43 protein-coding genes and 1 pseudogene (1 of these 44 only partly in view) are annotated in these 57,671 nt (G+C 70.8%); 29 read left to right on the top strand and 15 right to left on the bottom strand.

The features are described 5' to 3' along the window. A protein-coding gene (locus ACIGXW_RS18185; RefSeq protein WP_399573906.1) for an enoyl-CoA hydratase family protein crosses the window boundary here: on the top strand, positions 1–650 show its 3' portion. The gene continues 178 nt to the left of window position 1, outside the view; 650 of the gene's 828 nt are visible here — the last part of the coding sequence; its start codon lies off the left edge, out of view; the stop codon is at positions 648–650. Continuing rightward, positions 647–2,899 carry a bifunctional salicylyl-CoA 5-hydroxylase/oxidoreductase gene (locus tag ACIGXW_RS18180; protein ID WP_399574059.1) on the top strand — a complete coding sequence of 751 codons (2,253 nt, stop codon included), beginning with the start codon at positions 647–649 and terminating at the stop codon, positions 2,897–2,899. The genes ACIGXW_RS18185 and ACIGXW_RS18180 overlap by 4 nt, the downstream gene beginning before the upstream one ends. Before the next feature lie 30 nt (positions 2,900–2,929). Here ACIGXW_RS18180 and ACIGXW_RS18175 read toward each other — a convergent pair whose 3' ends face one another. Together ACIGXW_RS18175 and ACIGXW_RS18170 are read right to left on the bottom strand one after the other, a co-directional pair. Continuing rightward, positions 2,930–3,766, bottom strand: coding sequence for a PaaX family transcriptional regulator C-terminal domain-containing protein (locus ACIGXW_RS18175; RefSeq protein ID WP_071963392.1), 837 nt, complete (start codon positions 3,764–3,766; stop codon positions 2,930–2,932). Beyond that, positions 3,759–5,399: an AMP-binding protein gene (locus tag ACIGXW_RS18170; RefSeq protein ID WP_399573905.1), complete on the bottom strand. Its 1,641-nt coding sequence runs from the start codon at positions 5,397–5,399 to the stop codon at positions 3,759–3,761. Before ACIGXW_RS18170 ends, ACIGXW_RS18175 begins: the two co-directional genes overlap by 8 nt. Positions 5,400–5,538: 139 nt before the next feature. Between ACIGXW_RS18170 and ACIGXW_RS18165 the strand changes: the two genes are divergently transcribed. From ACIGXW_RS18165 to ACIGXW_RS18155, 3 genes are all read left to right on the top strand, one after another. Beyond that, positions 5,539–6,744, top strand: coding sequence for an acyl-CoA dehydrogenase family protein (locus ACIGXW_RS18165; protein WP_399573904.1), 1,206 nt, complete (start codon positions 5,539–5,541; stop codon positions 6,742–6,744). Next, positions 6,741–7,139 (top strand): RidA family protein, encoded by a 399-nt coding sequence (locus ACIGXW_RS18160; RefSeq protein ID WP_360910572.1) that lies wholly within the window; start codon positions 6,741–6,743, stop codon positions 7,137–7,139. Before ACIGXW_RS18165 ends, ACIGXW_RS18160 begins: the two co-directional genes overlap by 4 nt. Before the next feature lie 78 nt (positions 7,140–7,217). Next, positions 7,218–7,841, top strand: a complete 624-nt coding sequence (locus ACIGXW_RS18155) for a TetR/AcrR family transcriptional regulator (protein WP_399573903.1) — start codon at positions 7,218–7,220, stop codon at positions 7,839–7,841. A gap of 9 nt (positions 7,842–7,850) precedes the next feature. On the opposite strand, the gene ACIGXW_RS18150 is transcribed toward ACIGXW_RS18155, so the two are convergent. Continuing rightward, positions 7,851–9,077 (bottom strand): FAD-dependent oxidoreductase, encoded by a 1,227-nt coding sequence (locus ACIGXW_RS18150; protein ID WP_399573902.1) that lies wholly within the window; start codon positions 9,075–9,077, stop codon positions 7,851–7,853. Positions 9,078–9,687: 610 nt separating this feature from the next. Between ACIGXW_RS18150 and ACIGXW_RS18145 the strand changes: the two genes are divergently transcribed. From ACIGXW_RS18145 to ACIGXW_RS18120, 6 genes are all read left to right on the top strand, one after another. Then, positions 9,688–11,271 carry an AbfB domain-containing protein gene (locus ACIGXW_RS18145; protein ID WP_399573901.1) on the top strand — a complete coding sequence of 528 codons (1,584 nt, stop codon included), beginning with the start codon at positions 9,688–9,690 and terminating at the stop codon, positions 11,269–11,271. A 54-nt stretch (positions 11,272–11,325) separates the two neighbouring features. Continuing rightward, positions 11,326–11,868 carry an RICIN domain-containing protein gene (locus ACIGXW_RS18140; RefSeq protein ID WP_399573900.1) on the top strand — a complete coding sequence of 181 codons (543 nt, stop codon included), beginning with the start codon at positions 11,326–11,328 and terminating at the stop codon, positions 11,866–11,868. Between the two features lie 121 nt (positions 11,869–11,989). Continuing rightward, positions 11,990–12,607, top strand: coding sequence for an RICIN domain-containing protein (locus ACIGXW_RS18135; RefSeq protein WP_399573899.1), 618 nt, complete (start codon positions 11,990–11,992; stop codon positions 12,605–12,607). 99 nt (positions 12,608–12,706) lie between these two features. Next, positions 12,707–13,810, top strand: coding sequence for a hypothetical protein (locus ACIGXW_RS18130; RefSeq protein WP_399573898.1), 1,104 nt, complete (start codon positions 12,707–12,709; stop codon positions 13,808–13,810). A 188-nt stretch (positions 13,811–13,998) separates the two neighbouring features. Further along, entirely contained in the window at positions 13,999–18,318 is a 4,320-nt protein-coding gene (locus ACIGXW_RS18125; protein WP_399573897.1) for a polymorphic toxin-type HINT domain-containing protein, read from the top strand. After that, entirely contained in the window at positions 18,319–18,849 is a 531-nt protein-coding gene (locus ACIGXW_RS18120) for a hypothetical protein (protein WP_399573896.1), read from the top strand. A 144-nt stretch (positions 18,850–18,993) separates the two neighbouring features. On the opposite strand, the gene ACIGXW_RS18115 is transcribed toward ACIGXW_RS18120, so the two are convergent. Beyond that, a complete protein-coding gene (locus ACIGXW_RS18115; protein WP_360910554.1) occupies positions 18,994–20,523 on the bottom strand; it encodes a UDP-N-acetylglucosamine 1-carboxyvinyltransferase in 1,530 nt (509 codons plus the stop codon). A 97-nt stretch (positions 20,524–20,620) separates the two neighbouring features. Between ACIGXW_RS18115 and ACIGXW_RS18110 the strand changes: the two genes are divergently transcribed. Together ACIGXW_RS18110 and ACIGXW_RS18105 are read left to right on the top strand one after the other, a co-directional pair. Continuing rightward, complete coding sequence (locus tag ACIGXW_RS18110; protein WP_399573895.1) at positions 20,621–21,604, top strand: hypothetical protein; 984 nt, start codon at positions 20,621–20,623, stop codon at positions 21,602–21,604. Position 21,605: 1 nt separating this feature from the next. Then, positions 21,606–21,968: a GntR family transcriptional regulator gene (locus ACIGXW_RS18105; protein ID WP_399573894.1), complete on the top strand. Its 363-nt coding sequence runs from the start codon at positions 21,606–21,608 to the stop codon at positions 21,966–21,968. 4 nt (positions 21,969–21,972) lie between these two features. On the opposite strand, the gene ACIGXW_RS18100 is transcribed toward ACIGXW_RS18105, so the two are convergent. Beyond that, positions 21,973–22,536, bottom strand: a complete 564-nt coding sequence (locus tag ACIGXW_RS18100; protein ID WP_399573893.1) for a Uma2 family endonuclease — start codon at positions 22,534–22,536, stop codon at positions 21,973–21,975. A gap of 200 nt (positions 22,537–22,736) precedes the next feature. Here ACIGXW_RS18100 and ACIGXW_RS18095 point away from each other — a divergent pair, with 200 nt between their 5' ends. The 5 genes from ACIGXW_RS18095 (at position 22,737) to ACIGXW_RS18075 (ending at position 28,904) form a co-directional block, all read left to right on the top strand. Then, positions 22,737–23,633, top strand: coding sequence for an alpha/beta fold hydrolase (locus ACIGXW_RS18095; protein ID WP_399573892.1), 897 nt, complete (start codon positions 22,737–22,739; stop codon positions 23,631–23,633). Between the two features lie 207 nt (positions 23,634–23,840). Further along, positions 23,841–26,555: an aconitate hydratase AcnA gene (gene acnA / locus ACIGXW_RS18090; protein ID WP_399573891.1), complete on the top strand. Its 2,715-nt coding sequence runs from the start codon at positions 23,841–23,843 to the stop codon at positions 26,553–26,555. 282 nt (positions 26,556–26,837) lie between these two features. Continuing rightward, entirely contained in the window at positions 26,838–27,119 is a 282-nt protein-coding gene (locus ACIGXW_RS18085) for a hypothetical protein (RefSeq protein ID WP_143170255.1), read from the top strand. Between the two features lie 28 nt (positions 27,120–27,147). Further along, on the top strand, positions 27,148–27,486 hold the full coding sequence (locus ACIGXW_RS18080; protein ID WP_071963377.1) for a hypothetical protein: 339 nt from the start codon (positions 27,148–27,150) through the stop codon (positions 27,484–27,486). Between the two features lie 104 nt (positions 27,487–27,590). Further along, on the top strand, positions 27,591–28,904 hold the full coding sequence (locus ACIGXW_RS18075; protein WP_399573890.1) for a hypothetical protein: 1,314 nt from the start codon (positions 27,591–27,593) through the stop codon (positions 28,902–28,904). Positions 28,905–28,994: 90 nt separating this feature from the next. On the opposite strand, the gene ACIGXW_RS18070 is transcribed toward ACIGXW_RS18075, so the two are convergent. From ACIGXW_RS18070 to ACIGXW_RS18055, 4 genes are all read right to left on the bottom strand, one after another. Continuing rightward, positions 28,995–29,942, bottom strand: a complete 948-nt coding sequence (locus ACIGXW_RS18070; protein WP_399573889.1) for an FG-GAP repeat domain-containing protein — start codon at positions 29,940–29,942, stop codon at positions 28,995–28,997. 131 nt (positions 29,943–30,073) lie between these two features. After that, positions 30,074–30,937 carry an FG-GAP repeat domain-containing protein gene (locus tag ACIGXW_RS18065; protein ID WP_399573888.1) on the bottom strand — a complete coding sequence of 288 codons (864 nt, stop codon included), beginning with the start codon at positions 30,935–30,937 and terminating at the stop codon, positions 30,074–30,076. A 144-nt stretch (positions 30,938–31,081) separates the two neighbouring features. Then, on the bottom strand, positions 31,082–32,026 hold the full coding sequence (locus tag ACIGXW_RS18060; RefSeq protein ID WP_399573887.1) for an FG-GAP repeat domain-containing protein: 945 nt from the start codon (positions 32,024–32,026) through the stop codon (positions 31,082–31,084). Positions 32,027–32,140: 114 nt separating this feature from the next. After that, the gene (locus ACIGXW_RS18055; RefSeq protein ID WP_399573886.1) at positions 32,141–36,037 is read right to left on the bottom strand and encodes a GH92 family glycosyl hydrolase; all 3,897 of its coding nucleotides are present in this window, start codon (positions 36,035–36,037) and stop codon (positions 32,141–32,143) included. Between the two features lie 524 nt (positions 36,038–36,561). On the opposite strand from ACIGXW_RS18055, the gene ngcE reads away from it, so the two are divergent. Genes ngcE through ACIGXW_RS18040 form a run of 3 tightly spaced genes read left to right on the top strand, consistent with a single transcriptional unit; the run spans position 36,562 to position 39,851 of the window. Then, entirely contained in the window at positions 36,562–37,998 is a 1,437-nt protein-coding gene (gene ngcE / locus ACIGXW_RS18050) for an N-acetylglucosamine/diacetylchitobiose ABC transporter substrate-binding protein (protein WP_399573885.1), read from the top strand. Between the two features lie 12 nt (positions 37,999–38,010). Beyond that, positions 38,011–38,928: a carbohydrate ABC transporter permease gene (locus tag ACIGXW_RS18045; protein ID WP_399573884.1), complete on the top strand. Its 918-nt coding sequence runs from the start codon at positions 38,011–38,013 to the stop codon at positions 38,926–38,928. Beyond that, on the top strand, positions 38,928–39,851 hold the full coding sequence (locus ACIGXW_RS18040) for a carbohydrate ABC transporter permease (protein WP_399573883.1): 924 nt from the start codon (positions 38,928–38,930) through the stop codon (positions 39,849–39,851). The genes ACIGXW_RS18045 and ACIGXW_RS18040 overlap by 1 nt, the downstream gene beginning before the upstream one ends. Positions 39,852–39,872: 21 nt before the next feature. On the opposite strand, the gene ACIGXW_RS18035 is transcribed toward ACIGXW_RS18040, so the two are convergent. Next, on the bottom strand, positions 39,873–40,274 hold the full coding sequence (locus ACIGXW_RS18035; RefSeq protein ID WP_071965869.1) for an ATP-binding protein: 402 nt from the start codon (positions 40,272–40,274) through the stop codon (positions 39,873–39,875). Positions 40,275–40,759: 485 nt separating this feature from the next. Here ACIGXW_RS18035 and ACIGXW_RS18030 point away from each other — a divergent pair, with 485 nt between their 5' ends. The 6 genes and pseudogenes from ACIGXW_RS18030 to ACIGXW_RS18005 all read left to right on the top strand — a co-directional run bounded on the left by ACIGXW_RS18030 (position 40,760) and on the right by ACIGXW_RS18005 (position 49,411). Then, positions 40,760–41,962, top strand: coding sequence for an ROK family protein (locus ACIGXW_RS18030; protein ID WP_399574057.1), 1,203 nt, complete (start codon positions 40,760–40,762; stop codon positions 41,960–41,962). A gap of 166 nt (positions 41,963–42,128) precedes the next feature. Next, positions 42,129–43,238, top strand: a complete 1,110-nt coding sequence (locus ACIGXW_RS18025; RefSeq protein ID WP_399573882.1) for a substrate-binding domain-containing protein — start codon at positions 42,129–42,131, stop codon at positions 43,236–43,238. Positions 43,239–43,275: 37 nt separating this feature from the next. Then, positions 43,276–44,055, top strand: a pseudogene (locus ACIGXW_RS18020) (ATP-binding cassette domain-containing protein); the annotation flags it as partial. 98 nt (positions 44,056–44,153) lie between these two features. Next, positions 44,154–45,449, top strand: coding sequence for an ABC transporter permease (locus ACIGXW_RS18015; protein ID WP_071965695.1), 1,296 nt, complete (start codon positions 44,154–44,156; stop codon positions 45,447–45,449). A gap of 217 nt (positions 45,450–45,666) precedes the next feature. Continuing rightward, positions 45,667–47,658, top strand: coding sequence for a 1-deoxy-D-xylulose-5-phosphate synthase (dxs, locus tag ACIGXW_RS18010; RefSeq protein WP_399574056.1), 1,992 nt, complete (start codon positions 45,667–45,669; stop codon positions 47,656–47,658). Between the two features lie 223 nt (positions 47,659–47,881). Further along, a complete protein-coding gene (locus ACIGXW_RS18005; protein WP_399573881.1) occupies positions 47,882–49,411 on the top strand; it encodes an amino acid permease in 1,530 nt (509 codons plus the stop codon). Between the two features lie 66 nt (positions 49,412–49,477). Here ACIGXW_RS18005 and ACIGXW_RS18000 read toward each other — a convergent pair whose 3' ends face one another. After that, positions 49,478–49,870, bottom strand: coding sequence for an NTP pyrophosphohydrolase (locus ACIGXW_RS18000; protein WP_399573880.1), 393 nt, complete (start codon positions 49,868–49,870; stop codon positions 49,478–49,480). A gap of 111 nt (positions 49,871–49,981) precedes the next feature. On the opposite strand from ACIGXW_RS18000, the gene ACIGXW_RS17995 reads away from it, so the two are divergent. Beyond that, positions 49,982–51,073, top strand: coding sequence for a hypothetical protein (locus tag ACIGXW_RS17995; RefSeq protein ID WP_399573879.1), 1,092 nt, complete (start codon positions 49,982–49,984; stop codon positions 51,071–51,073). A 22-nt stretch (positions 51,074–51,095) separates the two neighbouring features. Here the strand turns inward: ACIGXW_RS17995 and ACIGXW_RS17990 are convergent, their stop codons facing one another. The 4 genes from ACIGXW_RS17990 to ACIGXW_RS17975 are packed head-to-tail and all read right to left on the bottom strand — an operon-like array spanning position 51,096 to position 56,199. Beyond that, positions 51,096–52,205, bottom strand: coding sequence for a C40 family peptidase (locus ACIGXW_RS17990; RefSeq protein WP_399573878.1), 1,110 nt, complete (start codon positions 52,203–52,205; stop codon positions 51,096–51,098). Positions 52,206–52,235: 30 nt separating this feature from the next. Beyond that, the gene (locus tag ACIGXW_RS17985; RefSeq protein ID WP_071963471.1) at positions 52,236–52,718 is read right to left on the bottom strand and encodes a poly-gamma-glutamate biosynthesis protein PgsC/CapC; all 483 of its coding nucleotides are present in this window, start codon (positions 52,716–52,718) and stop codon (positions 52,236–52,238) included. Continuing rightward, positions 52,715–53,968: a poly-gamma-glutamate synthase PgsB gene (gene pgsB / locus ACIGXW_RS17980; protein ID WP_399573876.1), complete on the bottom strand. Its 1,254-nt coding sequence runs from the start codon at positions 53,966–53,968 to the stop codon at positions 52,715–52,717. The genes ACIGXW_RS17985 and pgsB overlap by 4 nt, the downstream gene beginning before the upstream one ends. 5 nt (positions 53,969–53,973) lie before the next feature. After that, positions 53,974–56,199, bottom strand: coding sequence for a HAMP domain-containing protein (locus tag ACIGXW_RS17975; protein WP_399573875.1), 2,226 nt, complete (start codon positions 56,197–56,199; stop codon positions 53,974–53,976). A gap of 209 nt (positions 56,200–56,408) precedes the next feature. Between ACIGXW_RS17975 and ACIGXW_RS17970 the strand changes: the two genes are divergently transcribed. Beyond that, positions 56,409–57,452, top strand: a complete 1,044-nt coding sequence (locus tag ACIGXW_RS17970) for a hypothetical protein (RefSeq protein WP_399573874.1) — start codon at positions 56,409–56,411, stop codon at positions 57,450–57,452. Positions 57,453–57,671 lie beyond the last annotated feature (219 nt).

Genomic DNA, 57,671 nt, shown 5'->3' with positions numbered 1-57,671 from the left:
TGCGCGCCCTCGTGCTCGGCGGCGAAGGGCGCGGCTTCTGCTCCGGCGGCGACGTCGACGAGATCATCGGCGCGACCCTCGCCATGGACACCGGCCGCCTCCTGGACTTCAACCGCATGACCGGCCAGACCGTACGGGCCCTGCGGGAGTGCCCCTTCCCCGTGGTCGCCGCCGTGCACGGGGTCGCGGCCGGCGCCGGCGCCGTGCTCGCGCTCGCCGCCGACTTCCGCGTCGCCGACCCGACCGCCCGCTTCGCCTTCCTCTTCACCAAGGTCGGCCTCTCCGGCGGCGACATGGGAGCCGCCTACCTCCTGCCCCGCGTCGTCGGCCTCGGCCACGCCACCCGGCTGCTGATGCTCGGCGAGCCCGTCCGCGCCTCCGAGGCCGAACGCATCGGACTCATCAGCCAGCCGGCCGACGAGGGCGGGGCCCACGCCGCCGCACAGGCCCTCGCCCGCCGCCTCGCCGAGGGCCCCGCCCTCGCCCTCGCCCAGACCAAGGCCCTGCTCACCGCCGAACTCGACATGCCGCTCGCCGCCGCCGTCGAGCTGGACGCCGCCACCCAGGCCCTGCTCATGAACAGCGCCGACTACGCCGAGTTCCACGCCGCCTTCACCGAGAAGCGGCCCCCCGAGTGGCAGGGGCGATGACGGCGGCCGCACGGGTCGCGGTCATCGGCGGCGGGCCCGGCGGCCTCTACGCCGCCGCCCTCCTCAAACGCCTCGCCCCCCGGCGCGAGGTCACCCTCTGGGAACGCAACGCCCCCGACGACACCTTCGGCTTCGGCGTCGTCCTCTCCGCGGAGACCCTCGGCGGCATCCGGAGCGCCGACCCGGCCGTGTACGCCGCGCTCAGCCGCGAGTTCGTGCACTGGGACGACATCGACGTCGTCCACCGGGGGACCGTGCTGCGCTCCGGCGGCCACGGCTTCGCCGCCCTCGGCCGCCACCGGCTGCTGGCGATCCTCCAGGAGCGCTGCCGCGCGCTCGGCGTCACCCTGAGATTCGGCACCGAGGCGCCGCCCGCCGCCGCACTGGCCCGCTCCCACGACCTCGTCATCGCCGCCGACGGCGTCAACAGCCGCACCCGCGACAGCCACCGGGACCTCTTTCGCCCCACCCTCACCCACCACCGCTGCCGCTACATCTGGCTCGCCGCCGACTTCGCCCTCGACGCCTTCCGCTTCGAGATCGCCGACACCGAGCACGGCCTCATGCAGCTCCACGCCTACCCCTTCGGCCCGCGGGCCAGCACCGTCATCGTCGAAATGCGCGAGGAGGTCTGGCGCCGCGCCGGCTTCGACCGCGACGACGACAACGCCGCGGCGGACCGCTGCGGCGCGTACTTCGCCGAGCTCCTCGGCGGCCGCCCGCTGCGCTCCAACCGCTCCGCCTGGACGGCCTTCCGCACCATCGTCAACGAGCGCTGGTCCCACGGCCGTACCGTCCTGCTCGGCGACGCCGCCCACACCGCCCACTTCTCCATAGGCTCCGGCACCAAACTCGCCGTCGAGGACGCCCTCGCCCTCGCCGGCCACCTCCAGGACGCCCCCACGGTGGCGGGGGCCCTCACGGCGTACGAGGCCGAGCGCAGGCCGGTCGTCGAGTCCACCCAGCGCGCCGCCCGCGCCAGCCTCGAGTGGTTCGAGAACCTCGCGCTCCACGTCGGGGGGCCACCGCGCCGCTTCGCCTTCGACCTCCTCACCCGCAGCCGCCGCGTCACCCACGACAACCTCCGCCTGCGCGATCCGGGCTTCGTCGCCGCCGTCGAGGCCGAGGCCGGCATCCCGCCCGGCACGCCGCCGATGTTCACCCCCTTCCGGCTGCGCGGCCTGACCCTGCGCAACCGCGTCGTCGTCTCCCCGATGGACATGTACACAGCCGTCGACGGCACACCCGGCGACTTCCACCTCGTCCACCTCGGCGCCCGCGCCCTCGGCGGCGCGGGCCTGGTCATGACGGAAATGGTCTGCGTCAGCGCGCAGGGCCGCATCACGCCCGGCTGCGCGGGCCTGTACACGCCGGCACACGAGAGCGCCTGGCGCCGGATCACCGGCTTCGTCCACGAACGGGCCCCCGGCACCGCCATCGGCGTCCAGCTCGGCCACTGCGGACGCAAGGGCTCCACCCGCCTGATGTGGGACGGCATGGACGAGCCGCTCCCCGAGGGCAACTGGCCCCTCGTGGCCCCCTCACCGCTTCCCTACCGGCCCGGCGTCAGCCAGACCCCGCACGCCCTGACTGTCCCGGAACTCGCCGCCATCCGGGAACAGTTCGTCAGCTCCGCGGAAGCCGCCGCGCGCGCCGGGTTCGACCTCCTCGAACTGCACTGCGCACACGGCTATCTGCTCTCCAGCTTCCTCTCCCCGCTCACCAACCACCGCGACGACGCCTACGGCGGCGACCTCGCCGCCCGGCTCGCCTACCCCCTGGAGGTTTTCGACTCCGTGCGGGCCGTGTGGCCCGCCGAGCGGCCGATGACGGTGAGGATCTCCGCCACCGACTGGGCGCCGGGCGGCACCACCGCCGAGGACGCCGTCGCCGTGGCCCGCGCCTTCGCCGAGCACGGCGCCGACGCCGTCGACGTCTCCACCGGCCAGGTCGTCCACGACGAGCGGCCCGACCGCGGACGCTCGTACCAGACGCCCTTCGCGGACCGCATCCGGCACGAGGCGGGCGTCCCGGTGATCGCCGTCGGCGCCATCTCGTCGTGGGACGATGTCAACTCCCTGATCCTGGCGGGCCGCACCGACCTGTGCGCCCTGGGACGCCCGCACCTGTACGACCCGAACTGGACCCTCCACGCGGCGGCGGAACAGGGCTACGAGGGGCCGGGCGCGCCCTGGCCCGTCCAGTACCGGGCAGGCAGCCGCAAGCCGCCGACGGGGCGGAGCGCGTGAGGGCCTCGCGCCCCTGCCCGCCCACGTGCCCTACGCCGGCCCGACCGCCGCGAACTGCGCCCCCGCGTCCCGCAACCGCGAGTGCAGCGCCGCGAAGACCCGGGCCGCCCGCCCGCCCGGCCACTCCTCCGGCAGCAGCGCCGCCGGCAGGCCCGGGTCGGCGTACGGCAGCCGCCGCCAGGAGTCCAGCGCCAGAAGGTAGTCGCGGTAGGCCGCCTCCGGCGGCACCGGCTTACGGCGCGCCCAGCGGCGCAGCACCGGCTCGTGGGTGTCCAGGAACGCCCGGTGCTGCCGGGCCAGCGCCTGCAGGTCCCACCACCGGGCCACCGCCTCGGCCGTCGGCTCGAATCCCAGGTGGCTGCCCCGGAACAGGTCGACGTAGTCGGCCAGTCCGAGCCGCTGCAGGGTGTGGCGGGTCTCCTCGTGCACATGGGCCGGGGCGATCCACACGCCGGGCGCGGCCGTGCCGAAGCCCAGCCGGGCCAGCCGGGAGCGCAGCAGATGGCGCTTGTGCCGCTCCTGTTCGGGGACCGAGAAGACGGCCAGCAGCCAGCCGTGGCCCGGTCGCGCCGAGGGGCGGCCGTAGATGCGGCGGTCGCCGTCGTCCAGCAGCTGCCGGGCGGCGTCCGACAGTCCGTACCCCGCGGCGCCGTCGGCCGTGCGGTCCGCGACGAGCAGGCCGCGCCGCTTGAGCCGGGAGACGGCGGACCGCACCGAGGGCGAGTCCACGCCCACCGCGCCCAACAGCCGGATCAGGGCCGCGATCGGCACCGGGCCGGCGGGGGCGTCGACGCTACCGCGTCCGTACGCGCCGTAGAAGGTGACGATGAGGGACCCGGGGGTGTGGAGCGGTTGCTGGTCAGTCACGGGGAAACTGTAAAGCGCCGTCGCGCAGCCGGAATCGCTGCAGTTTGCCGGTGGGCGTGCGGGGCAGGCCGTCGTGGAACACGATCTCGCGAGGGCACTTGTAGGGAACGATCTCCTTTTTGGTGAACTCCCGCAGCCGCCGCACCGTTTCCCCGGTGCGCGGCACCCCGGCCCGCAGCACCACGTGGGCGACGACGATCTCCCCGCGCCGCTCGTCGGGGCGGCCGACCACGGCCGCCTCCAGCACGTCCGGGTGGCGCAGCAGGGCCTCCTCGACCTCGGGCCCGGCGACGTTGCAGCCGGCCGAGACGATCATGTCGTCGGCGCGGGCTATGTAGCGGAAGTGGCCGTCGGGTTCGCGGACGTAGGTGTCGCCGGTGAGGTTCCAGCCGTCGCGTACGTACGCGGCCTGTCGCTGGTCGGCGAGGTAGCGGCAGCCGGTGGGGCCGCGCACGGCCAGCAGCCCCGGCTCGCCGTCGGGCACGGTCCGGCCGTCCGGGCCCAGGACGCGTGCCTCGTAGCCGGGGACCGGCACGCCGGTCGTGCCGGGGCGGATGGCGTCGTCAGCCGCGGCGATGAAGATGTGCAGCATCTCGGTGGCGCCTATGCCGTTGATGACGCGCAGCCCCGTCGCGCGCCGCCAGTCGTGCCACAGGGCCGCGGGCAGGTGCTCGCCCGCCGAGACGCATCTGCGGAGCGAGGAGGTGTCGTACGCGCCGAGCTCGCCGAGCATGGCGCGGTAGGCGGTCGGCGCGGTGAACAGCACGCTGACGCGGTGGCGTTGGATGTCGGACAGCAGCCGTGCGGGGCCGCCCCAGTCGGTCAGCAGCGTCGAGGCGCCCACGCGCAGGGGGAAGACGAGGAGGCCGCCGAGCCCGAAGGTGAAGCCGAGCGGGGGGCTGCCGGCGAAGAGGTCGTCCGGGTGCGGCCGCAGGACGCACGCCGAGAAGGTGTCGGCGATGGCGAGGACGTCGCGGTGGAAATGGAGGCAGCCCTTGGGGCGTCCGGTGGTGCCGGAGGTGAAGGCGATGAGCGCGACGTCGTCGGCGGAGGTGTCCAACGCCACATAGGATGTGGGTTTTTTCGCCGAACGCCGCAGAAGGTCGTCGGGAGCATCGCCGCCGAACAGCGTAATCCGTAAGTGTGGCACCGCCGCCTTGATCAAGTCGTCGGCCGATCGGGTGTCGCACAGGGCGTGCCGGACCCGGGCGATCGCGCAGACGGCGGCCAGTTCGCCGGGACGCTGCGCGGCCAGCACGGTCACGGCCACGGCGCCGGCCTTCATCACCGCGAGCCAACAGGCGGCGAGCCAGGGCGTGGTGGGCCCGCGCAGCAGCACCCGGTCGCCGGGCACGACACCCAGGTCGGTGGTGAGCGTGTGCGCGATCCGGTCGACGTTGGCCTTGAGCTCGCCGTACGACCACACGTGCCCGGCGCCGTCGCGCACCGCGGGCCGGGCGGGGCCCAGCCGCCCGATCGTCGCGTCCAGCAGCTCGGCGCCGCAGTTGAGCCGGTCCGGGTAGTGCAGCCCGGGGGAGCCCGGGAGGTCGAAGCGGAGATCCGGCCACTGCCCGGGGGCCGGGAGATGGTCACGCGAGAAGGTGTCGACGTGCGCCGAGCGGTTGAGCTCCATCGCGGATGTGCCCCCTCGCCGGGGAGGAATGGGGAGGTGAACGGGGGTCTTGCCAGCGACACGGATCCACTGTCAGCGTAGCGAGTTGGTGACGGCAGTCAACAGAGCGCGATAGCAGGGGCGCGGGAAGGCGGGCCAGGTGACCACACCGTTCACACTGGACGGGGAGCAGCGCAAGTGGTGTGCGGAGCTGCGCGCGCTCGCCGCGCGCGAGCTGCGCCCCCTGGCCGGCGAGGGAGCCCCCGGCCGCGTCAACCGGCCGCTGGTCACGGCGCTGGGCGAGCTGGGCCTGACGGCCCGGGTCCTGCCCTACGGGGGCCCCGAAGGCGGCGGCTCCGCACGCGCCATGGACCTGTGCCTGCTGCGCGAAGCGCTCGCCCAGGAGTGCACGGAGGCGGAGACGGCCCTGGCACTCCAGGGCCTGGGCGCGTACCCGGTGCTGCGGTACGGCACCGGGCCGCAACGCGCACGGTGGCTGCCGGAGGTGGTCGCGGGCCGGGCGGTCGCCGCCTTCGCGCTCAGCGAGCCGGGCGCGGGCTCCGACGCGGCGGCGCTGGAGCTGCGCGCCGAGCGCACGGCCGACGGCTGGCGCCTGACCGGCGAGAAGTGCTGGATCTCCAACGCCCCCGACGCCGACCTCTACACCGTCTTCGCCCGTACGGGACCGGCCCCCGGCGCCACCGGCGTCACCGCCTTCCTGCTGCCCGCCGACCGCCCCGGCCTCGGCGGGCATCCGCTGGAGATGCTCGCCCCGCACCCCGTGGGCGCCCTCACCTTCGACGCCGTCCCGGCCGGCCCGGACGACGTCATCGGCGAGGTGGGCGGCGGCTTCCGCGTCGCCATGAGCACGCTCGACCTCTTCCGGCCGAGCGTCGGCGCCTTCGCCGTCGGCATGGCCCGGGCGGCCCTCGGCGCGGCCCTGGCCCACGCGGGGGAACGCCACGCCTTCGGCGGCCCCTTGAAGAACCTGCAGGCCGTCTCCCACCAGCTCGCCGAGATGGCCACCCGCACCGAGGCCGCCGCCCTGCTCGTGTACGCGGCGGCCGCGGCGTACGACGCGGGGGAGCCGGGCATCGCCCGCCGCTCGGCGATGGCCAAGCTCTTCGCCACCGAGACCGCGCAGTACGTCGTCGACGCCGCCGTCCAGATCCACGGCGCCCGCGCCCTTCGCCACGGCCACCTCCTCGAACACCTCTACCGCGAGGTCCGCGCACCGCGGATCTACGAGGGCGCCACCGAGGTCCAGCGCACGATCATCGCGAAGGAGCTCTACCGGGCGAGCGGCGCGGCGCGCACCGGCGAGCCACCCACCGACCCCTCCGCGACGAGGAGCCCGCGCCCATGACCCTCGAACGCGTCAACCCCGCCGGGCTCTGCCCGCCCACCGGCTTCAGCCACGCCGTCACCGTCACCGGCGGCCGCCTGGTCTTCCTCGCCGGCCAGACCGCGCTCGACGCCGGCGGCAGGATCGTGCCCGGCCCCCTCCCGGAACAGTTCGAACGGGCCCTGGGCAACCTCCTGGCCGCCCTGCGCGCCGCCGGGGGCGAACCCCGCGACCTGGCCCGCGTGACCGTCTACGCCACCGACGTCGGCGCGTACCGCTCGTACGCCCCCGAACTGGGCCGGATCTGGCGGCGCCTGGCGGGCCGCGACTACCCGGCCATGGCCGTCGTCGGCACGACCCGGCTCTGGGACGAGGAGGCCCTGGTGGAGCTGGACGGGGTGGCCGTGCTGCCGTGACGGGACGCGCCGGGCCGGGCCGGTGTACGGTTTCGACGGCATATCGGTGTTCGCGAACAGGCAAAGGGTGGCGTTTCGATGGCTTCTCGTCGGAGTGCCGATCCCGGCACGCTCACCTTCACCGAGCGCGCCCGGCGGCAGCAGATCGTCGAGTGCGCCATCGACCTCATCGCCGACAGGGGCTACCCGTCGACCTCGTTGGCGGCCATCGCCGAGGCGGCCGGGATATCCAAGGCGGCCGTCCTCTACCACTTCACGTCGAAGGACAACCTGGACCGCACGACGCTGACCCATGTGCTGGACCAGTTCCTCGCGTACGTGACCGAGCGGGTCGAGCGGGAGACGGACCCGGGTGCCGCCGTCGTCGCCTACGTCCGCGCGATGATCTCCTACCAGCAGGCCAACCGCCGCCACGTCCGGGTGATCACGGAGATGCTGCTCGACGACAAGGGCGGCACCCGGCTCAAGACGCCGGGCTCCCACGACACCCACGACCGCTGGCAGGCCCTGGCCCGGCTGCTGGCCGCGGGCCAGGAGACGGGCCGGCTGCGCGCGTTCGACACGCGGACCACGGCGCTGGCCATCGGCGGCGCGATCGACAACGTCATCTCCTACTGGCTCGTCCACCCCGACTTCGACCTCGACGCCGCGGCCGACGAGCTGGTGACCTTCACCCTGAACGCGATCGAACGCCGGGACTGACGTCACCTCTCATGCCCGGGCGAAGGCGGGCGCCCGCTCGGGGCGTATCCCGACCCCGCCGAGGTATCCGGTCAGCGTGGGCAGCAGCGGCACCGTCCGCAGCAGCCGGAAGGGCAGCGGAAGCCGGCCGGGATCGAGGGTGCCGGCGAGGGCGGGTCGCAACAGGGCCTCGTGCTCGCCGCGTTGCGTCGCCTGGATGAACGCCGTCGGCAGCTCCCGCCGCTTCTGCACCCGCGCGAGGTCGCGGGAGCGGAGCGTGCCGCGCCGCAAAGGAGCGGCGAGGATGCGGGCCGCCGCCACGGCGTCCTGCACCGCGAGGTTGACCCCGACGCCACCGGTCGGCGACATGGTGTGGGCCGAGTCCCCTATGCACAGCAGCCCTTGGCGGTACCAGCGCGGCAGCCTGCCCATCGTCACCTCCAGCAGCTTCACGTCGTCCCAGGAACCGATCGCCTCCGTCACCTCGGGCCCCCAGCCGAAGAGTTCACCGATCCGGTCGCGGAACCACCCGATGCCCCTGGCCCGCAGCTCCGCGTCCGTACCCTTCCCGATCAGGTAGGAGACCTGGTAGTACGTGCCCCTGTCCAGGGTGACCGCGAGCTGCCGTCCCAGGGCGCGCATGAAGACGCGACCGTCCTTGGAGGCATCGCCGGGCGGGGTCGGCACCCGGACGTTCCACACGTCCATCGGGACGTCGAAGGAGTCGGGCGTCAATCCCGCCGCCTCGCGGACCAGCGAGTCACGGCCGTCGCACGCGACCGTGAGGTCCGCGGCGATCTCACCGTCCGTACCGTCCTCGGCCACGTACCGCACACCGGTCACCCTGCCCCCTTCGGTCCGCAGCCCGGTGACCGTGGTGCGCATGCGCAGGGTGAAGGAGGGCTCCTCCGCGGCGGCGGTCGCGAGCAGGTCGAGGAAGTCCCACTGCGGGACCATGGCGATGTACTTGTGCCGACCGGGGATGCGGCGCAGATCCGACAGGGGCACGACCACGTCGCCGATGTACATCCGCATCCGGTCCAGCCGACGGACCGGCAGCCGAGCGAAGCGTTCTCCGAGGCCGAGTTCGTCGAGCAGCCGCAGCGTCGAGGGATGGACGGTGTCCCCGCGAAAGTCCCGCAGGAAGTCCTTGTGCTTCTCCAGCACGGTCACCTCGATACCGGCCCTGGCGAGCAACAGCCCCAGCATCATCCCGGCCGGACCGCCGCCCACCACACAGCACGTCGTACGTTCCACCGCTTCCGCTCCCCTCGGTCGGCTGGCTGACCGTGCGGTGAGTTGTCTGACCGCTCGGTCAGTCGCAGTGTAGGCATGGGATCGGGGCGCGGCAATGGGCGGGATGGGATGGGCGAACGACGCGCGTAGGCACGGCGAGTGATGGAGCGTCAGGCTCCGCTCGTGCTGATTACTCTCGGTGTGGGCGGCAAGCCCAGTCCGCCGCTCGGCAGTTCAGTGTTCCTGGGAGCATGTGACGGAGATTGTCACGGTGTTCAAGCCTGGCGTCAGGAGTGCGGCCAGACCGTGGCGGAGCTGATTGAGTGCCGGCCATTTCCCGTGCTGTGGAAGTGCCACCGAACCTGGCTCTCGTAATCGATGCGGAGCGGCGCGGCGTGACGGCCCGTCCGGACTCGTTCTGCCTGCGTAAGGCGGTGGTCGGGCGGTGCGGACGACGCCGTGAGCGTCAATAGCAAACCGATGCTCGGGTGAAAAGGCGAGCTGAATGTAGATCATATCTCACTCGTCCGGTTTGACTCCTATCCGGTGAATCTTCAAGACTTCGCCTTCGACCACCCCGCACACATCGGGAACTGCGTGCGGGGACGCAAGAGGGGTAACCGAAAACAGAATGAAGAAGAGTCAGGCCAACTCCGTGCGCATGCGGAGAGTCATCACGCGCGGAATCGTGGCCACCACCGCGCTGGCCGCGGTCGCCGGCGTCGCCGCACCGGGCACCGCCGTCGCCAAGCCGTCGGACGCGGTCGCCGCGGCAGCCGGTATCGGGACCAGTGACACGCAGCGTGTCGACGCGGCGGCCGTGGTCCGGCTCGACCCGAGCCCGGAGGTGCTCCTCCTCAGCGATCGCGACTTCCTCCACGCGCTGTGGCAGAAGGCCAGGGACGCGGGCCAGACCCTGGAGTCGGTGCGCCTGGCCGCCGAGGAGGCCATGGTCAGCGGTTCCGCCGACGACCACGTCAGGTTCATCACCACCGGCATCCACCAGGCGTACGAGCTCGACAAGCAGCGGGAGAAGGACCGGGCCGACGCCGAGCGCGCCGCCCGCCTCGCCAAGTCCCAGGCGCTGATCGCGGTGGGGATCCCGAGCAGCCCGGACCTGCTGGGCCTCAGTGACGACAACTTCGTCCGTGCCGTCATGAAGCACGACGCTTCCGGCCGGGAGGTCAAGGACGCCGCCGCACGCGCGCTGGCCGGGGACGCCGCCGCCTGGCGGGAGTTCATCGCCAACGGGGCCCGCGAGGCCCACAATCGGGACGTGGCGAACGACCTCATCGAGCTCGAGAAGAAGAACCGCGAGGAGGCCGAGCGTCGCAAGGAGCTGGCCGCCCGCAAGAACGCCGCGGCGCTGTTCGGCATCTCGCCCTCCGAGGCCACCCTCGCCCTCAGCGACGACAACTTCATCCGCGAGCTGCTGCGCGCCACCACCGGTGACGCCCAGAACACCGAGCTCTACGCCGCGGGCCAGAAGGCGGTGCTCAGCTCGGACGCGGCGCAGTGGAAGCAGTTCATCCACACCGGTGCCGAGCAGGCCTACAAGCGCGACGACGAGGCCCGCCGCAAGAAGATCGCGGATGCCAACCGGCGTCACGCCCAGGAGATCCAGGCCGCGGCCGAGAAGACGGGGATGAACCCCTACCTGGTGGCCACGGCGAAGAAGGCGCTGGCCGGCAGCGACGAGGACGTCGTGAACTTCCTCAAGGACGACAGCCAGTACCGCGCGAAGCGCCAGTCCCTCACGCCCAGCGGCGGCAAGCAGGCCGGCTGGTACATCCGCCAGTCCACCGTGGACGGCGGGGAGGCCTTCGTCGCACCCGTCACCGCCAAGAACAAGCCGGCCGACCGTGAGGACGCCACCTGGGTCGTCGTGGACTCGCTGACCAAGCAGCAGCCCGGCTGCTACTCCTTCGAGTCGGCCCGCAAGCCCGGCTACTACCTGACGCAGAAGGACCTCCGGGTACGGATGTCCGCCAATGACGCCAGTGCGCAGTTCGCCAAGGACGCCACCTGGTGCGCCCGCAAGGGCCTGACCGGTTCCGGGACGTCCTTCGAGTCGGCAAGCCAGCCCGGCCGCTGGCTGCGCCACTTCTGGGGCGACCTCTACGCGGCCGACAAGAGCGGCAAGACCCGCCAGGACACCGCCGAGAACTTCGCCCAGGACGCCACCTGGAAGCTCGCCACCCCCCTCGCGGGCTGACCGCTCCCCGCCGAGTCCACACCTTCAGAACTTTAAGAAGAACGGAACACCCCGATGTCTCGGATCATCCGAGCCACGCTGGCCGTCGGCGCCAGTGTCGCCGCGCTGGCAGGCAGCGTCACCACCGCCCACGCGGACGAGAGCACGCCCGGGACGACCGCCGTGCAGCTGCAGGTCGAGCACAGCGGCCAGTGCCTCACCATCGCGAACGGCAGCCTCCGCAACGGTGCCGGCGCCGTGCAGTCGAAGTGCGCCGACGACGCGGACAACCAGCTCTTCGAGCTGGCCTCCGCCGGCTCGGCCACTTTCCAGCTGCAGGCCAAGCACAGCGGCAAGTGCCTCGAAGTGGAGAACGCCGGCACCAAGGCCGGATCGAACGCCCAGCAGTGGTGGTGCGTCGGCCAGCCCCAGCAGCGCTGGAAGCTGGTGATGGTCGACGTCGCCAAGGAGCTGTACGAGATCCGTCCCACGCACACCCCCGAGCGCTGCCTGGACATCAGCGACTCCAGCGCCAAGGACGGCGCGACCGCCCAGCAGTGGTACTGCAACGGCACCACCGCCCAGCGCTGGCGCATCCTGCCGGCCAAGGCCGCCTGACGCACCCCGGACGCCGCTGAGCCGATCGCCACGCAGCGACCGGCTCGGCGCCCGCATGCGCGAAAACCGTGCCCGCTCCACCGGGCACCCCTGACTTTCGAGAAGAAACGGATCACACACGATGTCTCGGATCGTCCGAGCCACGCTGGCCATCGGGGCCAGCCTCGCCGTACTGGCGGGCGGCGCGACCGCCGCGTACGCGGACGGGAAGCCCTCTCCCGAAGAAATCGCCGCTGCCGTGGCGGAGGCCGCGAACCAGGCGAACGCGGACATGCTCGAGGCCCGCGCCCGTGAGGGCATGCCGGACACGGTCGTCACGCTCAAGGCCGCGCACAGCGGCAAGTGCCTGGACATCGACGGCGGCAAGGCCGACAACGGCGTGCGCGCACAGCAGTGGAACTGCAACGGCAGCGACGCCCAGAAGTGGCGTGCGGTTCCCGTCGCCGACTCCTCCTTCGAGCTGCGGAACGTGGCCAGCGGCAAGTGCCTCGAGGTCGAGAACAGCGCCACCAAGGTCGGCGCCCCCGTCCAGCAGTGGTCGTGCGTCAACGCCAAGAACATGCGCTGGCAGATCGTCCTCGTCGACCCCGTCAAGAAGCTCCACCAGCTGCGTCCCACGCACACCGAGGACCGCTGCCTGGACATCGCCGACGCCAAGGACAACAACGGCACGAAGGCGCAGCAGTGGTACTGCAACCAGAGCGCCGCACAGCTGTGGCAGATCCAGCCGGTCAAGTGACCTGAACGTCGTCGAGGGACAGCGTCGTGAAGCACGGCGCTGTCCTTCTGCGAGTGGGACCACTGCAGTGAAGTTCTAGATTTTTTGAGGGGGCCTGAAGTGAATCGTCAGTGGTGGGTCGCGCAGGCGTTGACGGTCGGCATGCTTGCCGGTGGAGGCGCGCTCGTGGCGGGGGCCCCGGCCTTCGCCGACGCACAGGTTCCGACCGTCGTCTCGGCTGATCAGCCGGCCGATCAGGCCGCGCTCGCGAAGGCCGCGGCGGCCGAGGAAGCCCGTAACTGGGTGCTCAAGATGGCGAAGTCCCGGCTGCCCGCCGAGGTGCGCACCTCGGCGTGGAACGCCCTGCGCAGTTCCCGCGGGGACGACGCGATCGCCGAGTGGATGGCGCCCGGTGGCGGCTATGACGCCGCCAAGCAGCGGACCCGCGACACCCGGGCCCGGAACAAGGCGTTCTGCGAGCGGGTGGTGGCCACGCACACCAAGGAGTTCTCTCCCGAGGTGCGGGCCGCGGCCGAGCGCGCGCTGAAGGGAACGGCCGCCGACCAGGCGACGTTCGTCAAGACCGGTTACGCCGAGGCGCAGAAGCGCGACCGGGTCGTCCGGGAAGCCGACGCGCAGCACAAGCGGGAAGTCGCCGCCCAGGACCGCGACTTCGTGCGTGCGATCGCAGAGCACGACCCGGGTGAGCAGGTACGGGTGGCGGCGCAGTGGGCGTTGCGCCCCGGTGCCGTCGACGCGGACGTCGTGGAGTTCTACGGCTACGGCTGGGTGACCGGCGGAACGCTGGACCTGGAGAGCTACCGCATGCGCGTCGCGGACGCGGAGACGCTGCGGCACCACACCCTGTCCCTCCTGATCAAGCAGGCCGTGGCGGCCGAAGAGGCCGTGAAGGGCGCGGCCGACGCCGCGAAGGCCAGGGTCGAGGCCGAACAGGCCTGGAAGGCCGTGTCCGAGCACTCCGCCGCCGCACAGAAGGCGTGGGAGGCCGAACAGGCCGCCACCACGGCCCAGATGGAGAACTGGCAGAACATCGCCAAGGCCGCCAAGGAATCCTCGGACGAGCTGTGGAAGAACATCGCCCAGCCGGCCGAGGCCAACCAGGACACCTGGGCCCAGGAGCAGGCCGAGTCGCTCAAGTCGGCCGAGTACTGGAAGGCCATGTTCGACCAGGCCCGGAACGGCGAGAGCCGCGTCAAGGGCTGATCGACCTCGTACGTCTCGGCCGGCCCGCCTGACCTGCGGGCCGGCCGATTGCGAGCACCCTGCCCGGTCAACAGGGGGCAGGGGCATTTTTCTGTTCGATTTCAATGGGGGTTCTTCCCGTGATGGGTAGATTCCGGCCGAGGGCCGGACGGCTACGTGGTGACGTAGCCGGAGTAATGAGAACGGTCGTGTCCACGGCGGTCGCCGTGGCGATCCTGGGTGGTTCGACCGGGGAGGCCACCGCCGCGACGGCGGCGCGCGCCGAGGCGGCGTCGAAGGCCCAGACGCTGGCCACGCTGGACCGTCTGGCCGCCTCGCTGCCGAAGCCGGCCCCCGCGGCGGCGCCCGCTCCGCGGACCGAGCTGGACAAGGTCAGCGCGGAACGCGACCGGCAGCTGGTGGCGGACTTCGCGGAGTTCGACGAGGAAGAGGAAGTCCGCGAGGCCGCCAAGAAGGCCCTGGAGAGCAGCGACCCGAACGCGATCCGGGAGTTCCTGGAGAAGGGTGAGGCCGAGGCCCGTCGGCGTGCCGCGGAGAAGCGTGACGGCACCGACGTCAAGAATCGCCAGCAGATCGAGGCGATGCGCGGCAAGGGGGGTGCGTTCTTCAACGCCGAGGTCGAGCGAGTTCTGAAGGGCACGGCCAAGGACCGGGCCGACTTCCTCGCCTTCGGCGCCGAGATCGCCAAGCAGCGGGACAACAAGGACAAGGAAAACGCCGAGAAGCGCGCCGCGGAGCTCCGCAAGCGCGTGGAGATGCTGGCGGCTTCCGGCGGTCCTGAGGTGAAGAAGGCCGCCCAGGCGGCGCTGGACACCAACGACAACGCCAAGATCGAGGAATTCCTCGAAAAGGGCTACCAGGTCGCCGCCCAGAAGGACGCCGACGCCCGGGCCGCCCACGAGAAGGCCCAGAAGGAAGCGCAGGAAGCAGCGGAGAAGCTGCGGCAGCTGGCCGAGAAGGCCGCCCGCGCCGCTGAGGCCCGTACGAAGCTGATCGCCGCCCACGGTGACGCGGTCAAGGCGCTGAAGAACGCCTCGAACGCGATGACGTCGGCTGCCGCGCAATCCCGTGAGGCCGACCGGATGCTCGCGGCCGACCGGGCCGGCAAGGGCCTGTCCGACTACGGCAACGTCAAGGCCGAGGTCGCCCGCCAGGTCGAGAACGCCAACGTGGCGGCCAGGCAGGCCAAGGTCGCGGCAGCGCAGGCCAAGGTGCAGGCCGATGTGCTGGTGGAGACCGGCCTGACCTACGGCACCCAGTGGTCCGAGGTCGCCTCCGGCATCGCCGCAGCGGCGGAGGCGGCGGTCAAGGCCGGCGAGACCGCGCAGCACGCGGTGGACGCCACCGAGGCCGATGCCAAGGGGCTGAACGCCAAGAACGCGGCCGAGCTGCACGAGCAGCAGGCCAAGCAGTGGCGCGCCAACGCGGAGGAGCACGCCAAGGCCGCCGCGAAGCTGGCCGAGGCCGCCGACAAGCAGGCCAAGATCGCCGCAGACGCGGCCGGCCGCGCCAAGGCGGCGCGCATAGCGGCCGAGCAGGCGGAGAAGGAGGCCTGGGAGCACGCCCGCAAGACCCGCGAGGCCCGCATCGAGGCCCAGCGCCAGGCGGCGATAGCCGCCGAACAGCGCAAGATCGCCGAACGCGAGCGCGACCTCGCCGCCGCGGCCCGGGCACGGGCCGAGCGCGAGCGCGACATCGCCGCGGCGGCGCGTGCGCGTGCGGAGGCCGAGGCCCGTACGGCGTCGGCGGCGCGGGCGGAGGCTACGGCGGCTGCGGCTACGGCGGCTGCGGCGCGTGCGGATGCCGAGGAGCAGGAAGGTATCGCCGCCAAGGCGGACGAGAACGCCCGCGGCATGGAGACCAAGGCTCGCGACGCTTACCGCGCGGGGCTCGAGGCCAAGAAGCACGAACAGTCGGCACTAGCTCGGGCCCAGGCCACCGCCTCGATGGCGGCTGCGGCTAAGGGCACCGCATATTCCGTGGAAGCCCAGACCGCGGCGGCTGCGGCGCGTGCGGATGCTGACACCGCCAGCGCGGCAGCCGGCGAGGCCCAGGGTGCCGCTGATACAGCCAGTGGTGCGGCGATCCGGGCGCGCTCTGCGGCAACTGAGGCTGCGGGCGCGGCCGCTCGGGCACGGGCCGCGGCGGCGGAAGCCACCGCGCATGCCGCCCGCGCCAACGCTGCGGCGAACGCGGCTGAGGCGGCTGCCGCTGCTGCGAATGCTGCCGCGAAGAAGGCCGAGGCCGAGGCCGCTGCTACCCATGCGGCGGCGCAGCGCGCCAACGTCAAGGCAGCTGAGGCCACCGCGCAGGAAGCCCGCGCGGGCATCGCAGCTCACGAGGCAGCGCGTCTGGCCGGACTGGCCGCGATCGAGGCCAACCAGGCCCTACAGGCAGCCAACCGCACCAAGGACGAAGCCGAAGGCGCGGTCCGCGAAGCGGCCATGGCCAGGCTCCAGGCCGGCATCGCGGTCCAGGCCTCCACGGCGGCCCGTTCCACGGCGGCAGGCATCGCCGACCCGGCCAACACCGCAATTCAGCTGACCGCTCCCTTCTCCGGTAGTGACGTCGACGCGGACTTCGCCGCGGCGGTGGCCACTGCCGCGCAGGAGATGGGTGAAGAGCAGGTCGCCTCGGCCGAGGCCAAGGCGAACGAGGCGGTCAAGGCCGCCGACGCCGCCGAGGAGGCCGCGAAGCGCGCCAACGCCCAGGTCGCCCCGGCCTTCAAGGCCGCAGCAGACGCGGCGCGTTCCTCCGCGAACGCCGCACGCTCCACTGCCGCAGCCATGAAGTCCGCAGCCGAAGCCGCAGCGGACGGCGCCAAGGCCCGAGCCGCAGCGGCACGCGCCAACGAGGCCGACGCCCAGGCCCAGGCCGACGCCAAGCTCGCCCGCCAGGCCGCCAACCAGGCCTACGCGGACGCAGCCGCCGCCCGCCAGGCCGCCAACCAGGCCGAAGCCGAAGCAGCCCGCGCCCGCGGCGCCGCCTCCGAGGCCGAGGGCCACGCGGCCGCGGCCAGCAGCGCAGCCGACCTGGCCGAGCACGAGGCCACCGTCGCCCAGGGCGCAGCAGCCCAGGCGAAGGAGGACGCCGTCGCCGCGGGCAAGCTCGCCGAGTCCGCCGAATCCCACGCCAAGTCGGCGAAGGAGGCGGCCAACAACGCCCTCAAGTACGCCAAGCAGGCGGACGAGGTAGCCAAGCAGGCCGAGGCGGAGTACCAGGAGCGGCAGCGCAAGGCCCGCGAGGAAGCCGCCAATGCTGGTAAGAGCGGCGCCTCCGAGCTGACTTGGGATCAAGAGCAGGCGCTCGAATATTTCGGTATGTCTCCCGACGCTTTCGAGAAGGCTCGAAAGCTTTCGAGCAAAGATTTCTCTGACCTCCTGACGGAAATTGGCGCTGATGCCCTCAAGCAGTTCTTCGACGTTGAGAATATTCAGAAGTGCTACAGCGAGGGCAACGTTGAGGCGTGCCTGTGGGCGTTGGTAAATAATCTCCCGTGGAGCAAGGCCGCGAGGGCCATCGAGATGTTCCCCGAGATCGCCAAGGCCATCAAGCGTCTCGCGGGCATCGGTAAGATCCTTGAAGAGTCCGCTGCGGCGAAGAAGCTGGTCAAAAAGGGCCAGGAAATCATTGAAAAGCTCCGGAACCTTCCTGCAGAGTGCGCGGTGGAGGAGGTTGACCCGGACAACAGTTTCGTGCCGGAAACTCCGGTACTGATGGCCAATGGTACGCAAAAGCCGATCAAGGATGTCCGCATCGGAGAGAAGGTTCTGGCTACCGAGCCTGTAACTGGGAAGACCGAGGCGCGGACGGTTACTGATGTGATCATCGGTTCGGGTCGGAAGAATCTGGTTGAGATCACCGTCTACAACGACGGCAGAGCCGGGAACGTAACTAACACAGTTACCGCCACGGGCAATCACCCGTTCTGGGTGGAAAACCAGCATCGCTGGATAGATGCCGCCGAGCTCAAGGCCGGTTACCGTCTCCGTACCCCTGAAGGTGAGATGCGAGAGGTCGTCGGCACCCGCGCCTGGACCGAGGCCCGCACGGTCTACAACCTCACCGTCGATTTCCTCCATACCTACTACGTTGCTGCTGGATCCGCAGCCGTACTGGTGCACAACGCCAAGAAGGACAAGGCGTGCAGCGTTCTGATCAGGCGTGTGGCTGTGCTGGCCCCGGACTGGGTACAGAAGGGCGCCCATGTCAACATGATGGATGACATGGAGGTTCTGATTCGCCCGGACGGGAAGGGCGGCATCATGGGCTTGCCGTTCCGCTCATCGAAGGGCTACGCCTCGGCGAAGCAGGTGGACTTCGTCATCGAGAAGCTCAAGTCGAGTCCGAAGATGCGCGCGGACCTGCTCAGGGTCACGAGGGAAGCCAAGGAGAAGTACGAGTACAGTGCCAAGGCTATGAAGGAGGGCCGGAAGCCTGACTGGAACTTCAAGGAGGACCGGACGGAAGAGCTGAAGGCCTTGATCGAGGCATTGGAGAAAATGTAGATGTCCGATCTGGACTTCTATGCCCACATTGCCACTCGTGGCGATGTTCTGGGAGTAGGCATCGGCGCCCAGTCTGCCGAATGGGAAGCGAAACTTGGGGCCGGCTACCTGGACAACAGGTCGCAGGGCCTCATAAGCCGTGACTACGGACTCGTGGAGCTTTTGTTCCAGGAGGACGAGGGCGCGTGGCCATGCATGAGCATCAGCGTGCAGGTGCACCGTATGGTTGGTGGCGAGACGGCTGTGCCGCAAACTCTCAAAGACGTGTACGGGGATTTTGCTCATCGGGTACGTTTCGATGAGCTGCGTTCGCAAATTATGCGTCTGGGGTACTCCATCGAGCCGGACAATGATGCGTCAACGACGGGCGATGTTAATCGCTATCGGGTGTCCGAGTCGGGTGCAAGGATTTTCGTAGTTGCCGAGGTCGATCCCTACGGGTGCGGCGATATCGATCCGGGCGACCCCACTCAGGAGCAGGTGGGTGACGTTTGGGCCATCAGCATGTCACCGGCCTGGTGGTCGGCGTAAAGGATGAATCAGGCTCATCGTGAGCCGCATTAGATAAAGCCCCGGCGGGTGCTCTTACGGGCGCCCGCCGGGGCTTTATCGCGTCGAACCGACAACCTCAGGCAGCTGGCTGAGGCGACTGAACGTCACTCCTATCTGACGGCGTCAGATATCCCGGAACGTCTCGATCTGCGCCCCCACCGAGTTCAGCCGCTCCGCCAGGTCCTCGTACCCCCGGTTGATGACGTACACGTTGCGCAGCACCGACGTCCCCTCCGCCGCCATCATCGCCAGCAGCACGACCACCGCCGGCCGCAGTGCCGGCGGGCACATCATTTCGGCCGAGCGCCAGCGGGTCGGGCCCTCGACCAGGACGCGGTGCGGGTCGAGGAGTTTGACGTCGGCGCCGAGGCGGTTGAGGTCGGTGAGGTAGATGGCGCGGTTGTCGTAAACCCAGTCGTGGATGAGGGTCTGGCCCTGGGCGAAGGCCGCGATCGCCGCGAAGAACGGGACGTTGTCGATGTTCAGGCCCGGGAACGGCATCGGGTGGATCTTGTCGATGGGCGCCCGCAGCTTCGAGGGGCGCACCGTCAGGTCGAGCAGCCGGGTGCGGCCGTTGTCCGCGCGGTACTCGGCGCTGCGCTCGTGGTCGAGGCCCATCTCCTCCAGGACGGCGAGCTCGATCTCCATGAACTCCACCGGCACCCGGCGGATCGTCAGCTCCGACTCCGTCACCACCGCGGCGGCCAGCAGGCTCATGGCCTCCACCGGGTCCTCGGACGGCGCGTAGTCCACGTCACGGTCGATGGTGGCCACGCCGTGCACGGTCAGCGTCGTGGTGCCGACGCCCTCGACCCGTACGCCGAGCTCCTCCAGGAAGAAGCAGAGGTCCTGGACCATGTAGTTGGAGCTGGCGTTGCGGATGACGGTCACGCCGGCGTGGCGGGCGGCTGCCAGCAGGGCGTTCTCGGTGACCGTGTCGCCGCGCTCGGTCAGCACGATCGCCCGGGTGGGTGCGACCGAACGGTTGACCTGGGCGTGGTACGTGCCGTCCGTGGCCGTGATCTCCAGGCCGAAGTGGCGCAGGGCCGTCATGTGCGGCTGGACCGTGCGGGTGCCGAGGTCGCAGCCGCCGGCGTACGGGATCTTGAAGTGGTCCATGCGGTGCAGCAGCGGGCCCAGGAACATGATGACGCTGCGGGTGCGGCGGGCGGCCTCGGTGTCCATCGCGGCCAGGTCGAGCTCGGCGGGCGGGACGATCTCCAGGTCGTTGCCGTCGTTGATCCAGCGGTGCCGGACACCGATGCTGGCGAGGACCTCGAGGATGCGGTAGACCTCCTCGATCCGCGCGACGCGGCGCAGCGTCGTGCGGCCGGCGTTGAGCAGCGTGGCGCACAGCAGCGCCACACACGCGTTCTTGCTGGTCTTGACGTCGATGGAGCCCGAGAGGCGGCGGCCGCCGACGACGCGCAGATGCATCGGACCGGCGTAGCCGAGGGAGACGATCTCGCTGTCGAGCGCCTCTCCGATGCGGGCGATCATATCAAGACTGATGTTCTGATTTCCCCGCTCGATGCGGTTGACCGCGCTCTGACTCGTGCCGAGCGCGTCCGCGAGCTGGGACTGAGTCCAGCCGCGGTGCTGCCGGGCGTCACGGATGAGCTTGCCGATGCGGCCGAGGTAGGCGTCTGTCATGGGACAGACGGTATCTCAGATATGAGATTAACGCCCCTCGCGCCATGCTTCCCCACTTCTTCTACTACTATGCGAACAACTTGGAGGTGTCATGAACGTGTCCCCACCACTTGCGAAGGTCCGGCGCCCCGCGCCGCTCGTCGCCGCCGCCTATCTCCTCGCCACCGCCGCCTTTCTGACGACCTTTCTGCCACGTCGTGACCGCCTTCCCGACCCCATGGCCACCCACTTCTCCGGAGCCGGTCACGCGGACGGCTACACCGCCCTGGGCTCGTTCCCGTATGTCGCTCTCGCACTGCTGCTCGTACCGGCCGCCGTGTTCGCGGGGCTCGCCTACGGCATCGGGCAGGGGCGCACGAGAGCCCTGGTCGCTCTCGGATACGGCCTCGCCGGGTTCCTCGGCTACCTCCTCTGCGCGCTCGTCCTCGACAACGCGCGCGCCGGCCGATCCGGTGAAGCCGCCCGGCTCCCCCTGTGGCAACTGGGTGTCGCCCTGGCCGTCGCCGCGGCGGCCGGCGCCCTCGGGTGGCTGCTCGCGGGCCGGGACGTACCGGCTGCGCGAAAGCCGGATGCCGGCCCCGCCGCACCCCGCCTCGGGCTCCGCGAGGGGGAGGCCGCGACCTGGACCCGGTCCATCGGCTCCCGCCCCCTGCGCGTAGTCGGCCTGGCCCTCGCCCTGCCGGGCGCGGCCCTCGGTCTCCTCGCCGGCTGGGGCGCCGGCGTCGGCCTGTTCATCGGCGGACTGGTGACCTTCGCCTTCTCCGCCGCCCGCGTCACCGTCGACCGGCACGGGCTGAGCGCGCACCTGCCCTGGCTGCCCCGCCCCAGGCTGCGCATCCCGCTCGCCCGCATCGAATCCGCCACCAGCCGGCACATCGACGCCCTCGCCGACCTCGGCGGCTGGGGCTACCGCGTCGTACCCGGCCGCAGCGGCCTCGTCCTGCGCTCCGGGGAGGCCATCGTCGCCAGGCTGACCACCGGCAGCGAATTCGTCGTCACCGTCGACGACGCGGCCACCGCCGCCGCGCTGCTCGACGCCCTCGCCGCCCGGGCCCGCGACCACGCCGACGCCGGGACCTGACGTGCTCATCCGCCTCGACCCCGGCTCCCCGCTCCCACTCGGCGACCAGATCGCCGCCGCCGTCCGCGGCGCCATCGCCGACGGCTCCGTCCACCCCGGCGAACGCCTCCCCGCCGCCCGCGCCCTGGCCGACTCCCTGGGCGTCAACGTCCACACCGTCCTGCGCGGCTACCAACGCCTGCGCGAGGAGGGCCTGATCGAACTGCGCCGCGGACGAGGAGCGGTCGTGACCGCAGGTGCGGCTCCCCCCGTACGGGCCCGGCTGGTCGAGGGGCTGCGCGAGCTGATCGCGGACGCGCGGGCGCTGGGCATGTCGGACGACGAGGTGGTGGAGCTGGTACGGACGGGGCTGGCTTCGGGCTGAGCCGTCAGGTGCGGGCTGCGAACTTTGAGGTGTCGAGATCGAGGTTGAAGGGGGCGGGGAGGCGGATGGGAGTGCCGAAGGGAAGTGGGCCCTGCGTCTGCGAGTAGCCAAGTCTGCTTGGCGCGCTGAACAGGGTGCAGGTGTGCTCCTGACGGTCCACGATGAGGTACAGCGGGGCGCCGTACTCGGCGTAGCGGCGGCGCTTGACGACCCGGTCCGTGTCGCCGTTGGAGTCGGAGGTGACTTCGACGATGAGCAGGGTTTGATCGGGGACCACCGCTTCGGCGTCCTCAAGTTCTTCTGGCACAACGGCCATATCAGGGACGTACCAATTGGCGGTGCCAGGAAGGTCGACATTTCCTGCGCCAATCACGCAGCCCAGCTTGTCCGTCGTCGGCTCGATCTGCCTACGGATTCTGGTGATGGCCTTTTCATGACCCCAGGTTGGCGACACTGGTTCGATGATCCCCTCCACGATCTGCACCCGGTTTCCCTTGATGTGCTGGATCGCGTACTTCAGCGCGGTTTCGGGGTCGTCGGCTGCGTAGGAGTGAGGTTGTGCGCTCATTCGGTCCTCCCGCGGACATGGTGGCTGCAGCATGACGACTGCCTCGGGTCTACCGCAAACCGTCCTGGAGGCACCGGGATTGAGCGCCCCCGCCACTCGTACAGGTGAACCACCCCCGACCGAAGCGCGGAACCGCCCCCCTGCGAAGATCGGGTCACCGGCGGCCGCGAGGGAGGCCGCCTGAACGGGGAGGCACGGCAATGGCCGGCAAGATCAGTTCCTTCGCCGATGACGCGGCGCGCACGCGCGTACTCGCCGCCTACGACCGGGCCATGGCGCACTGGCCGCAGCCGCGCGGGGAACGCGACGTCGAGACCCGCTTCGGGACCACGCGCGTGTACTCCTACGGCACCGGCGACGGCATTCCCGTCGTCCTGCTGCACGGGCAGAGCGCGACCCCGGCCGAGTGGGCGCCGCACGTGGCCGCGCTCGCCGAAGGGCGGACCGTGCTGGCCGTCGACCGGGTGGGGGAGCCGGGGTACAGCACCCAGACCGCGCCGATCACCACGCAGGACGACACGGCCGCCTGGCTGGAGGAGGTCCTCGCCGGGCTCGGCCTGGAGCGGGCGCACCTCGTGGGCCACTCGTACGGCGGCTGGGTGGCGCTCAACCAGGCCGTACGGTTCCCCGGCCGCGTCGTCTCCGTGAGCGCCTACGACCCGCCGCGCGCCCTCGCGCCGCTGCGGGCGGGCTTCGTTCTGGGGGCCATCGCCGGTCTCCTGCCCGGCGGGGAGAACTTCCAGCGCCGCTGGATCACCCGGCTCGTCGGCGGGACCGGCGTGGCCGCGGAGGTCGAGGAGGACCAGACGGAGCTGACCCTGGAGGCGATACGCGGCCACCGCGTGCGGCTGCTGCCGCCGCCGTCCATGAGCGACGAGGAACTGCGTTCCCTCAAGACGCCGGCCCTGATCATGCTCGGTGCCGAGAGCGCGGTCCATGACGCCCGCCGCGCCGAGGCCCGGGCGAGCGCCCTCATGCCGGACGTACGGACCGAGATCGTGCCGGGGGCCGGGCACGGCATTCCGGTGGAGCTGCTGAACAGCCGGGTGCCCGCGTTCGTGCGTGAGGTGGAGCAGGACCTCGCCGGGCAGGCCTGACGGCTTCGGCGCACGCTCGGCCCATCTGGGCATGACCGTTTCGCAGCGATGTACTAGAGTTATCTCGACATCGAGATATCTGCCGAGAGGCGTACCGCTGTCGCGCCAGTAAGGCGTACCTAACTTAGGCACACCTTAGCGGATCCGCGCGGTGTCGGGGCGGCAGGATTGCCGCAGTACGCGAATTCATGCATGAAGGAGACTGTCGTGTCGGCGAACAGCTTCGACGCCCGCAGCACGCTGCAGGTGGGCGACGAGTCGTACGAGATCTTCAAGCTGGACAAGGTCGAGGGCTCCGCCCGCCTGCCCTACAGCCTGAAGGTGCTGCTGGAGAACCTGCTCCGCACGGAGGACGGCGCGAACATCACCGCCGACCACATCCGCGCGCTGGGCAACTGGGACTCGCAGGCCCAGCCCAGCCAGGAGATCCAGTTCACGCCGGCCCGCGTGATCATGCAGGACTTCACCGGTGTGCCCTGCGTCGTCGACCTCGCCACCATGCGTGAGGCCGTCAAGGAGCTCGGCGGCGACCCGGCGAAGATCAACCCGCTGGCCCCCGCCGAGCTGGTCATCGACCACTCCGTCATCGCCGACAAGTTCGGCACCAAGGACGCCTTCGGCCAGAACGTCGAGCTCGAGTACGGCCGCAACAAGGAGCGCTACCAGTTCCTGCGCTGGGGCCAGACCGCGTTCGACGAGTTCAAGGTCGTCCCCCCGGGCACCGGCATCGTCCACCAGGTGAACATCGAGCACCTGGCCCGTACGGTCATGGTCCGCAACGGCCAGGCCTACCCCGACACCCTCGTCGGCACCGACTCGCACACCACCATGGTCAACGGCCTCGGTGTGCTCGGCTGGGGCGTCGGCGGCATCGAGGCCGAGGCCGCGATGCTCGGCCAGCCGGTCTCCATGCTCATCCCGCGCGTCGTCGGCTTCAAGCTGACCGGTGAGCTCCCGGCCGGCACCACCGCCACCGACCTCGTCCTCACGATCACCGAGATGCTGCGCAAGCACGGCGTCGTCGGCAAGTTCGTCGAGTTCTACGGCGAGGGCGTCGCCGCCACCTCGCTGGCCAACCGCGCCACCATCGGCAACATGTCGCCGGAGTTCGGCTCCACCGCCGCGATGTTCCCGATCGACGGCGAGACGCTGAAGTACCTCAAGCTCACCGGCCGCTCCGAGCAGCAGGTCGCGCTCGTCGAGGCGTACGCCAAGGAGCAGGGCCTCTGGCTCGACCCGGCCGCCGAGCCCGACTTCTCCGAGAAGCTCGAGCTCGACCTCTCCACGGTCGTCCCCTCCATCGCCGGCCCCAAGCGCCCGCAGGACCGCATCGTCCTCGCCGAGGCCGCCGCGCAGTTCGCGCAGGACGTCCGCAACTACGTCGACGAGGTCGACGAGGCGGGCAAGGAGTCCTTCCCGGCCTCCGACGCCCCGGCCATCTCCACCGGCGCCCCGTCGAAGCCGGTCACCGTGACCGCCCCCGACGGCTCGACGTACGAGATCGACCACGGCGCCGTCACCGTCGCCGCGATCACCTCCTGCACCAACACCTCGAACCCCTACGTCATGGTCGCCGCCGCGCTCGTGGCCAAGAAGGCGGTCGAGAAGGGCCTGACCCGCAAGCCGTGGGTCAAGACCACCCTCGCCCCGGGCTCGAAGGTCGTCACCGACTACTTCGACAAGGCGGGCCTGACCCCCTACCTCGACAAGGTCGGCTTCAACCTCGTCGGCTACGGCTGCACCACCTGCATCGGCAACTCCGGCCCGCTGCCGGAGGAGGTCTCCAAGGCCGTCAACGACCACGACCTGGCCGTCACCTCGGTGCTCTCCGGCAACCGCAACTTCGAGGGTCGCATCAACCCCGACGTCAAGATGAACTACCTGGCCTCCCCGCCGCTGGTCGTCGCGTACGCCATCGCGGGCTCCATGAAGGTGGACATCACCAAGGACGCCCTGGGCATCGACACCGAGGGCAACCCGGTCTTCCTGAAGGACATCTGGCCGTCCGAGGCCGAGGTCAACGACGTCGTGGCCAACGCCATCGGCGAGGACATGTTCAACAAGTCCTACCAGGACGTCTTCGCGGGCGACGCCCAGTGGCAGGCGCTGCCGATCCCGACCGGCAACACCTTCGAGTGGGACACCGAGTCCACCTACGTCCGTAAGCCCCCGTACTTCGAGGGCATGACGATGGACACCACCCCGGTCACCGACATCACCGGTGCCCGCGTGCTGGCGAAGCTGGGCGACTCGGTCACCACCGACCACATCTCCCCGGCCGGTGCCATCAAGGCCGACACCCCGGCCGGCAAGTACCTCACCGAGCACGGTGTCGAGCGTCGTGACTTCAACAGCTACGGCTCCCGCCGCGGCAACCACGAGGTCATGATCCGCGGTACGTTCGCCAACATCCGCCTGCGCAACCAGATCGCGCCGGGCACCGAGGGCGGCTTCACCCGCGACTTCACGAAGGACGACGCCCCCGTCTCCTTCATCTACGACGCCTCGCGCAACTACATCGAGCAGGGCATCCCGCTGGTCGTCCTGGCCGGCAAGGAGTACGGCTCCGGCTCGTCCCGCGACTGGGCCGCCAAGGGCACCGCGCTGCTCGGCGTCAAGGCCGTCATCGCCGAGTCCTACGAGCGCATCCACCGCTCGAACCTCATCGGCATGGGCGTCCTGCCCCTGCAGTTCCCCGAGGGCGCCTCGGCGGAGTCCCTGGGCCTGACCGGCGAGGAGACCTTCACCTTCACCGGTGTGACCGAGCTCAACGAGGGCCGCACGCCCCGCACGGTCAAGGTCACCACCGACACCGGCGTGGAGTTCGACGCGGTCGTCCGCATCGACACCCCCGGTGAGGCGGACTACTACCGCAACGGCGGCATCATGCAGTACGTGCTGCGCTCGCTGATCCGCAAGTAAGCGGTTCCGGCGGCACAGCCGAGCGGTTGAGGGCCGCACCCCGTCTCGTACGGGGTGCGGCCCTGCCGCGTTCAGGGCCCTGCTCCAGGGGAACCGTTCCGGCCGCGTTCAGAGGAACCGTTCCGGCCGCGCGGGCGGGCGTGCGTTCCCCTTGCACCTTCTTGTGCCACCCCCCAACACGACCGGGTGATCAGGGGGTTGGAGAGGTGTTGCGTATTCCGCTCCTGGTTAGGCTCCCGCCCGGGACGACGCGAGGTGTCGTCCCAGAGGGAGGGGTGAGCGATGGGAACCGCCGTGACCTTCGGCGAACTCGGCCGGCTGTGCGGTGAGGAGCTTCCCCCGCGGATCGCGCTTTCGAGTGTGCTGTCGGCGGCAGGCACCACGGGCACCGAGCAACCCGTGTATCCGACGCTCGTGAAAACGGACCACGGAACGACGGTGGCCTACGCCTGCCAATACCGGCAGAACGCGGGCAACTCTCCCCTGCTCATTGCGCTGGGACTCGCTTCCAGCAACCCCGGTTACAGCACCACGTGTATTCCTGCGGCTATCTCCAGCCGCTGACCGCCGCTTTTCGAGAAGGGGTACGGACATGGAAAACGCCATCAGCTTCGAGGAACTCGACACCATCGCGGGCGAGGTGCTGCCCGAGCGGACCGTCATGGGCATCATCGCCACTCCGCTCGGCCTCGCCGGGCCGGGTGATCCCGCCGGCGGCGCGGGCGCCGGTGCCGGAGCCAGCAGCTCCGCGGCGGCCTCGGGCGGCGGCGTGTACGCCCCGCCGGCGTCCGACCACGGCACCACGATGCTGTCGGCCTGCCAGTCCGTGGACCGGCAGCAGCCCGCCGGCCTGCTGAGCTCGCTCAGCCTGCACTCCCAGAACCCCGCCACCGGCCTGCACTGCGTCCCGGCGGCCGTCTCCAGCCACTGATCGCCTAGCGGCTCGCCGTACGCGCCCGGGGAAGGGCCGGGATTCCTCCGGTCCTTCCCCGCCACCGCGCGGGCCGTCCGCCAGCCATCTCACGGAGAGCGCCCATGTCACTGCCATTCGCCTCGCGCACCGACGAAGCCGGGCGGGTGGGGGAGCCCGCGCTGGTGGCCGGCATCGAATTGGTCGGCGAGTTCGAGGACTCCGGCTACCGTGAGCCGCCCCACCTGGTCTGCCGCCCGGACGGCCAGATCGTCCGGCTCCCGCCCCTGCTCTACCAGGTCGTACGGGCGTTGGACGACCGGCACCACCAGGACTGCGAGCGGGAACCGGTCATGGTGCGCGTGGCCGCCGAACTCTCCCGCGAGACCGGCCGCCAATTCACCGAGGAACACGTCGCGTTCCTCGTCGACAAAAAGCTCGCCCCTCTCGGCGTCACCACCCACAGCGACGGCTCGCCGCCTCCGCCCCTCGTGAGAAGCGACCCGTTCCTCGCCTTCCGGTTCCGGCTGGCGGTGGTGCCGGAGCATGTGACCTGGTTCCTCTCCGGCCTTTTCGCCTGGCTGTTCCGCCCTTTGGTGGCGGCCGGCGCTCTCGGCGCGTTCGTAGGATGCGAGGCATGGCTGTGGGCGACCCAGGACACCGGTGCCGCGCTGCAATCAGTGCTCTTCTCCCCGGCCAACGTGCTGCTCGTCGTCTTCCTGGCCATCGCCTCTTGCGCATTCCACGAATTGGGCCACGGTGCGGCGTGCCGCTACGGAGGGGTGCGTCCCGGCGCCATGGGATGCGGCATCTACCTCGTGTGGCCCGCCTTCTACACCGATATCACCAACTCCTACCGGCTGGGCCGCGCGGGGCGCATCCGGACCGACCTGGGCGGCGTCTACTTCAACGCGCTCTTCGCCCTGGCCCTGATCGCCGTCTACGGGGCGACCGGCTTCCAGCCCCTCCTGGTGGCCATCTTCTGCGTCCACCTCGAGATGATCCAGCAGCTTCTCCCCACGCTGCGGTTCGACGGCTACTACATCGTCGCGGACCTGATCGGCATCCCCGACCTCTTCAAATACATCGGCCCCATCCTCCAGCGGTTCCTCCTCCGACGCCCACAGGACGAACGGCTCCGGGCCCTGAAACGCCGGCCGCAGATCGTCGTCGCGGTCTGGGTCATGTTCCTGATCCCGGTGCTCCTCCTCCAGTTGGGCATGGTGCTCGTCCATCTGCCCCAACTGCTCCGGGCGGACTGGCAGAAGATCAATTTCCTGATGGAGAACGCCACTGCTACGGGCAACCCCGTCCTGGGCGTGACCTCGGCGTGCCTGCAGAGCCTGCTGCTCGTCCTGCCGATTGCGGGGCTGGTGTTGGCGCTGGTGCCGGTGGTGCGGGGGTTGGTGCGTCTCGCCTGGAGATCGGCGCGGCGGTAGGGGGCCGGCCGCCGCCGGGCAAGCGGAAGGGCCGCACCCGGGGGGTGCGGCCCTTCGTCATGGCGTCATGCGGCCGGATCAGAACCCGGATCAGAACATCGTGCTGTACTGGTCCCAGCCGCCGCCGATCTTCGTGCGGTTCTCGAAGGGGTCGGTGGCGTTGCCATTGCCCCGGTAGAGCCACAGGACGCCGGACTTGTCGCGGGCGAGCAGGTCGCTGCGGTTGTCGCCGTCGACGTCACCGGTGGCCACCAGCATGTTGTAGGTGTCCCAGCCGCTGCCGACCTTGACGCGGCTCTCGAAGGGATCCTTGCTGTCGCCGGTGCCCTTGTAGAACCACAGGACGCCGTCGCGGTCCTTGGCGACGATGTCGGCCTTGCTGTCGCCGTTCAGATCGCCACGGCCGACGATGTCGGTGAACTGGTCCCAGCCGGCACCGACGCGGATGCGGTCGCTCAGGGTGCCGTCCGGGTAGGCCAGGTACAGCCACAGCACACCGGCCTGGTCCCGGGCGATGAGGTCCGCCTGGTTCGCCCCGCCGAGGTTGCCGGGGGAGGTGATGCGGTTGTAGATGTTCCAGCCGCCGCCGATGCGCTTCTGGACGACCGGGTCGTTCTCGTTCTTGCCGCCGCGGATGTAGTACAGCGAGCCGTCGAGCGTACGGAAGTAGTGACCCTCCGCCAGGCCGTCCTGGTCGAGGTCGACCAGCACAGCGGAAGTGATGTCCCGCCACTTGTCGTTGACCGCCTTGCGGTCGGCGAAGCCGCCCTGCCCGTCTCGCCAGTACTGGTAGAGGGTCGTTCCGTTGACCGCCATCAGCGGGAAGCGAGGCGCGTCGGCCGGGGACTGCGAGGTGGGTGCCGAGGTGACCGTCCTGGGCGCGGTGGCCGCGGTGGTCTTCTGCAGGTCCTGAGCGGGCGGTGCGGGACTGTCCGCGACAGCGGTGCCGGCGGCGCCGCCGACCAGCGCGGCGGCTATCGCCGCGGTGGCGAGGCGGGACAGCGCGCGCCCGTGCTTACGGCTGGGAAGATTCCCCACGTAGTTCTCCTATGCCGATGGAAAAGATCGCGGCGTCCCTGGTCGGGGACGCCGCGAGATTCCTGGATCATTGCACAGGATCTTCACAAGGAGGCGGGCCGCACCCCGTCGGAGGTACGGCCCGGCCGGGCCTAGAAGAAGTTGTTGTACTGACCCCAGCCGCCGCCGATGCGCACACGGCTCTCGAACGGGTCGCTCTGGTTGCCGTTGCCCTTGTAGAGCCACAGGACGCCGGCGGTGTCGCGGGCGAGCATGTCGCTGCGGCCGTCGCCGTTCACGTCACCGCTGGAGACCAGGGTGTCGAAGATGTTCCAGCCGCTGCCGACCTTGACGCGGCTCTCGAACGGCCGGGTGGGGTCGCCCGTGCCCTTGTAGAACCAGAGGACGCCCGCCTTGTCCTTGGCGAGGATGTCGGTCCTGCCATCGCCGTTGAGGTCGCCGCGGCCGGCGATGTGGGTGAACATGTCCCAGCCGGGACCGACGCGGTAGCGGTCGCCGAGAGTGCCGTCCGCACGGCCCTGGTAGATCCAGAGCACGCCGGACTTGTCGCGGGCGAGGACGTCGGGCTCCTTGGTGCCGCCGAGGTTGCCCGGGGAGAGAAGACGGTCGTAGATGGTCCAGCCACCGCCGACGTAGACGGGCTCCTTCTCGCCGGTCTCGTCCCTGGTGTCGGCGAAGAACAGCATGCCGTCGGTCAGCCGGATGTACGAGTGGTCCGCGGTGCCGTCCTGGTCCTGGTCGGTCTGCATGGCGGCCGTGATGCCGGTCCACTCGTTCTCGACCAGCTTGCGGTCGCCGAAGCCGCCCGCGCCGTTGGGCAGGTACTCGTAGAGTTCGCCGGACGCCTTCGAGGCCATGAACGGGAAGTAGGGCGCCGGGGCGGTGGGGGCGGCGGACGCGGTACCGGCGGTGGTGCCGACCAGTGCGGCGGCTATCGCCGCGATGGCGACGCGCGACAGGGCGCGTCCGCGCTTGCGGCCGGAGGAAAGGGCCACGTGGTTCTCCTAGAACGATGAGAAAGACGCGGCGCCCCCTGCGGGGCGCCGCGAGACACTCGGATCGTGCCAGAAGCCTTTGCTGCTGCTTTACGCAGGGGTGGGAAGAGCGTTCAGGCGGAACGGTGCGAAGCCGTCACCGGATCAGAACATCGTGACGAACTGGTCCCAGCCGCCGCCGATCTTCGTGCGGTTCTCGAAGGGGTCGGTTGCGTTGCCGTTGCCCTTGTAGAACCACAGGATGCCCGACTTGTCGCGGGCGAGCATGTCGCTGCGGCCGTCGTCGTCCATGTCGCCGACGCTCACGAGCTTGTCGTAGGCGTTCCAGCCGCCGCCGACCTTGACCCGGCTCTCGAACGGGTCCTTGTAGTCGCCGGTGCCCTTGTAGAACCAGAGGACGCCCGCCTTGTCCTTGGCGACGATGTCGGGCTTGCCGTCGCCGTTGAGGTCACCGCGGCCCGCGAGGTCCGTGTACTGGTCCCAGCCGGGGCCGACGCGGAAGCGGTCGCTGAGGGTGCCGTCCGGGTGGGCCAGGTAGATCCACAGGACGCCGGACTTGTCGCGGGCGATCAGGTCGGACTCGCCCGCGCCGCCCAGGTCGCCCGGGGAGAGGAAGCGGTCGTAGATGTTCCAGCCGCCGCCCAGCATCGAACCGCCGCCGCCGGTGTACTCCAGCTGGCCGTCGCTGTGGCGGACGTACCAGGCGTCCCACTTGCCGTCACGGTTGTGGTCGACCGCTGTCGCCTCGGTGAAGTTGTTCCAACCGAAGCCGATGATCCGCTGATCGCCGAACCCGCCGTGGTGGTTCTGGTCGTACGCGTAGCCGACGCCGTCACGGTCGGCCGTGATCAGGGGGAAGCGGGGCGCCTCGGCCGTGGGGCCCTCGGCGGACCGCAGCGCCCGCGGCGCGGCCTTCGGCTGGGGAGCGGTCTTCTCGGCCTGCTGCGCCGCTGCCGCGGGCGATGAAGCCGGAGGCGGCGTGTCCGCGGCAGCGGCGCCCGCGGTGGCGCCGACCAGGGCGACGGCTATCGCCGCGGTGGTGAGACGGGAAAGGGCGCGTCCGCGCTTACGGCCGGAAACGTGGGTCAAGTAAGGCTCCATTAATAGGGACATAGGGTGACTTACCCCGCGTAAGCGGGGCAATGTCGCCCGACCATGGAGAGATCATTTCACACACCCTTTATGTGTCAATCGCAATTTAAGTCAGGCCAGCAACTCCACCTCCGCCAGCCTCGCCTCGCCCCCCGAGCCCCCCGAACTCCCCACCGCCTCCAGCCGGTAGAGCCGGTACGCCCCCGGTGCTCGGACCTCGAACGGGCGGGTCTGGCGGTCCCAGGTGAAGGATTCGCCCGAGCGGCGGTCGAGGTCGGTCCAGTGGGTGGCGTCGTTCGAGCCGCGCAGGACCCAGGCCGTCGGGGCCTTCGTGCGGTCCGAGGAGGTGAGGGTGTACGTGGTCACGCGGGACGGGCCGGATGTCGTTGTCAGGTTGGTCGTCGTGAGGGGGGCGTCCGTGCGGGAGTGGTCGTCTGTGAGGGCCGAGTCGCCGGGGAGGGTGATGTCCGAGAGGGGGGAGGGGATCTTGTCGTCCTGGGTGATCGAGGTGGGGGCGGCCCTCTCGGTCGTGCCCCAGGACGACGGGCTCGGGCCCATGGTGAACTCAAGGGTGGCGCCCTTGGCCAGGAGGGAGTGGGGGAGGGCGGTGGAGTCCCAGGAGCGGCCGTTGACGCGGAGGGACTGGACGTAGAGGTTGCGGGCGCTGTTGCGGGGGGCCTTGATCACCAGGTCGCGGCCGTTCTCCAGGTGGACGGTGGCCTTGGTGAACAAGGGGGCGCCGACCGCGTACTCGCCCTGGCCCATCACCAGCGGGTAGAAGCCGAGCGCGCTGAAGACGTACCAGGCCGACATCTCGCCGTTGTCCTCGTCGCCCGGATAGCCCTGGCCGATCTCGCTGCCGAGGTAGAGCCGGGAGAGGACCTCGCGGACCTTCTCCTGGGTCTTCCACGGCTGCCCGGCGGCGTCGTAGAGGTAGGCGACGTGGTGGGAGGGCTGGTTGCTGTGGCCGTACATGCCCATGCGGACGTCCCGGGCCTCCGTCATCTCGTGGATGACGCCGCCGTAGGAGCCCGCGAACTCCGGGTCGCCCGTCTCGGGGGTGGAGAAGTAGGCGTCGAGCTTCTTCGCCAGGCCCGTACGGCCGCCGTAGAGGTTGGCGAGGCCGCGGGTGTCCTGGGGGGCGGTGAAGGCGAAGTTCCAGCCGTTGGCCTCGGTGTAGTCATGGCCCCAGACGCGGGGGTCGTAGGAGTCGGGTCCGAGCCGCCAGGCGCCGCTCTCGTCCTTGCCCTGGAAGAAGCCGATCCGGGAGTCGAAGTGCTTGACGTAGCCGCGGGCACGGTTGAGGAAGTAGGCGGACTCCTCACGGTAGCGGGGCTTGTGCGTCCGTTGGTAGAGGGACTGGCCCATCCTCGCCAGGCCGAAGTCGTTGAGGTAGCCCTCCAGCGCCCAGGACGTGCCCTCGCGGATCCTGGTGCTCGTGTAGCCGAGGAAGACGGAGGTCTCCATGCCCTTGCGGCCGGTGCCGGGGTCGTCGGGGGCGACGGTCGCGTTCTTCAGCGCGGCCTCGTACGCCGCCTCGCCGTCGAAGGCGACGCCCTTGACGTGGGCGTCGGCGAAGGCGACGTCCGAGCTGGTGCCCGTCATCAGGTCGGCGTAGCCGGGGGAGGACCAGCGCGAGATCCAGCCGCCGTCCTTGTACTGCTGGACGAACCCGTCGACCAGCTTGCCGGCCAGCTCGGGGGTGAGGAGGGAGTAGGCGGGCCAGGCGGTGCGGTAGGTGTCCCAGAAGCCGTTGTTGACGTACACCTGCCCGTCGACGATTCTCGCGCCGGTCGTCGTCGGGGTGTCCTCGCCCGCCGGCGGTGAGAAGGGGCTGGCGTAACGGAGGCGTGGGCGCCGCGCCGTGCCGGTGTTCTCGTGACCGGAGTTGGGATACAGGTACAGGCGGTAGAGGCTGGAGTAGAGGGTGGTGAGCTGGTCGCGGCTCGCGCCCTCGACCTCGACGCGGCCGAGGATGGCGTCCCACGCGGCGCGGGCGCGGTCGTGGACGCTGCCGAAGGAGGTGCTCGCCGGGATCTCCTGCTCCAGGTTGGCCTTCGCCTGGTCGACGCCGATGAGGGAGGTCGCGATGCGCAGGGTGACGGTACGGGCCCGGGCCGGCGCGAAGCGCAGATAGCCGGTCACGCCGTCGGCGGCGTCGCCCCCGGCGTCCCCCTTGACCTTGCCGCCCGCGGTGACGGGCGAGTCGAAGACGCCGTAGACGAAGAGGCGGCCGGCGCCCTTGGACAGGCCGCTCCGGACGTCGGAATAGGCGGTGAAGGACCTGCCGGCCGGGTCGAGGGTCAGACCACCCTTGTTCTTGACGTTGTCAAGGATGACGCTGGCATTGTCGCCCGGAAAGGTGAATCGCATCATCGCGGCGTGGTCGCTGGGGACGATCTCGGCCTTCAGGCCGTTCTCGAAGGTGACGCCGTAGTAGTGCGGCCGGGCGATTTCGTGGGAGTGCCGGAAGGGGAGGGCGCGTGCGGAGCGTGAGGCGGAGGGGATGTCCGGGGCCACCGAGGGCATGACCTGGAAGGTCTGCCGGTCGCCCATCCAGGGGCTCGGCTGATGGCTCGCGCCGAAGGCCTGGACGGTGGGGAGGTTGTCGGGGTTGTTGGTGGCCGCGTACTGGTAGAGCCAGTCCATGGAGCCCGCGTTGGTGAGGGGGGTCCAGAAGGTGAAGCCGTGCGGGACGGCGGTGGCCGGGAAGGTGTTGCCGCGCGAGAAGTTCGAGCTGGAGTGGGTGCCGCGCGTGGTGAGGGCCCAGTCCGCCGGGTGGGCCGGGGCCTTCTCGCGGGGGGCCGGGGCGAGCGAGATGTCGTCCACCCAGCCCCGGAACTTCGCGGGGCCGACCGGGGAGTCGTAGGCGATCAGGACGCGCTCGACGGTCTTGCCGGCGGCGACGGCCCCGATGTGCGACTCCTTGTTGTTCCACTGATTGACGTAGAGCGTCCGGGAGGCGGCCTGGCCCTGCGGGGTCAGCCGCGCGCCGTGCTGATCGACGGCGCCCAGGTCGCTGAGGTAGGTGCCGTCGGTGAAGGCGAGGTCGATCGAGACATGGGTGGCCGGGTAGCGGGCGTCCCGCTCGGGCATGGAGGGGAAGACCTTGTACGACAGCAGGGTCCTCGGCGTGACCTTGGTGCGCACGCCGAAGACCTTGTTGTACGAGTAGCCGCGCCCGGTGGCCTGGTGCACGCCCCCGTAGCGCAGCGCGTGGGTGCCGGTGAAGCCCACGCGGGCCTTGGCGGTGGGGGAGCCGGTCGGGCCCCGGTCGACGTGGCTGCGCATGTCGGGGGGCGGGGGAGTGCCGTTGCCGCCCGTGGCCAGCTGCACCTCGGCGAGCTGCAGGACGGGCTCGCCGCTGTTACGGGTTATCTCCAGGCGGTACTGCCGGTAGGCGGTGGTGCCCTCGAAGGAGAACTCCCGGGTCTGCAGGCGCCTTTCGAAGCTCTGGTCCCGGCGGGAGTCGAGGGTCGTCCAGTTCTTTCCGTCGTCGGAGCCCTTGAGCGTCCAGTCCCGCGGGTCCCGGCCGGGGGCGTCGTTCGCGGAGGTCAGGGCGTAGCGCACGGCCTTGACCGGCTGGGCCAGCTCGAATTCCAGCCAGGCGGCCCGCTCGAAGTCGAGCCATTTGGTCGCGCTCTCCCCGTCGATCAGGTTCTCCTTCACCTCCCCCGCCTCGGCGTGCTCGCCGCTGGCGCGGACGGCGGTGACCCGGTCGGTGACATTGCCGGGGATGCCGCTGGTGTCGTCGCCGTCGACCCCCGCGGAGCGTCTGCGTCCGTCGGGGCCGGTCTCGACGGCGTTGCGCCAATCGGGCTGCGGCTCGCCCGCCTCGAAGGACGAGGCGAAGCGCTCGGTCGCCGCAGCCCCGGGCCCCGGAGGGCCCGCCGACACGGCTCCGCCCTGCGTGACCTGAGCGCTCGTCACCATTACGGTGGCCAGGAGGAGGGCCGCGGGGCGGGCCCATCGGCGCCCTCGGCGGCGGTTTCCGAGCCTGAGCCGCATCCCTTGCCTATCCACGAAGCTGCCTCCACGAAGCCTCGAAGCCCACCGAATCCGACAACGTTGTCACCCGAGTCGCGCAGTGTTAAGTAGGGCGTGAGACACCAGTGGTGTCAAGGGTCTCGGGGCTGGTGTCGCGCGGCACGCCCGCGTCCGGTCGGCCGCGCGTACGGGGCGCGGCGCACCTGCCGGACGCCATGGCGCCGCAGTCGCCCGCCGGGGCCGGCGCGAGGTCTCAACTCGGGAAAGCCCGAGGTCTCAACTCGGGAAAGACTGAGGGTCAAAGCCGCTTCGATCTTGCCCAGTTGATCGGAGTGGACTATACCTGTCGGCGTCCGGGGCGCTCGTCATCCGCCCCGCGGACCCGGGGGAGCCTGGCGGCCGGCGTCGTCGCGGGGGACCTCGCCCCGGCGCACACCCAGCACCACGCTTCAACTGACCCGCGGTGTCGGGCCCTTCGCCGTCGGCGAGTTCGCTAGGGGAGACCGCCACACCGCCTGAGTCCTGGAGAAGGCGAGGACTTGAGCATGGGATCCACCCCGGAATTCAGCCGGCGCGACCTGATCAAGCGGGCGGCGGCCATCGGTCTGATCGCGGTGCCGACGATGAGCGCGCTGAGCGCCTGTGCGAGCGGCGACAGCGGCGACAGTGGCAAGCAGGTCGACAAGGGCAGGAAGAGCGAGAAGAACCCGCTCGCGGTCAACGAGACCGCACCGCTCGACGTCGTCATCTTCGACGGTGGTTTCGGCCAGCAGTACGCCAAGGATGCCGAGGCCGAGTACCAGAAGGCCTTCCCGAAGTCCACGGTCAAGCACTCCGCCACCCAGGAGATCCAGACCCAGCTCCAGCCCCGCTTCAACGGCGGCACCCCGCCCGACCTCATCGACAACTCCGGTGCCAAGCAGATGGACATGGGCACCCTGGTCGGCAAGAAGCAGCTGACGGATCTCAACGCCCTGCTGGACGCGCCCTCCTACGACGACCCGTCCCGGAAGGTACGCGAGACCCTGCGTCCGGGCGTGGTGGAGATGGGCCAGTTCGACGGCAGCGAGACCTGGATCCTGTACTACGCCTACACCGTCTACGGCGTCTGGTACTCGAGGACGAACCTGCAGAAGCTCGACGCGCAGTACCCCGAGACCTGGGACGAGATGCTCAAGGTCTGCGAGGCCGCGAAGAAGAAGGGCATCGCCGGCTGGACGTACGCGGGCAAGCACCCGTACTACCTGCCGTTCAGCCTCTACCCCTTCATCGCCAAGATCGGCGGTGTGGAGGTGCTGACCAGGATCGACAACCTGGAGCCCAACGCCTGGAAGGACCCGGCCGTGAAGTCGGCCTTCGAGGCGTACTACGAGCTCTACAAGAAGGGCTACATCCTCCAGGGCACGCCGGGCCTGACCCACATCGAGTCGCAGACCGCCTGGAACGAGGGCAAGGCCCTGTTCATCCCCAACGGCTCCTGGGTGGAGAACGAGTCGAAGAAGACCACGCCCAAGGACTTCCAGATGGCGGTCGCGGCCCCCTCCAGCCTCGACAAGAGCGGCGACAAGCTGCCCTTCGGCACCCTCTGGGCCTCCGGCGGCGAGCCCTTCATCGTGCCGAAGAACGCCAAGAACCCCCAGGGCGGCATGGAGTTGCTGCGCACCATGCTGGGAAAGAAGTCCTCGCAGAACTTCATCAAGTCCGTCTCCTCGCTCACCTCGCTCAACGGCGGCACCGAAGGCCTCTCCCTCCCGCCGGGCCTCGCCTCCTCCCAGGAGGCGCTCACCAAGGCCGGCAAGAACGTCGTCAACCCCCGGATCCAGGACTGGTACGTCGCGCTGCAGAAGGAGAAGATCGGCGTCGGGGCGCTCGGCGAGATGATGGCCGGCCGGCTGACGCCCGACGAGGCGATCAGCAAGATCCAGCGTTATGCCGACGAGACCGCCAAGGACAGCGCCGTCAAGAAGTACAAGCACAAGTGAGCGGTGGCGGCCATGCAGCACGGTAAGTACCGCTTCATCGCAGGGTTCTTGATCCTGCCCCTGGCGATCTACGGCATCTTCGTCATCTCGCCGTTCGTCCAGGCCGTCTACTACTCCTTCACCGACTGGACCGGACTGAGCCCCGACTTCACGGTGACGGGATTCGAGAACTACCAACGGCTCTGGAACGACGACGTGTTCTGGAAATCCGTGGGCCACAACGTCCTGCTGCTGCTGATATTGCCGCTGGTGACGCTCGGGCTCGGGCTGTTCTTCGCCTTCATGCTCAATCTCGGCGGCCGCCGCAGGAAGAACGCGGCGGTGGCCGGGGTCCATGGCTCGGGCTTCTACAAAATCGTCTACTTCTTTCCGCAGGTGCTCTCGATTGCCATCGTCGCCCTGCTCTTCCAGTTCGCCTACAACCCCAACAGCGGCGCCCTGAACTCCTTCCTGAGCGCGCTCGGCCTGGATTCGGTACGGCCCGATTGGCTGGGCGACCCCTCCCTCGCGCTGTGGTGCGTCATGGCGGTGATGGTCTGGAGCAACGTCGGCTTCTACGTGGTGCTGTTCTCGGCCGGCATGAGCTCCATTCCGAAGGACTTCTACGAGGCCGCGCTGCTGGACGGCGCCAACCGCGTCCAGACCTTCTTCCGGATCACGCTGCCGCTGCTGTGGGACACCGTCCAGACCGGCTGGGTCTACATGGGCATCATGGCGCTCGACTCGTTCGCCGTCGTCCAGATCATGACCGTGGGGCCGGGCGGACCGGACTACTCCACCGAGGTCCTGTCCTTCTACCTCTACACCAAGGCGTTCCGGGACGGGCAGGCCGGATACGCGACGACCCTGGGCGTCGCCCTGCTCATCGTCACCCTGATCTTCGCGGGCCTCGTCATGAAACTCGGCCGGCGCGAGCGGCTGGAGTACTGATGGCAGTCACCACGGACCCCACGGAGGGGAACGGCACCGCGGCCTCGCCCGCCGGCAGGCCCGCCGCCGAGGCGACCCGCGGGCGTATGGGCAGCGAGGGGACGGTCCTCAACGTCTTCTCGCACGGCGTCCTCGTGCTGTGGGCCTTGATGGTCACCCTGCCGCTGCTGTGGGCGGTGATGAGCGCCTTCAAGACGGACAGGGAGATCTTCACCTCGCCCTGGGCGCTGCCGTCCGGCCTGCACTTCGGCGCCTGGAGCCGGGCCTGGTCGCAGGCCCACATGGGCGAGTACTTCCTCAACTCCGTCGTCGTGGTGGCCGGCTCGCTCGCCGGCACCATGCTGCTGGGCTCGATGGCCGCCTACGTACTGGCCCGCTTCGACTTCCCCGGCAACCGCTTCGTCTACTTCCTCTTCGTCGGCGGGATGAGCTTCCCCGTCATCCTGGCGCTCGTCCCGCTGTTCTTCGTGATGAAGAACATGCAGCTGCTCGACACCTACCACGGGCTGATCCTGGTCTACATCGCCTACTCGCTACCGTTCACGATCTTCTTCCTCAGCGGCTTCTTCCGGACGCTGCCCACCTCCGTCGCCGAGGCGGCCCTGATCGACGGGGCCTCGCACACCCGCACCTTCTTCCAGGTGATGCTGCCCATGGCCAAGCCGGGCCTGATCAGCGTCGGGATCTTCAACTTCCTCGGCCAGTGGAACCAGTACCTCCTGCCCACGGTCCTCAACGTCGGCGACGAGGACAAGAAGCTGCTGCCGCAGGGACTGGTCGCGCTCGCGGTCAGCCAGGGCTACAAGGGCGACTGGTCCGGGCTCTTCGCGGGCCTGGTCATGGCCATGCTGCCGGTCCTCGCCGCGTACATCGTCTTCCAGCGGCAGGTCCAGGCGGGGCTGACGGCCGGCGCGCTCAAGTAGTCCCGGGCCCGGCCGGCCCGCTCAGGCCAGGGTGAACCAGACCGCCTTGCCCCCGCCGTGCGCGGCGGGGGCCACCCCCCAGGCCGTGGCGCAGCTGTCGATCAGGGCCAGCCCCCGCCCCGACTCGTCGTCGACGCCCGCGCTGCGCCGGGCCGGGGCCCCGGAGCCCGTGTCGTGTACGGCCACGTGCAGGGTCCGGGAGCGGCAGCTGAGGTGGACCGTCACCGGGGACTTGGCGTGCACCACGCCGTTGGTGACCAGCTCCGTGGCGAGCAGGCAGGCGGTGTCGGCCAGGTCGTGGCGGCCGTGCCGGCCCAGCGCGAGGCGCAGCGCGTTGCGGACGATGCCGATCATCCAGGGCTGCGCCGGGATCCGGAGTGTGTACCACCAGTCGGCGGTGGCCAGTTGAGGGTCCTCGCACATGCTCCGCTCTCCGTTCGTTCTTGCCGCGGAAGCCCCCAACTATCGGGCAGTGCGCCGGGGCGCGGCGCGCCGGCCGGGGGCCGGGCGTCCGGCGCCGCCGGTGGTTATGTCGGATGAACATGCCGCACAACGGCTTGAGTGCGGACATGACCAGATCCGTCGGGCGGTGGAGCGGCGGGGGGCGGATTCGCCCGTTCGAGCTACCGCGCCCGGCCGGAGCGGGCCCACCCTCGGCGTACGGGGCAATGGTCCGCTCCGTACGATATGGGGTCGGCGCAAGGTCGCCGGGAGCCCCTGGAGGGGCCCGGAAGGTCTCGCTGAGGCAACGGTGCCATGGCCGGGATCGGCGTCAAGCCCTTGACGTGGTGCAAGCCGTGCGGCGAGCTTAAGAGTTCACATGTTGTATGGATGGCCGGGCTCCAGAGCTGCAGCCCGGCCCTCGGGGCGGCCGTCGTGCCGTCCCGGTGAGGCGGGAGTGGATGGGCGTGGAGACTCCGGGGTCGCAGTCGTCGCTGCACCGGGCCAACCTGGAGCGGGTCGTGCGCGCGGTGCGCATGGCGGGGTCGCTCACCCAGGCCGAGATCGCCCGGACCACGGGGCTGTCGGCCGCCACGGTCTCCAACATCGTCCGGGAGCTCAAGGACGGCGGAACGGTCGAGGTCACCCCCACCTCCTCCGGCGGCCGGCGGGCGCGCAGCGTCTCGCTCTCCGGTGACGCGGGCATCGTCGTGGGGGTCGACTTCGGCCACACCCACCTGCGGGTCGCCATCGGCAACCTCGCCCACCGGGTGCTGGCCGAGGAGGCCGAGCCGCTGGACGTGGACGCCTCCGCCACCCAGGGCCTGGCGCGCGCGGAACACCTGGTCACCAGCCTGGTCAAGGCGACGGGGATCAGCCCGGACAAGATCGTCGGAGTGGGGCTGGGCGTCCCGGGCCCGATCGACGTGGAGTCCGGGGTGCTCGGCTCCACCGCGATCCTGCCGGGCTGGGCGGGCACCAACCCCCGCGACGAGCTCGCCGGCCGCCTGGACGTGCCGGTCCACGTCGACAACGACGCCAACCTCGGCGCCCTCGGCGAGCTGGTCTGGGGCGCCGGCCGGGGGGCCAGGGACCTGGCGTACATCAAGGTCGCCAGCGGCGTGGGCGCCGGTCTGGTGATCAACGGGCAGATCTACCGCGGCCCCGGCGGCACCGCCGGCGAGATCGGCCACATCACCCTGGACGAGTCCGGCCCGGTCTGCCGGTGCGGCAACCGCGGCTGCCTGGAGACCTTCACCGCGGCCCGCTACGTCCTGCCGCTGCTCCACTCGGCCCACGGCACCGACCTGACCGTGGCGCGGATGGTGCGGCTCGCGCGGGAGGGGGACCCGGGCTGCCGGCGGGTCATCTCGGACGTCGGCCGGCACATCGGCAGCGGCGTGGCCAACCTGTGCAACCTGCTGAACCCCAGCCGTGTCGTGCTCGGCGGCGACCTCGCCGACTCCGGCGAGCTGGTGCTCGCGCCCATCCGCGAGTCCGTCTCGCGGTACGCGATCCCGAGCGCCGCCCGCCAGTTGGAGGTCGTCCCCGGAGCGCTGGGCGGCCGGGCCGAGGTGCTGGGCGCCCTGGCGCTCGTCCTCAGCGAAATGGGCGATTCGTCATTGCTGGACGAGACGCTGCCCGCACATGCCCCGACGGTGAACCGATAGGGCATTCGCCCGTTTCCCGCGTGGTGCTCTTGAGTTCACGCAGATAACGAATGGCATCGTTGCCATCTCGTTAAGAATTTACTTCTTGACGCTTCCTTGGCGGCCGAGTTGACTTCCAGCCACCTCGGCCGCAACGACGCGGCCTCGTCAGGGAGGTATCTGCATCATGAATTCGCATCTGCGTCGTGCCGGTGTGGCCATGGCCGCCGTTTCCATGGCCACCGCTCTCGCCGCCTGTGGCAGCGCCAAGGAAGCCGGCGACAACGGGGAGCAGAAAAAGGACAAGAAGGGCCCGCTGACCATCGGCCTTCTGCTCCCCGAGAATCAGACCGCGCGGTACGAGCGGTTCGACAAGCCGCTGATCGAGAAGAAGATCAAGGAATTGGCGGGGGCGGACACCGTCGTCCTCTACGAGAACGCCAAGCAGGACGCCTCCGTCCAGCAGCAGCAGGTCGACACCATGATCACCAAGAAGGTCGACGCGCTGATCGTCGACGCGGTGGACGCGAAGTCGATCGCCAGCTCGGTCAAGAAGGCCAACGACAAGGGCATTCCCGTCGTCGCCTACGACCGCCTGGCCGAGGGCCCGGTCAAGGCCTACACCTCCGTCGACAACGAGCGCGTCGGCAAGATCCAGGGCGAGTCCCTGCTCAAGGAGCTCGGCGACAACGCCTCCAAGGGCAAGATCGTGATGATGAACGGCGCGATCACCGACCCCAACGCCAAGATGTACAAGGACGGCGCCCACTCCGTGCTCGACGGCAAGGTCGAGGTCGGCAAGGAGTACGACACCAAGGAGTGGAAGCCGGAGAACGCCAACGAGAACATGAAGGGCGCCATCTCCTCGCTGGGCAAGGACAACATCGTCGGCGTCTACTCCGCCAACGACGGCATGGCCGGCGGCATCATCACCGCCCTCAAGAGCGCCGGCTTCGACAAGCTCCCGCCCGTCACCGGCCAGGACGCCGAGCTCTCCGCCGTGCAGCGGATCCTCTCCGACGAGCAGTTCATGAGCGTCTACAAGCCGTACAAGCCCGAGGCCGACGCCGCCGCCGAGCTGGCCGTCGCCCTCGCCCAGGGCAAGGGCACCGACGCGGTCGCCAAGACCACCGTCGACAGCGGCACCCAGAAGAAGATCCCCGCCATCATCGTCACCCCCTTCGCGCTGACCAAGGCGGACATCGGCCAGTACGTCGGCAAGGAGGGCTTCTTCACCCTGAACGAGATCTGCACCGAGAAGTACAAGGCGCAGTGCGACCAGGCCGGACTGAAGTAAGCCCCCAGGCTGCCGCCCCCTCGGGGCGGTGAAGGAGATGATTCACGTGTCCGCTACGCCCGTGCTGGCGTTGCGCGGAATCTCCAAGCGGTTCGGTGCCGTCCAGGCGCTCACCGACGTAGAGCTGGAGATCCACCCCGGCGAGGTGGTCGCCCTGGTCGGCGACAACGGCGCCGGCAAGTCCACCCTCGTCAAGACCATCGCCGGAGTGGGCCCCGCCGACGACGGCGTCATCGAGTGGGAGGGCCGGCCCGTCACCGTCGACCGGCCGCACGTCGCCCAGGAACTGGGCATCGCGACCGTCTACCAGGACCTCGCGCTGTGCGACAACCTCGACGTCGTCGGCAACCTCTTCCTCGGCCGCGAGATCGTCCGCGCCGGGGTGCTGGACGAGGTCGAGATGGAACGCCGCTCCCGCGAGCTGCTGTCCACCCTCTCCATCCGCATCCCCAGCGTCCGGATCCCGATCGCCTCGCTCTCCGGCGGGCAGCGGCAGACCGTCGCCATCGCCCGCTCGCTGCTCGGCGAGCCCAAGGTCGTCATCCTCGACGAGCCCACCGCGGCCCTCGGCGTCGAGCAGACCGCGCAGGTCCTCGACCTGGTCGAGCGGCTGCGCGAGCGGGGCCTGGGCGTCATCCTCATCAGCCACAACATGGCCGATGTGAAGGCCGTCGCCGACCGGGTCGCGGTGCTGCGCCTCGGCCGCAACAACGGCACCTTCGATGTCCGGACGACATCCCAGGAAGAGATCATCTCCGCCATCACGGGCGCCACGGACAACGCCGTCACCCGCCGCCGCGCCCGCTCCGCGGGGGCCGCCGGGGCCGCAGAGGCCGCCCCGGCCGCCCCGGCGGGCGAGGCGGACAAGAGCACCCAGGCCGGTCAGGCCGACGAGCCCGAGAAGGAGGCGGGCGCATGAGCACCGAGCTGCCCACGTCGTCCCCCGAGCCGGCCGCCAACGGCAACGGCCAGGCCCCCGCCCACGAGGCCGTCCCCGCCGTCGACCCGCGCCTGCTGGTCCGCGAGGAAGGCTTCGCCGGCTACTGGAGCGAGTTCCGGCGCAAGCTGCGCAGCGGTGAGCTGGGCTCGCTGCCCGTGGTCGTGGGGCTCCTCGTCATCGGTCTGGTCTTCCAGATGCAGGACTCCGCCTTCCTGGGCGCCGAGAACCTCTCCAACCTCTTCGTCACCGCCGCCGGCACCGGCCTGATCGCGGTCGGCATCGTCTTCGTGCTGATCCTCGGCGAGATCGACCTGTCCGTCGGCTCGGTCAGCGGCCTGGCCGCCGCGATCTTCGCGGTCCTCAACGTCAGCCACGGCATGGCGGAGTGGCTGGCCTTCGTCCTGGCCATCCTCTCGGGCGCCCTGGTCGGCGCTCTGCACGGGTTCTTCTTCGCCCGCATCGGCGTGCCCGCCTTCGTGGTCACCCTGGCCGGCCTGCTCGGCTGGAACGGCCTGATGCTGCAGGTGCTCGGCTCCAACGGCACCATCAACCTCGACGACTCCGGGCTGGTCGCGGGGCTGACCAACCACTACTTCACCGACGTGGCCGCCGCCTACGGACTGGCCACCCTGAGCGTCGTGGCGTTCTTCCTGGTCTCCCTGCGCGACAGCAGGCGGCGCGAGGCGGCCGGCGTCCCCAGCCGCCCGCTGAGCGAGGTCGTCCTGCGCACGGCCGCCCTGGCGGTGCCCGCCTATGTGGTGGCGTGGCTGTTCAACCAGTACAAGGGCCTGCCGCTGGCCGTGGTGATCTTCCTCGGGGTCGTGGTCGCGCTCGACTTCGTGCTGCGCCGCACCTCCTACGGGCGGAAGGTCTTCGCCCTGGGCGGCAGCGTCGAGGCGGCCCGCCGGGCCGGCATCGACGTCGCCATGATCCGGATCTCCGTCTTCGCCCTCTCGGGGACGATGGCGGCGCTCGGCGGCATGTTCCTGGCCTCGCAGATCAACGCCGCGAACCAGTCCTCGGGCGCCGGCAGCCTGCTGATGAACGCCATCGCGGCGGCCGTCATCGGCGGCACCAGCCTCTTCGGCGGCCGCGGCAAGACCTGGTCGGCGCTGCTGGGCGTGCTGGTGATCCAGTCCATCGCCTCCGGCATGGCCCTGCTGGGCATCGCCTCGGCCGTCCAGTACATGATCACCGGCGCGGTGCTGCTGGCCGCCGTGGTGATCGACTCGGTCTCCCGCAAGACCCAGAAGACGGCCGGACGGGCGTAACGCCCGTACGGACGAACGGGTGGCCCGGACCGGCGGCGGTCCGGGCCTTCCGCGTGACTTTCGGCGGGTTTAGCTGCCCGCTGAGCCGATCGCGTGACATAGGTAGCATCACCCGTTCATCGCCACTGCAGGCGGAACATTAGACTCGACGGATCTAGAAGCTTCTATGAGCTTCTGCAAGCTTCTACAAGCCGACAGCTCGATGAAGGAGGCACGGGTGGCCCTGCTGACCCGCATCAGGGAACCGCGCGATCTGGACCGGCTGACCCCGGAGCAGCTCGACCGGCTGGCCGCGGAGATCCGCACCTTCCTCGTCGACGCCGTCTCCAAGACGGGCGGGCACCTCGGACCCAACCTCGGCGTGGTCGAGCTGACCATCGCGCTGCACCGGGTCTTCGACTCGCCCAAGGACAAGATCCTCTTCGACACCGGCCACCAGGCCTACGTCCACAAGGTCCTCACCGGCCGCCAGGACTTCTCGAAGCTGCGTGCCAAGGGCGGCCTGTCCGGCTACCCCTCGCGCGAGGAGTCCGAGCACGACGTCATCGAGAACAGCCACGCCTCCACGGTGCTGGGCTGGGCCGACGGCCTCGCCAAGGCCAACCAGGTCCTGGGCAAGGACGACCACGTCGTCGCCGTCATCGGCGACGGCGCCCTGACCGGCGGCATGGCCTGGGAAGCGCTGAACAACATCGCCGTCGCCAAGGACCGTCCGCTCGTGATCGTCGTCAACGACAACGAGCGCTCCTACGAGCCCACCATCGGCGGCCTCGCCAACCACCTGGCGACCCTGCGCACCACCGACGGCTACGAGCGCTTCCTGGCCCGCGGCAAGGACCTCCTCGAGCGCACCCCCGTCGTCGGCAAGCCCCTCTACGAGACGCTGCACGGCGCCAAGAAGGGTCTGAAGGACTTCATCGCCCCGCAGGGCATGTTCGAGGACCTGGGCCTGAAGTACGTCGGCCCCATCGACGGCCACGACATCGAGGCCCTGGAGTCCGCCCTGCAGCGCGCCAAGCGCTTCGGCGGCCCCGTCCTCGTGCACTGCCTCACCCAGAAGGGCCGCGGCTACAAGCACGCCGAGCAGAACGAGGCCGACCGCTTCCACGGCATCGGCGCCATCCACCCCGACACCGGCCTGCCCGTCGCCTCCGGCGGCGCCAGCTGGACCTCCGTCTTCGCCGACGAGATGGTGAAGCTCGGCCGCGAGCGCGAGGACATCGTGGCCATCACGGCCGCCATGATGCAGCCGGTGGGCCTCGGCAAGTTCGCCAAGGAGTTCCCCGAGCGGGTCTACGACGTCGGCATCGCCGAGCAGCACGCCGCGACCTCCGCCGCGGGCCTGGCCACCGGCGGTCTGCACCCGGTCTTCGCCGTCTACGCCACCTTCCTCAACCGCGCCTTCGACCAGGTACTGATGGACGTGGCCCTGCACAAGTGCGGCGTCACCTTCGTCCTGGACCGGGCGGGCGTCACCGGCGACGACGGCGCCTCGCACAACGGCATGTGGGACATGTCGATCCTCCAGGTCGTCCCCGGCCTGCGCATCGCCGCCCCGCGCGACGCCGACCAGGTCCGCGCCCAGCTGCGCGAGGCCGTCCAGGTCAAGGACGCGCCGACCGTCGTGCGCTACTCCAAGGGCACCGTCGGCCCGGCCGTCGAGGCCGTCGGCCGCGTCGGCGGCATGGACGTGCTGCGCCGGCCCGCCGAGGGCACGGTCAAGCCGGACGTCCTTCTCGTCTCCGTCGGCGCGCTCGCCCCGATGTGCCTGGAGATCGCCGACCTGCTCGACAAGCAGGGCATCTCCTGCACCGTCGTCGACCCGCGCTGGGTCAAGCCCGTCGACGAGGCCCTGCCGGGCCTGGCCGAGCAGCACCGCGTCGTCGTCACCGTCGAGGACAACGGCCGCGTGGGCGGTGTCGGCGCGGCGATCGCGCAGGCGCTGCGCGACGCGGGCGTCGACCTGCCGCTGCGCGACTTCGGCATCCCGCCGCGCTTCCTCGACCACGCCTCCCGCAAGGAGATCATGGCGGAGATCGGGCTCACCGCCCCCGACATCGCCCGCCAGGTCACCGGGCTGGTCGCCAAGCTCGACGGGCGGTTCGAAGACGAGGCAGTCGAGGCAGTCGAGGCCGCCGACGCGGCCGAGCCGGCCGATGCGGCCGGGACCTCCGGTGCCTCCGAGGCCGTCGAGGCCGTACGCGACTGACGGCGGCTCACCCCTCCGTCGTCACACCCTCCGCCGTGCCCCAGGGCCGGCCGGTCACCCCCTGTGCGGGTGGTCCGGTCGGCCCTTCGGCATGGATGCGTCTGTCCTCCATCGGGTGAATCCTGGACGGGGCGGCTGTGGCCGCACCCGTACGGCCCCGAACATCGCGGACACTCGATCGGTTCAGCAAGGACGAGTGACGCCGAGCAGTGGAGGTGAGCCGATGAGCACAGAGCAACCCGTCCGAGGCAGCGGCCGCGGCCGGAGCGGAATGTTCCGGACCAAGAGCGTGGAGCAGTCCATCCAGGACACCGAGGAGCCGGAGCACGCGCTACGGAAGGACCTCTCCGCCCTCGATCTCACCGTCTTCGGTGTCGGCGTCGTCATCGGCACCGGCATCTTCGTCCTCACCGGAAAGGTGGCCAAGGAGAACGCCGGGCCCTCCGTGGCGCTGGCCTTCGTCGTGGCCGGCGTGGCGTGCGGCCTCGCGGCGCTCTGCTACGCCGAGTTCGCCTCCACCGTCCCGGTGGCCGGGTCCGCGTACACCTTCTCGTACGCCTCGCTCGGCGAACTGCCCGCCTGGATCATCGGCTGGGACCTCGTCCTGGAGCTGGCGCTGGGCTGCGCGGTGGTGGCCGTCGGCTGGTCCGGCTACATCCAGTCGCTGATGGACAACGCCGGCTGGCACCTGCCGACGGCGCTGTCCGGGGTGCACGAGGGCAGTTTCGGCTTCGACATCCTCGCCGCCCTCCTGGTCCTGGCCCTGACCGGCATCCTGGTCGCCGGCATGAAGCTGTCCTCGCGGGTGACGGCGGTCGTCGTCGGCGTGAAGGTCACCGTCGTCCTCATCGTCATCGTCGTCGGCGCCTTCTTCATCAGCGGCGCCAACTACGAGCCGTTCGTCCCGCCCTCCAAGACCACCGAGGGCGGCAGCGGACTCACTGCCCCGCTGATCCAGGTGATGTTCGGCTTCACCCCGTCCAACTTCGGCGTCATGGGCATCTTCGCCGCGGCCGCCGTGGTCTTCTTCGCCTTCATCGGCTTCGACATCGTCGCCACCGCCGCCGAGGAGACCCGCAACCCCCAGCGGGACCTCCCGCGCGGCATCCTCGGCTCGCTCGCCATCTGCACGGTGCTCTACGTGGTCGTGTCCATCGTCGTCACCGGCATGCAGAAGTACGACACGCTCTCCACCAAGGCGCCGCTCGCCGACGCCTTCAAGGCCGTCGGCCACCCCTTCTGGGCCGGGCTGATCAGCTTCGGCGCGGCCGTGGGCCTCACCTCCGTCTGCATGATCCTGCTGCTCGGCCAGAGCCGCGTCTTCTTCGCCATGAGCCGCGACGGGCTGCTGCCGCGCTTCTTCTCCACCGTCCACCCCCGCTACGGCACGCCCTACCGCTCGACGATCCTCCTGGGCGTCGTCGTCGCCGTGGTCGCGGGCTTCACCTCGATCGACGTGCTGGCCGAACTGGTCAACATCGGCACGCTGTTCGCCTTCGTCGTGGTCGCGCTCGGCGTCATCATCCTGCGCCGCACCCGCCCCGACCTGCCGCGCGCCTTCCGCACCCCGTTCGTACCCGTCGTCCCCGTGCTCTCCATCCTGGGTTCGCTGTGGCTGATGCTGAACCTCCCGGCCGAGACCTGGCTGCGGTTCGCCGTGTGGATGGTCCTCGGCGTCGTCGTCTACTTCATCTACGGACGCCGCAAGAGCCGGGTCAGCGATGCCGAGCGGGTCCAGCGGCCCACCGTCTGACCCCGTCCCCGTCCCGTCCGTACCGTCCGCGTCCCGCCCGGGGCGCGGACGGCCCCAGGGGATCTCCTACGGCCGTACCGTGCGCGGACCGGCCACCCCGGCCCCCAGCGCCCGGACCCGCTCCCGCAGCTCGCGGTCGGCGGTGACCACCACACAGCGCCGGCCGGGCTCGCGGGCGGCCACCACCGCCACGATCCGGTCGTCCCCGCTGCCGTCGGCGGCCTCCACGCGCACCCCCGGCACGCTGTCCAGGGCGCGCGCCGCGCCCTCCACCACCAGCACCACCTCGAGCGGGCCCCGCAGCGCGGGGTTCACCGCCCCCTCCGGCAGCCCGTGCGCCGCGTACTCCACCAGGCGGTCACGCAGCCTTCCGGCCGCGCCCAGCCGGTCACGCCACCAGCCGTCGGGCACGCTGCCGACGACATTCGCGGCATCCACGACAAGAAGAGCAGCTGTCATGGCGACAGCCTCGCATGCCGCCCCGCGACCGGATTCCGGCGCCGGTCACAGTGTTATCGTCGAGGGCCCGCAAACGGGGTCCAGGGTCAAAGAGAGGCTGGTCAGCGAGTCATGGCAGTGCGGACGGCCACCACCACCGGCTGGTTGCTGCGAGGCGAGGACGGCCGGCTGACGGCCTACGCGCCGGTCCCGGGCGGCATCGTCCGCTGGACCGAGACCCGCCCCGGCGGCCCCGAGTGGAGCGGGCCCCAGCGGTTCGAGATGCCGGGCCTCGAGCCCTACGTCTCCATAACCCGGAGCGCCCAGGGCTACGTCTTCCTCGCCGGAGTGCGCCGCCGCGCCCACGAGGACGGCCGGGCCGAGACCGACGTCGTCTACACCACCCAGTTCCAGTCGGGCCGCGCCCTGACCCCCTGGCGCACCATCGGCACCCCCTACGGCCAGGACTGGGAGCGCGCCGACCAGATCGGCACCCCCGTCGCCGTCGTGGACGGCGTGGGCCTGCACCTGTACTTCCGCAACGCCGGCCGCGGCGTGAGCGGGCGCCGCCAGGACGCCCGCGGCATCTGGGGGCCGTGGCTGGACCTGCACGGCAGCCGCGTCCTCGACGCGGGGTCCGCCTGCGTGAGCGCCGACGGCCGCGTCGAGCTGCTCGCCTCCACCGCGGACGCCGTCCTGCGCTGGCGCCAGGAGGAGCCGGGCGGCCCGCTCAAGCGCGTGAAGGACACCGCCGCCAAGTCCCTGACCGGCTCGTTCACCTCCGCCCCGGCGGACGACGACCGCATCGCCCACTTCTGGCGCGCCGACGCGGACTCGGCCCTGCACGTCCAGCACGCCCCCGCCCCCAGGGGCGAGGAGAGCGCCGAGGCCCCGGCCCCCGTCGCGCTGACCTCGCTGGGCACTGGCGGCACCGGCCCGGTCGCCGTCCTGCGCACCACCCTCGACGGCCAGGACTGCACGGTCCTGGCCCAGCGCTCCGCCTCGGGCCTGCCGGCCGTCGCCGCCTACGCCACGCGGGACGAGGCCGCCGCCGACGCCGCCTGGTCCGAGACCGGCGAGGAGTGCGTGGGCGCCCCCGCCCTGGCCCTCGACGCCGCCGGCCGTGTGGTGGCCGCCGCCGTCGCCGCGGACGGCACGCTGCGCGTGGCCCGCCAGCGCCCCGACGCGCGCGGGCTGGCGCTGGGGGACTGGGTACGGGTCTAGCACCCGGCCCGGGCCCCGTGGCTCACAGCCGCTTGGCGCTGCGCAGCCCCGTCGCGTAGAAGCCGTTGCCGTCGAGGCGGGCGGTGCCGCCCTTGTCGCCGAACGTGGGGCCGTTGGCCTCCTCGCGGCTGGAGATGAAGCGCGGCTTGCCGTCCGTGTCGAGGCCCATGTAGATCCCGACGTGGTCGAGGCGGTCGCCGGTGCGCTTGTCGATGTCGAAGAAGACCAGGTCGCCCGGCTGCAGCTTGTCGGTGGCCTCCGGCCGCTTGCCGCTCAGTTCCAGGACCGGGACGCCGGGGGAGAGACGGGCCATGCCGTTGGAGGTGCGGGCCAGGCCGTCGCCCTTGGTGTCCTTGCCCAGCAGGGGGTAGCGGGCGCGGTAGCCGAAGACCGTGCGGACGAAGCCCGAGCAGTCCATGGCGCGCAGCCGCTTGGCCTCGGGCCGCTCGACGGTGCCGTCGCGGAAGGTGTAGGGGATGCCCAGGTAGTCGTAGAAGTCCGACTGCTCCAGGCGCATGTCGCCCGCCTCGGAGCCGCCCGGGTTGAGCGGGCCGAACTGGGCGTCGCCGGCGTAGACGATGCCGCGCGCGTCCTTCTTCTGGGGAGCGCCGTCCAGGTACTCCATGGAGATGGCGAAGATGTCCGGGTCCTTGGCGCCCAGGCTCCTGTCGAACCACTCCTTGAACCAGGAGTCCTTCTCCGCCCCCTCCTTCCAGGCCTCCGGCAGCAGCCGCACCCAGCTGTCGGTGACCACCTTGGCGGAGGTGAACTTCGGCTCGGCGAAGGTACGGCTGGGGCCGGTGAGCACGGCGGTGCGGGCGTTGTCGGTGAAGGTCGCCAGGACGCTGCCGTCGGCGGCGCGTACGACCGTACGGGCCGGATTCGCCAGCCGCTCGTAGCGGCGCTCACCGGCGGGGACGGCCTTGCCGCCGGAGGAGCCGCCCGAGCCGGCGCCCACGGACTCGACCGGCGGGGCCGTCCCCTGCTGCCGCTCGCGCAGCTCGACGGTCAGGTAGGCGCTGGTGCCGAGCAGGCCGAGCACCACGAGCGTCTGCAGCGCGCGGCGGCCGCCCTGGCCCCGGGCCTTCTTCCGGGCCTTCGGCTTCTTGCGTTCCGTTGACTTCCGGGACATGGGTCTGTGCTCCGTCGGGAATCGGGGGGATCAGGCGGTGGGCATGAAGCCGAGCAGGATCCCGGCGGTCAGGACGACGTAGTTGGCGAGCGAGACCGTGCCGGTGGCCAGCAGGGTCGCACCGCGGGGCTGGCGCACCAGCTGATAGGCGATCAGACCGGGGACGATGAAGCCGAGGGTCTGGTTGGCGTACATCAGCGGGAACTGCTGCTGGAGGATCAGGTGCAGCGTCGCCTGCAGCACCACGCCGGTCAGCACGACGGCGGCGAACAGCCGCTTGCCGTAGAGGATGACGTGCCGCTGCAGCAGCAGTGTGCCCAGGTAGGTCAGGACGGTGATGCCGACGACCATGGCCGCGCGCTGGAGGTCCTCGACCAGGGTGAGGGCCAGCCAGCCGGGGGTGATCATGCCACCGGGGGAGAGGTTGGTCGTCAGATAGCAGACCAGGGAGAACAGCAGGCCCAGCGCGATCCCGATGGCGGCGATCTCCGGGGTGAGGACAGCGGGGATCAACGGAAGTCTCCTGAGGGATCTATGTACGTCGGGACATACACCGGCGGCTGCTCCGGCTCCGGCGCCGGCTCGTCCGCCGGCAGTTCGGCCAGCCGCTCCAGCAGCAGCTCGCCCTGGCCGTGGATGTTGCCGATGGCCACCAGCGAGGCGCCGGGGCCGAGGCGGTCGAGGATCTCCCGCTCCAGCTCGGCCGCGTCGCGCCGGTCGCCGCCGAGGTCGACGACGCGGTCGCGCCACTCGGCGGGGATCGCGTCGTGGGCGCTCTTGGTGGGGTGGCCGATGAGGAAGACCGAGTCCGGGGCCAGCCGGGGGACGATCTCGCCCATCTGCCCGTTGCGCTCGACGCGGTCGGGACGGCAGTTGATGAGGACGTGCAGCGGCCGCTCGATGGCGCCGAGGCTCAGTAGCTGCTCGACATTCATCAGCGTCGACTCGGGGTCGTTGGCCGCGAAGATGTTGGCGAAGCGGAACGGCATGCCCTCGGGGGTGCGGTAGCGCTCCACGGACAGCACGCCCGGGTCCGGCGGCGCGTCGTACATCCCCCGCAGCGCGGTGGCCCGGTCGACGCCCAGCAGCTCGGCGACGGCCAGCGCGATGGCGACGTTCTCCTTGAACGTGAACCAGCTGAAGCCGCGCAGCTCCGCGTCGCTGACCGTCTCCGGGTCCACGGCGATGAGCCGGCAGTCGCGCTTGTCGGCCTCCTCCTGCAGAATGTGCAGCCGGTCGCGCTCGGCCGTCACACAGATCCCGCCGTGCGGCATGGACCGGCTCAGGGAGCGCGCCACGTCGTCCAGGGTCGGGCCCATCTCGGCCAGGTGGTCCTCGCGGACGTTGCACAGCACGCCGATGGTCGAGCGGATCAGCTTGGTCTGGTTGACCTCCTGCAGCGCCGGCATGACGGCCATGCACTCGATCACCAGGGCGTGCGGGCGGTACGCGGCGGCGCGCCGCACGATGCCGATCTGCTCGACGACGTTGGCGATCCCGAACTTGCGGTAGACGGGCTCCTCGGTGGCGTCCGGGTGGATGAAGCGGGCCGCGGTGCCGGTGGTCTTGGCGACCGTGACGAGCCCGCCGCCGCGCAGCGCCCCCGCGCACAGGCGGGTGATGGAGCTCTTGCCGCGGATGCCGTTGATGAGCACCCGGGTGGGGATGAGGTCCAGGTTGACGAAGTGGCGGCGCTGCTCGACGATGCCGGCGACCAGGAGGACGACGCAGCAGATCACGAGCACGGTGTAGAGGAAGAGCACGGTGGTCAGGTCCTTCCGGAGGGTCGTGCCAGGCGCTGCCGGATCAGCTCCAGGTTCCGCACGACCGCGCCGACCTCGTCGTGGTGCTGGGGGAAGAGCACCGTCTTGCGGTCGCCGCCGGCCAGGGCCTCGGCCCGGTCGGCGAGGGCGCGCAGCGGGCGGACGACGACGATGTGCAGCCAGCCCAGGCAGGCCACGGCGGCGCTCACGCCCAGCAGCCCGGCGAGCATGGTGCGCCGCTGGGCGGTGTGCTCGGGCAGCTCGAGCCAGGCGGTCGGCTGGGAGCTGATGACCTGCCAGTCCAGGTCCCGGACGGCGCCGCCGCCGGTGAAGGGCGAGGCCGCCGCGATGTCGGAGGAGCCGCCGGAGCGGTGCAGGAAGGCGGTGCCGTTGCCCTTTCCGCGCTTCTCCCCGGCGGCGTCCGCGAGGACGCCGAGATGGCTGGACGGCAGCTCGGAGAAGGCCCGGAAGCCGTGGCCGCGGTCGGCGGCGATCACACGGTGGCCCTTGTCGACGAGCCAGACCCGGCCGAGCCCCGGCCGGGTGACCAGCGAGATCAGGAACTGCGGGTCGTACTCGCCGACCACCGCGCGGCCCTTGGCGCCGGGCACGGCCGCGTAGGCGGCGATGACGGGTTCCTTGCCGGAGGTGTTGAGCTGGGCGACGCCGTCCGCGCGGGGCGGCTTGCCGTCCGGGTGGCGCGGGGAGTCCCCGGCCCGGGAGAGGACCTTGCCCTCGCCGTCGATCACATAGACCGCGCGGTAGCGGCCGTGCTCGCGCAGCGTCCGCTCCAGGACGGCCTTGTCGGCGCTCCCGGCGTCCTTGCCGGAGTCGTCCTTGCCGGCGCCGGCCGAGACGGTCCGTGCCACGGCGGCCACGTCGGCCCAGCCCTCGTTGAGCGCCCGGCGGACGCGGTCGGAGGCGGTGTCGGTGCGGCGGCGCTGGTCGTCGACGAGCTGCCGGGGCACGGCCACGCCGCTGCCGGCGCGGTTGACGAGCAGCAGCAGCGGAGCCGCCCAGGCGAGCAGGACGAGCGCGCACACCACGACCGTGGAGCGGGTGCCGAAGCCGCCGCGCGCCCGGCCCGTACGGGTGGGGCGGCCGCCCAGCAGCTGGCCGCGCAGGCTCTCCAGGGCGGCGCCGACACGGGCCGCCTCCCGGCCCCGGAAGCGTGGCAGGGGGCGGTCCAGTTCGCCCCGGGCCAGCCTGCGGCTCTCCAGGTACAGGCGCAGCAGCGGCCGCTGGACCGTACGCAGCAGGATCCAGCCCACCAGTAGGGCCAGGACGAGCAGGATGCCGGCGGCGACGAGTCCGAAGGCCTGGGTGCGCACGGTCCGGGAGTCGTCGGTGACCTTGACCGAGGTGATCACCGACAGGCCCAGGGTGCCGGCCGAGCTCTTCTCGCCGGGCGCGCGGCCCGCGGCGGCGTAGCCCACGGCCGTACGGACGTCGCCGCGCACGTCCCCCATGAGGTGGCCGCTGGCGCCGGGGTGGCCGCCGGGCTCGGGGGTCTTCGCGGAGTCGGCGGCGGCCGTTCTGCGGGCCTTCTTCGCCCAGGACTTTCGGGCCACGGACGGGCCGTCGCTGGCCAGGACGGTGCCGGCGGAGTCCACGACCAGCAGGGAGCGGTTCTCGCCGGAGGAGATGCCGGGAACGTTGAGGGTGCCGGAGGCGACCAGCAGCCGGGTCCCGGCGTCGCCGCGCAGGGCGGCCACGACGAGCATCCGGGTCTCGCCGGAGGGCAGTTTCACCAGTCGCGGGCCGAGAACGTCGTCGAGGTCCTTGCCGCCCTTGTCGTCATCGCCGGGCCGGCCCTTCAGGACGGTCGCGAGCGGGATGTTCTCGCCGCGCGCGGCGAGCAGGGTGCCGCCCGCCGGGTCGACGACGGCGGTGCCGCGCCACTTGTTGTAGACCTTGCCGAGGGTGTCCAGCACGGTGTCGGGCGCGGTGGCGCCGCCGAACTGGGCCGCGGCGCGCTCGAGGTCGGTGATGCTCTCGTCGAGGGAGGCCCGCAGCGACAGGGCGCCGTCCTCGGCCACGTGCTGCTGCGAGGTGAGGACGGCCGTGTCGATCGCGGAGCGGTCCCGGTCCCCGAGCACCATCGCCGTCGTGCCCGCGACCGCCAGCAGCAGCGCCAGCAGGGCGGCTATCGGGGGTCGGGCGCCGCCCAGCAGAGGCATGTCGGCGCGGCGGCGGGCCTTGCGCCGGCGGGGGCCGCGCGAAGCGGGCAACAGTCTTCCTCTCGGTCGCGGCACGCGGGGCATGCCGGGACCACGGGGTGCCTGAACTGTCTGCCGCACTGCGTATGCGTAAGGTAAAGCGCTCGAAGTCTAGGGAAATTCGAACGAATTACCAAAAGAGTCCGATCGGTCTTGATCGCACTCCCCGCTTTGCCATGCCTATACCAAGATCAATTACTGTGCCGGGTATTTTTGCCGGCATGAAGCTCAAGCCGGCCCTGGCGGCCACCGTCAGGCCCGCGCTGCTCGGCGCGGTGACATGGGCGCTGCTCGGCGGCCTCGTCGGCTGCGCGCAGCCGGCCGCCCGGCCGCACACGGGCCCTCAGGGCGGGGCGGCCGACGGCCGGCAGGGCGGGCCGGGGGAGGAGGGCACGCCCGTCGACCTCGGCCGGCGGATCACGGCCTTCACCGACCGCATCGACCAGAACGGGCGGTACCGCGTCCCCGCCGTCCACGACCGCAAGGCCGTCGCCGACGGCGTCCGCCTGCTGCTGGACGGCGACCGCGCGGCCGCCGAGCAGGCCCTGGACACGGCGGGCTACACCGTACGCACCCTCGTCGACCGGGCCGACGGCGGACGGCGCTACGCGGAGATTGCCGACGCCACCGCGGACGGGGACGCCATCCGGGGCTGGGGACGGGTCTACGTCGACCTGCGCGGCCCCGCCCGGTGGACGGTCCAGGTGCCGCACCCCACGGCCGACCTGCGCACCGAGCAGATCGGACTCGGGCTGCTGCGCGGGGTCCCGGGCGGGGTGCTGATCCTGGCGGGCGCCTACCGCACGCTGGGTGACGGCGACGGTGGCGGCGCCGGTGCCGGCTCGGAGGGGGACGCCGCGGCCGATGTCGCCCACCGGTCGGACTCGGTCTTCGCCGCGGTCGCCGACTCCCTCGCCGACCGCCGGCTCCCGGCGGTCCAGGTGCACGGCTTCGCCGACAGCAGCCTCCCCGACCAGGACGTGGTCGTCTCACCCGGCAAGGGCGACGCGGGGCTGCCCTCCGCACGGCGCCTGGCGGGCGGACTGCGCAAGGAGGGGCTGCGGGTGTGCGAGGTGTGGCAGCGGTACTGCGGCCGGCTGGAGGGCCGCACGAATGTGGAGGGGGACCATGCGGATGCGGTGGGAGTGCCGTTTTTGCATGTGGAGCACAGTCGGCGGGTGCGGCTCGACGACGGGCTCGTCGTGAAGGCGGTGCGGGCGCTGGTGGAGGTGGCCCGGGGGTGGGCTGCCGGGAGGCGCGCGTAGGGGGGAGTTCGCCCCTGCCCCGCCCTTTCACCGTTTCTTGTCCTCAAACGCCGGACGGGCTGAATATTCAGCCCGTCCGGCGTTTGAGGACCGGGGGCCCGGGGGGGGGGCCCCCCCCCCCCCCCCGGGGGGTGGCCCCCCCCCCCCCCCCCCCCCCCGCGGCGGGGGCCGGGGCCGCGCCCCCCCGCGGGGCCGCCCCCCCCGTGCCCGGTCGGCGGG

Origin of the sequence: Streptomyces sp. NPDC053079, assembly GCF_044546695.1 — a bacterium.
GTDB lineage: Bacteria > Actinomycetota > Actinomycetes > Streptomycetales > Streptomycetaceae > Streptomyces.
This window is presented reverse-complemented; position numbering and strand designations above follow the sequence as displayed.

Bases quoted from the DNA above. Each gene is read 5' to 3' on its own strand.
- ACIGXW_RS18180 (WP_399574059.1), top strand. From the start codon at position 647: ATGACGGCGGCCGCACGGGTCGCGGTCATCGGCGGCGGGCCCGGCGGC.
- ACIGXW_RS18170 (WP_399573905.1), bottom strand. From the start codon at position 5,399: ATGGAGCTCAACCGCTCGGCGCACGTCGACACCTTCTCGCGTGACCAT.
- ACIGXW_RS18160 (WP_360910572.1), top strand. From the start codon at position 6,741: ATGACCCTCGAACGCGTCAACCCCGCCGGGCTCTGCCCGCCCACCGGC.
- ACIGXW_RS18155 (WP_399573903.1), top strand. From the start codon at position 7,218: ATGGCTTCTCGTCGGAGTGCCGATCCCGGCACGCTCACCTTCACCGAG.
- ACIGXW_RS18145 (WP_399573901.1), top strand. From the start codon at position 9,688: ATGAAGAAGAGTCAGGCCAACTCCGTGCGCATGCGGAGAGTCATCACG.
- ACIGXW_RS18140 (WP_399573900.1), top strand. From the start codon at position 11,326: ATGTCTCGGATCATCCGAGCCACGCTGGCCGTCGGCGCCAGTGTCGCC.
- ACIGXW_RS18135 (WP_399573899.1), top strand. From the start codon at position 11,990: ATGTCTCGGATCGTCCGAGCCACGCTGGCCATCGGGGCCAGCCTCGCC.
- ACIGXW_RS18120 (WP_399573896.1), top strand. From the start codon at position 18,319: ATGTCCGATCTGGACTTCTATGCCCACATTGCCACTCGTGGCGATGTT.
- ACIGXW_RS18115 (WP_360910554.1), bottom strand. From the start codon at position 20,523: ATGACAGACGCCTACCTCGGCCGCATCGGCAAGCTCATCCGTGACGCC.
- ACIGXW_RS18100 (WP_399573893.1), bottom strand. From the start codon at position 22,536: ATGAGCGCACAACCTCACTCCTACGCAGCCGACGACCCCGAAACCGCG.
- ACIGXW_RS18095 (WP_399573892.1), top strand. From the start codon at position 22,737: ATGGCCGGCAAGATCAGTTCCTTCGCCGATGACGCGGCGCGCACGCGC.
- ACIGXW_RS18085 (WP_143170255.1), top strand. From the start codon at position 26,838: ATGGGAACCGCCGTGACCTTCGGCGAACTCGGCCGGCTGTGCGGTGAG.
- ACIGXW_RS18080 (WP_071963377.1), top strand. From the start codon at position 27,148: ATGGAAAACGCCATCAGCTTCGAGGAACTCGACACCATCGCGGGCGAG.
- ACIGXW_RS18075 (WP_399573890.1), top strand. From the start codon at position 27,591: ATGTCACTGCCATTCGCCTCGCGCACCGACGAAGCCGGGCGGGTGGGG.
- ACIGXW_RS18055 (WP_399573886.1), bottom strand. From the start codon at position 36,037: ATGCGGCTCAGGCTCGGAAACCGCCGCCGAGGGCGCCGATGGGCCCGC.
- ngcE (WP_399573885.1), top strand. From the start codon at position 36,562: ATGGGATCCACCCCGGAATTCAGCCGGCGCGACCTGATCAAGCGGGCG.
- ACIGXW_RS18045 (WP_399573884.1), top strand. From the start codon at position 38,011: ATGCAGCACGGTAAGTACCGCTTCATCGCAGGGTTCTTGATCCTGCCC.
- ACIGXW_RS18040 (WP_399573883.1), top strand. From the start codon at position 38,928: ATGGCAGTCACCACGGACCCCACGGAGGGGAACGGCACCGCGGCCTCG.
- ACIGXW_RS18035 (WP_071965869.1), bottom strand. From the start codon at position 40,274: ATGTGCGAGGACCCTCAACTGGCCACCGCCGACTGGTGGTACACACTC.
- ACIGXW_RS18025 (WP_399573882.1), top strand. From the start codon at position 42,129: ATGAATTCGCATCTGCGTCGTGCCGGTGTGGCCATGGCCGCCGTTTCC.
- ACIGXW_RS18015 (WP_071965695.1), top strand. From the start codon at position 44,154: ATGAGCACCGAGCTGCCCACGTCGTCCCCCGAGCCGGCCGCCAACGGC.
- ACIGXW_RS18005 (WP_399573881.1), top strand. From the start codon at position 47,882: ATGAGCACAGAGCAACCCGTCCGAGGCAGCGGCCGCGGCCGGAGCGGA.
- ACIGXW_RS18000 (WP_399573880.1), bottom strand. From the start codon at position 49,870: ATGACAGCTGCTCTTCTTGTCGTGGATGCCGCGAATGTCGTCGGCAGC.
- ACIGXW_RS17995 (WP_399573879.1), top strand. From the start codon at position 49,982: ATGGCAGTGCGGACGGCCACCACCACCGGCTGGTTGCTGCGAGGCGAG.
- ACIGXW_RS17990 (WP_399573878.1), bottom strand. From the start codon at position 52,205: ATGTCCCGGAAGTCAACGGAACGCAAGAAGCCGAAGGCCCGGAAGAAG.
- ACIGXW_RS17970 (WP_399573874.1), top strand. From the start codon at position 56,409: ATGAAGCTCAAGCCGGCCCTGGCGGCCACCGTCAGGCCCGCGCTGCTC.